Annotated in this window: 52 protein-coding genes (2 of these 52 only partly in view); 23 read left to right on the forward strand and 29 right to left on the reverse strand. The window is 62.2% G+C overall.

From position 1 onward, the window contains the following. Nucleotides 1-555: the start of an urea ABC transporter substrate-binding protein gene (gene urtA / locus ACEXP3_RS06345; RefSeq protein WP_210104288.1), read on the reverse strand. The gene continues 735 nt to the left of window position 1, outside the view; 555 of the gene's 1,290 nt are visible here — the first part of the coding sequence; its start codon is at nt 553-555; its stop codon lies off the left edge, out of view. A 205-nt stretch (nt 556-760) separates the two neighbouring features. On the opposite strand from urtA, the gene ACEXP3_RS06350 reads away from it, so the two are divergent. Beyond that, complete coding sequence (locus tag ACEXP3_RS06350; RefSeq protein WP_377296494.1) at nt 761-2,422, forward strand: alpha-amylase family protein; 1,662 nt, start codon at nt 761-763, stop codon at nt 2,420-2,422. A 14-nt stretch (nt 2,423-2,436) separates the two neighbouring features. Here ACEXP3_RS06350 and ACEXP3_RS06355 read toward each other — a convergent pair whose 3' ends face one another. Beyond that, nucleotides 2,437-3,399 (reverse strand): GlxA family transcriptional regulator, encoded by a 963-nt coding sequence (locus ACEXP3_RS06355; RefSeq protein ID WP_377296495.1) that lies wholly within the window; start codon nt 3,397-3,399, stop codon nt 2,437-2,439. 452 nt (nt 3,400-3,851) lie between these two features. On the opposite strand from ACEXP3_RS06355, the gene ACEXP3_RS06360 reads away from it, so the two are divergent. Next, nucleotides 3,852-4,448 (forward strand): LysE family translocator, encoded by a 597-nt coding sequence (locus ACEXP3_RS06360; protein ID WP_377296496.1) that lies wholly within the window; start codon nt 3,852-3,854, stop codon nt 4,446-4,448. Between the two features lie 95 nt (nt 4,449-4,543). Here the strand turns inward: ACEXP3_RS06360 and olsC are convergent, their stop codons facing one another. Beyond that, on the reverse strand, nt 4,544-5,365 hold the full coding sequence (gene olsC / locus ACEXP3_RS06365; RefSeq protein WP_377296497.1) for an ornithine lipid ester-linked acyl 2-hydroxylase OlsC: 822 nt from the start codon (nt 5,363-5,365) through the stop codon (nt 4,544-4,546). 216 nt (nt 5,366-5,581) lie between these two features. Here olsC and ACEXP3_RS06370 point away from each other — a divergent pair, with 216 nt between their 5' ends. After that, nucleotides 5,582-8,968: a hybrid sensor histidine kinase/response regulator gene (locus tag ACEXP3_RS06370; protein ID WP_377296498.1), complete on the forward strand. Its 3,387-nt coding sequence runs from the start codon at nt 5,582-5,584 to the stop codon at nt 8,966-8,968. Beyond that, nucleotides 8,961-9,893 (forward strand): response regulator, encoded by a 933-nt coding sequence (locus ACEXP3_RS06375; protein WP_377296499.1) that lies wholly within the window; start codon nt 8,961-8,963, stop codon nt 9,891-9,893. Before ACEXP3_RS06370 ends, ACEXP3_RS06375 begins: the two co-directional genes overlap by 8 nt. Nucleotides 9,894-9,983: 90 nt before the next feature. Here ACEXP3_RS06375 and mhpT read toward each other — a convergent pair whose 3' ends face one another. After that, nucleotides 9,984-11,192, reverse strand: coding sequence for a 3-(3-hydroxy-phenyl)propionate transporter MhpT (gene mhpT, locus ACEXP3_RS06380; protein WP_377296500.1), 1,209 nt, complete (start codon nt 11,190-11,192; stop codon nt 9,984-9,986). 267 nt (nt 11,193-11,459) lie between these two features. On the opposite strand from mhpT, the gene ACEXP3_RS06385 reads away from it, so the two are divergent. Next, the gene (locus ACEXP3_RS06385) at nt 11,460-11,993 is read left to right on the forward strand and encodes an AAA family ATPase (protein WP_377296501.1); all 534 of its coding nucleotides are present in this window, start codon (nt 11,460-11,462) and stop codon (nt 11,991-11,993) included. A gap of 98 nt (nt 11,994-12,091) precedes the next feature. Here ACEXP3_RS06385 and ACEXP3_RS06390 read toward each other — a convergent pair whose 3' ends face one another. The 13 genes from ACEXP3_RS06390 to ACEXP3_RS06450 form a co-directional block, all read right to left on the reverse strand. Beyond that, the gene (locus tag ACEXP3_RS06390; protein WP_210104280.1) at nt 12,092-13,207 is read right to left on the reverse strand and encodes a branched-chain amino acid ABC transporter substrate-binding protein; all 1,116 of its coding nucleotides are present in this window, start codon (nt 13,205-13,207) and stop codon (nt 12,092-12,094) included. A gap of 119 nt (nt 13,208-13,326) precedes the next feature. Continuing rightward, complete coding sequence (locus tag ACEXP3_RS06395; protein WP_210104279.1) at nt 13,327-13,680, reverse strand: DUF6867 family protein; 354 nt, start codon at nt 13,678-13,680, stop codon at nt 13,327-13,329. A gap of 78 nt (nt 13,681-13,758) precedes the next feature. Then, complete coding sequence (locus ACEXP3_RS06400) at nt 13,759-14,502, reverse strand: ABC transporter ATP-binding protein (protein WP_210104278.1); 744 nt, start codon at nt 14,500-14,502, stop codon at nt 13,759-13,761. After that, nucleotides 14,502-15,371, reverse strand: coding sequence for an ABC transporter ATP-binding protein (locus ACEXP3_RS06405; protein WP_245365674.1), 870 nt, complete (start codon nt 15,369-15,371; stop codon nt 14,502-14,504). The genes ACEXP3_RS06400 and ACEXP3_RS06405 overlap by 1 nt, the downstream gene beginning before the upstream one ends. Then, nucleotides 15,371-16,768, reverse strand: coding sequence for a high-affinity branched-chain amino acid ABC transporter permease LivM (livM, locus tag ACEXP3_RS06410; protein ID WP_377296502.1), 1,398 nt, complete (start codon nt 16,766-16,768; stop codon nt 15,371-15,373). Before livM ends, ACEXP3_RS06405 begins: the two co-directional genes overlap by 1 nt. Before the next feature lie 4 nt (nt 16,769-16,772). After that, a complete protein-coding gene (locus ACEXP3_RS06415) occupies nt 16,773-17,675 on the reverse strand; it encodes a branched-chain amino acid ABC transporter permease (protein WP_210104276.1) in 903 nt (300 codons plus the stop codon). 217 nt (nt 17,676-17,892) lie between these two features. After that, nucleotides 17,893-20,319 carry a GcvT family protein gene (locus ACEXP3_RS06420; RefSeq protein WP_377296503.1) on the reverse strand — a complete coding sequence of 809 codons (2,427 nt, stop codon included), beginning with the start codon at nt 20,317-20,319 and terminating at the stop codon, nt 17,893-17,895. A 130-nt stretch (nt 20,320-20,449) separates the two neighbouring features. Next, on the reverse strand, nt 20,450-20,755 hold the full coding sequence (locus tag ACEXP3_RS06425) for a type II toxin-antitoxin system RelE/ParE family toxin (RefSeq protein ID WP_377296504.1): 306 nt from the start codon (nt 20,753-20,755) through the stop codon (nt 20,450-20,452). Then, a complete protein-coding gene (locus ACEXP3_RS06430) occupies nt 20,752-21,033 on the reverse strand; it encodes a ribbon-helix-helix domain-containing protein (protein WP_210104273.1) in 282 nt (93 codons plus the stop codon). The genes ACEXP3_RS06425 and ACEXP3_RS06430 overlap by 4 nt, the downstream gene beginning before the upstream one ends. 80 nt (nt 21,034-21,113) lie before the next feature. Continuing rightward, on the reverse strand, nt 21,114-21,659 hold the full coding sequence (locus tag ACEXP3_RS06435; RefSeq protein WP_377296505.1) for a sarcosine oxidase subunit gamma: 546 nt from the start codon (nt 21,657-21,659) through the stop codon (nt 21,114-21,116). Between the two features lie 11 nt (nt 21,660-21,670). After that, entirely contained in the window at nt 21,671-24,640 is a 2,970-nt protein-coding gene (locus ACEXP3_RS06440) for a sarcosine oxidase subunit alpha family protein (protein ID WP_377296507.1), read from the reverse strand. Continuing rightward, nucleotides 24,637-24,954 (reverse strand): sarcosine oxidase subunit delta, encoded by a 318-nt coding sequence (locus tag ACEXP3_RS06445; protein ID WP_377296509.1) that lies wholly within the window; start codon nt 24,952-24,954, stop codon nt 24,637-24,639. Before ACEXP3_RS06445 ends, ACEXP3_RS06440 begins: the two co-directional genes overlap by 4 nt. 51 nt (nt 24,955-25,005) lie before the next feature. After that, the gene (locus ACEXP3_RS06450; protein WP_377296511.1) at nt 25,006-26,259 is read right to left on the reverse strand and encodes a sarcosine oxidase subunit beta family protein; all 1,254 of its coding nucleotides are present in this window, start codon (nt 26,257-26,259) and stop codon (nt 25,006-25,008) included. Nucleotides 26,260-26,547: 288 nt separating this feature from the next. Between ACEXP3_RS06450 and ACEXP3_RS06455 the strand changes: the two genes are divergently transcribed. Continuing rightward, complete coding sequence (locus tag ACEXP3_RS06455; RefSeq protein ID WP_377296512.1) at nt 26,548-27,579, forward strand: DUF2793 domain-containing protein; 1,032 nt, start codon at nt 26,548-26,550, stop codon at nt 27,577-27,579. 313 nt (nt 27,580-27,892) lie between these two features. Continuing rightward, complete coding sequence (gene sciP / locus ACEXP3_RS06460) at nt 27,893-28,168, forward strand: CtrA inhibitor SciP (protein WP_018327815.1); 276 nt, start codon at nt 27,893-27,895, stop codon at nt 28,166-28,168. Nucleotides 28,169-28,234: 66 nt separating this feature from the next. Here the strand turns inward: sciP and ACEXP3_RS06465 are convergent, their stop codons facing one another. Next, nucleotides 28,235-28,714: a paraquat-inducible protein A gene (locus ACEXP3_RS06465; RefSeq protein ID WP_377296513.1), complete on the reverse strand. Its 480-nt coding sequence runs from the start codon at nt 28,712-28,714 to the stop codon at nt 28,235-28,237. 143 nt (nt 28,715-28,857) lie between these two features. On the opposite strand from ACEXP3_RS06465, the gene ACEXP3_RS06470 reads away from it, so the two are divergent. After that, nucleotides 28,858-29,139, forward strand: a complete 282-nt coding sequence (locus ACEXP3_RS06470; protein WP_377296514.1) for a GNAT family N-acetyltransferase — start codon at nt 28,858-28,860, stop codon at nt 29,137-29,139. A gap of 84 nt (nt 29,140-29,223) precedes the next feature. On the opposite strand, the gene ACEXP3_RS06475 is transcribed toward ACEXP3_RS06470, so the two are convergent. Continuing rightward, nucleotides 29,224-29,574: a flagellar export protein FliJ gene (locus tag ACEXP3_RS06475; RefSeq protein WP_210104265.1), complete on the reverse strand. Its 351-nt coding sequence runs from the start codon at nt 29,572-29,574 to the stop codon at nt 29,224-29,226. Nucleotides 29,575-30,013: 439 nt separating this feature from the next. Here ACEXP3_RS06475 and ctrA point away from each other — a divergent pair, with 439 nt between their 5' ends. After that, a complete protein-coding gene (gene ctrA / locus ACEXP3_RS06480; protein ID WP_210104264.1) occupies nt 30,014-30,715 on the forward strand; it encodes a response regulator transcription factor CtrA in 702 nt (233 codons plus the stop codon). A gap of 163 nt (nt 30,716-30,878) precedes the next feature. On the opposite strand, the gene ACEXP3_RS06485 is transcribed toward ctrA, so the two are convergent. Then, nucleotides 30,879-31,241 (reverse strand): response regulator, encoded by a 363-nt coding sequence (locus ACEXP3_RS06485; protein ID WP_210104263.1) that lies wholly within the window; start codon nt 31,239-31,241, stop codon nt 30,879-30,881. 118 nt (nt 31,242-31,359) lie between these two features. Further along, nucleotides 31,360-32,007 (reverse strand): histidine phosphotransferase ChpT, encoded by a 648-nt coding sequence (gene chpT, locus ACEXP3_RS06490; protein ID WP_210104262.1) that lies wholly within the window; start codon nt 32,005-32,007, stop codon nt 31,360-31,362. A gap of 200 nt (nt 32,008-32,207) precedes the next feature. On the opposite strand from chpT, the gene ACEXP3_RS06495 reads away from it, so the two are divergent. After that, nucleotides 32,208-32,789 (forward strand): DUF1134 domain-containing protein, encoded by a 582-nt coding sequence (locus tag ACEXP3_RS06495; RefSeq protein ID WP_210104261.1) that lies wholly within the window; start codon nt 32,208-32,210, stop codon nt 32,787-32,789. 134 nt (nt 32,790-32,923) lie between these two features. After that, on the forward strand, nt 32,924-34,168 hold the full coding sequence (locus ACEXP3_RS06500; RefSeq protein WP_377296515.1) for a coiled-coil domain-containing protein: 1,245 nt from the start codon (nt 32,924-32,926) through the stop codon (nt 34,166-34,168). 29 nt (nt 34,169-34,197) lie between these two features. Here ACEXP3_RS06500 and ACEXP3_RS06505 read toward each other — a convergent pair whose 3' ends face one another. Then, nucleotides 34,198-35,031, reverse strand: coding sequence for a TrmH family RNA methyltransferase (locus ACEXP3_RS06505; protein WP_377296516.1), 834 nt, complete (start codon nt 35,029-35,031; stop codon nt 34,198-34,200). A 2-nt stretch (nt 35,032-35,033) separates the two neighbouring features. Beyond that, nucleotides 35,034-35,420 (reverse strand): hypothetical protein, encoded by a 387-nt coding sequence (locus ACEXP3_RS06510; protein WP_377296517.1) that lies wholly within the window; start codon nt 35,418-35,420, stop codon nt 35,034-35,036. Between the two features lie 42 nt (nt 35,421-35,462). Between ACEXP3_RS06510 and ACEXP3_RS06515 the strand changes: the two genes are divergently transcribed. Then, nucleotides 35,463-36,497 (forward strand): RluA family pseudouridine synthase, encoded by a 1,035-nt coding sequence (locus tag ACEXP3_RS06515; protein ID WP_377296518.1) that lies wholly within the window; start codon nt 35,463-35,465, stop codon nt 36,495-36,497. Nucleotides 36,498-36,751: 254 nt separating this feature from the next. Next, complete coding sequence (gene rpoH, locus ACEXP3_RS06520; RefSeq protein ID WP_210104256.1) at nt 36,752-37,654, forward strand: RNA polymerase sigma factor RpoH; 903 nt, start codon at nt 36,752-36,754, stop codon at nt 37,652-37,654. Between the two features lie 350 nt (nt 37,655-38,004). Here rpoH and ACEXP3_RS06525 read toward each other — a convergent pair whose 3' ends face one another. The 3 genes from ACEXP3_RS06525 to ACEXP3_RS06535 all read right to left on the reverse strand — a co-directional run bounded on the left by ACEXP3_RS06525 (nt 38,005) and on the right by ACEXP3_RS06535 (nt 42,474). Further along, nucleotides 38,005-38,436: a VOC family protein gene (locus ACEXP3_RS06525; protein WP_377296519.1), complete on the reverse strand. Its 432-nt coding sequence runs from the start codon at nt 38,434-38,436 to the stop codon at nt 38,005-38,007. A gap of 166 nt (nt 38,437-38,602) precedes the next feature. Further along, nucleotides 38,603-41,116 (reverse strand): hypothetical protein, encoded by a 2,514-nt coding sequence (locus tag ACEXP3_RS06530; protein WP_377296520.1) that lies wholly within the window; start codon nt 41,114-41,116, stop codon nt 38,603-38,605. A gap of 59 nt (nt 41,117-41,175) precedes the next feature. Further along, the gene (locus ACEXP3_RS06535; protein ID WP_210104253.1) at nt 41,176-42,474 is read right to left on the reverse strand and encodes an adenylosuccinate synthase; all 1,299 of its coding nucleotides are present in this window, start codon (nt 42,472-42,474) and stop codon (nt 41,176-41,178) included. A gap of 200 nt (nt 42,475-42,674) precedes the next feature. Between ACEXP3_RS06535 and ACEXP3_RS06540 the strand changes: the two genes are divergently transcribed. Next, nucleotides 42,675-43,568, forward strand: a complete 894-nt coding sequence (locus ACEXP3_RS06540) for a DMT family transporter (RefSeq protein ID WP_377296521.1) — start codon at nt 42,675-42,677, stop codon at nt 43,566-43,568. Nucleotides 43,569-43,581: 13 nt separating this feature from the next. Here ACEXP3_RS06540 and ACEXP3_RS06545 read toward each other — a convergent pair whose 3' ends face one another. Then, nucleotides 43,582-44,031, reverse strand: a complete 450-nt coding sequence (locus ACEXP3_RS06545) for a transglutaminase-like cysteine peptidase (protein WP_377296522.1) — start codon at nt 44,029-44,031, stop codon at nt 43,582-43,584. Nucleotides 44,032-44,343: 312 nt separating this feature from the next. Here ACEXP3_RS06545 and ACEXP3_RS06550 point away from each other — a divergent pair, with 312 nt between their 5' ends. After that, a complete protein-coding gene (locus ACEXP3_RS06550; RefSeq protein ID WP_377296523.1) occupies nt 44,344-45,141 on the forward strand; it encodes a creatininase family protein in 798 nt (265 codons plus the stop codon). 1 nt (nt 45,142) lies between these two features. Here ACEXP3_RS06550 and ACEXP3_RS06555 read toward each other — a convergent pair whose 3' ends face one another. Further along, entirely contained in the window at nt 45,143-45,424 is a 282-nt protein-coding gene (locus tag ACEXP3_RS06555) for a hypothetical protein (RefSeq protein ID WP_377296524.1), read from the reverse strand. Further along, complete coding sequence (locus ACEXP3_RS06560; RefSeq protein ID WP_377296526.1) at nt 45,421-46,383, reverse strand: LysR family transcriptional regulator; 963 nt, start codon at nt 46,381-46,383, stop codon at nt 45,421-45,423. The genes ACEXP3_RS06555 and ACEXP3_RS06560 overlap by 4 nt, the downstream gene beginning before the upstream one ends. 184 nt (nt 46,384-46,567) lie before the next feature. Between ACEXP3_RS06560 and ACEXP3_RS06565 the strand changes: the two genes are divergently transcribed. The 8 genes from ACEXP3_RS06565 to ACEXP3_RS06600 form a co-directional block, all read left to right on the forward strand. Further along, on the forward strand, nt 46,568-47,584 hold the full coding sequence (locus ACEXP3_RS06565; RefSeq protein WP_377296527.1) for an ABC transporter substrate-binding protein: 1,017 nt from the start codon (nt 46,568-46,570) through the stop codon (nt 47,582-47,584). Between the two features lie 352 nt (nt 47,585-47,936). Next, nucleotides 47,937-48,770: an ABC transporter ATP-binding protein gene (locus ACEXP3_RS06570; protein WP_377296529.1), complete on the forward strand. Its 834-nt coding sequence runs from the start codon at nt 47,937-47,939 to the stop codon at nt 48,768-48,770. Then, entirely contained in the window at nt 48,770-49,591 is an 822-nt protein-coding gene (locus tag ACEXP3_RS06575) for an ABC transporter permease (protein ID WP_377296530.1), read from the forward strand. Before ACEXP3_RS06570 ends, ACEXP3_RS06575 begins: the two co-directional genes overlap by 1 nt. Further along, on the forward strand, nt 49,591-50,898 hold the full coding sequence (locus ACEXP3_RS06580) for a cytosine deaminase (protein ID WP_377296531.1): 1,308 nt from the start codon (nt 49,591-49,593) through the stop codon (nt 50,896-50,898). Before ACEXP3_RS06575 ends, ACEXP3_RS06580 begins: the two co-directional genes overlap by 1 nt. A 1-nt stretch (nt 50,899) precedes the next feature. After that, nucleotides 50,900-52,315 carry an FAD-binding oxidoreductase gene (locus ACEXP3_RS06585; RefSeq protein WP_377296532.1) on the forward strand — a complete coding sequence of 472 codons (1,416 nt, stop codon included), beginning with the start codon at nt 50,900-50,902 and terminating at the stop codon, nt 52,313-52,315. Nucleotides 52,316-52,745: 430 nt separating this feature from the next. Beyond that, nucleotides 52,746-53,327 carry an NAD(P)H-dependent oxidoreductase gene (locus ACEXP3_RS06590; protein WP_377296533.1) on the forward strand — a complete coding sequence of 194 codons (582 nt, stop codon included), beginning with the start codon at nt 52,746-52,748 and terminating at the stop codon, nt 53,325-53,327. Between the two features lie 68 nt (nt 53,328-53,395). Continuing rightward, on the forward strand, nt 53,396-53,965 hold the full coding sequence (locus ACEXP3_RS06595) for a transglycosylase SLT domain-containing protein (RefSeq protein ID WP_377296534.1): 570 nt from the start codon (nt 53,396-53,398) through the stop codon (nt 53,963-53,965). Nucleotides 53,966-54,247: 282 nt separating this feature from the next. Beyond that, nucleotides 54,248-55,131: the 5' portion of a pyruvate kinase gene (locus tag ACEXP3_RS06600; protein WP_377296535.1), read on the forward strand. The gene runs 616 nt beyond the window's last position; the window shows 884 of its 1,500 coding nt (coding positions 1-884); it begins with the start codon at nt 54,248-54,250; its stop codon lies off the right edge, out of view.

A 55,131-nucleotide genomic window follows, 5' to 3' on the forward strand; every position in this document is an offset into this window, starting at 1 on the left:
CTTCAGGATCTTGTTGGTCGTCTGCGGATAGACGTAGTCGGTGCCGGCCAGAACCCAGCGCTGAACGCCTTCCTTCTCGGCGAGATAATCGACCGCCGGGATGGCCTGCTGGTTGGGAGCGGCGCCGGTGTAGAAGATGTTGCGCGAGGATTCTTCACCCTCGTACTGCACCGGGTAGAAGAGGATGGAGTTCAGCTCTTCGAAGACCGGCAGGACGGACTTGCGCGAGGACGAGGTCCAGCAACCGAAGACGGCGGCAACCTTGTCCTGGGAGATCAGCTGGCGGGCCTTTTCGGCAAACAGCGGCCAGTCTGAGGCCGGATCGACGACGACGGCTTCGAGCTTCTTGCCGAGAACGCCGCCCTTCTTGTTCTGCTCTTCAACGAGCATCAGCATGACGTCTTTCAGCGTCGTTTCCGAAATCGCCATCGTGCCCGACAGCGAATGGAGAACGCCGATCTTGATCGTGTCTTCGGCGGCGAAGGCGCCGTGGAACGACGTGGTGGACATGATGGCGGCGAGCATAGCGCCCCCGAGCCGTGCCTTGAAATTCATGGTTCGAACCCCTCTTCTTGTTCGTTCGCAACCGGCCTGGAACCGGCCGTTGATCGTTGCTGTCCGAACTATGGTTCGCTGCAGCGCAAAACCACATACGTCATATGACGTAAGGCAGGGGGCGAAACGGGAAGCAGTATCAGAAAGACCGGCGGAACCGATCCGGGCTTCAGCAGTTGCCTCGCAGGCAAGAAGGGAGCCCGTCATGATCAACGATCTCTGGTACAAGAACGCCGTCATCTACTGTCTGTCGGTGGAGACCTTCATGGATTCCAACGGCGATGGCGTCGGCGATTTTCCGGGCTTGATGCGAAGGCTCGATTATCTGTCCGGCATGGGGATCGACGCGATCTGGCTCATGCCCTTCCAGGCCTCGCCCGGCAAGGACGATGGCTATGATGTCTCCAACTACTATGACATCGATCCGCGTTTCGGCACGCTTGGCGATTTCGTCGAATTCACCCATGCCGCAAAACAGCGCGGCATCCGCGTGCTGATCGATATCGTCGTCAATCACACATCCGACCAGCATCCCTGGTTCCAGAGCGCTCGCAGCGATCCGGCCTCGCCCTACCGCGACTGGTATGTCTGGTCGAAGAAGAAACCCGCAAATGCCGATGAGGGACTGGTCTTTCCAGGCGTGCAGGAAAGCACCTGGACCTATGACGAAAAGGCCGGCGAATACTATTTCCACCGCTTCTACAAGTTCCAGCCCGACCTCAATACCGCCAACCCGCATGTGCGCGCCGAAATCCTGAAGATCATGGGTTTCTGGATCCAGCTTGGCGTCAGCGGCTTTCGCATGGATGCGGTGCCCTTCGTGATTGCCGACAAGGGAGCGGACACACAGAGACCGCAGCAGCAATACGACCTCCTGCGCTGGTTCCGCGCCTTCCTGCAGTGGCGCAAGGGCGATGCCATCATTCTGGCCGAAGCCAATGTGCCGCCGAAGCAGAACCTCGAATATTTCGGCGAGGATGGCGACCGCATGCACATGATGTTCAATTTCCAGGTCAACCAGTCGATGTTCTACGCGCTTGCCAGCGCCGATACCCGTCCGCTCGCCAAGGCGCTCAATGAGACGCGGGCACGGCCGGAGACCGCGCAGTGGGGCACGTTCCTGCGCAATCACGACGAACTCGACCTCGGCCGGCTGACGGACAAGCAGCGCGAGCTGGTGTTCGAGAAGTTCGGCCCCGACAAGACCATGCAGCTTTACAATCGCGGCATCCGCCGACGGTTGGCACCGATGCTCGGCGGCGACCAGCGGCGCCTGGAACTAGCCTACAGCTTCATGTTGTCGATGCCGGGAACGCCGGTTCTGCGCTACGGCGACGAAATCGGCATGGGCGATGACCTGTCGCTTCCCGAGCGCAACTGTGCGCGCACGCCCATGCAATGGTCCGACGAGCCGCAGGGCGGGTTCAGCCTGGCCGACGAGACCGTGCTGCCGGTGATTTCGGAGGGACCTTACGGCTTCGAGCATATCAACGTGGCAAACCAGCGCCGTGATCCGACCTCGCTCCTCAATTGGACGGAACGCATGATCCGCATGCGCCACGAGACGCCTGAAATCGGCTGGGGCGATTACACTGTTCTGGAAACGGGACAGAAGGGCGTGCTGGCCATGCGCTACGACTGGCGCAACAACTCGGTCCTCGTCATCCACAATCTGTGTGACCACCCACAGAAAATCGAACTCGACCCCGGCGTCGGCGAACAGGGCCTCACCCTCATCGACATCGCCGATGGAGCAAGCAGTACGGCCGATGAGACAGGCAAACACGTCATCCTGCTCGACCCTTACGGCTATCGCTGGTACCGCGTCGGCGGGCTGGATTATATCCTGCGCCGCACGGAGATCTAGGTTCGAGGCTCAGGTCAGCCGAGCGCCCGCACCTCCCGCACGCCGCGGCCGAGCCTGCGGCGCAGCAGGGTCCGCAATGTCACGCCATCGGCATAGCCCACCATGCCGGCGATCTCATCCGGGCTTTTGTCGCTGGTCTTCAGCAGATGCACGGCACGCTCGACGCGCAGATCCTGAAAGTAGGACAGCGGCGTCTTGCCAAGCACCTGCTGCAGGCGGCGTGCCAGTGTGCGTTTGCTGGCGCCCACGGCATCGGCCGCATCGTCGAGCGAAAAGCCTTCGGACAACCGTCCCCGCGCCCAGCGCTCGAACTTCTCGACCACAGGATCGGCATGGGCCAGATGATCCATAATGACATAAGCGGATTGCGCCGGTCGGCTATCGACGATGAGATAGCGTGCCACGAGATTTGCCAGTTCCGGGCTTGCCCGGCGCACCAGCCAGAGTGCCATGTCCACATGGCCAAGGGCCGCGCCGGCCGTGACCAGCGCACCGGACTTCACCACCATGCGCCCATCTTCCAGCCGAACCGCCGGATAACGCTGGCGAAAGAGCGGCGCAAGCCACCACGTGGTCGTTGCCCTTTCCCCGTCGAGCAGACCGGATTCGGCAAGCACGAAGGTTCCGATACAGGCGGCGGCAAGATGAATGCCGCCGGCCCTCGCCTCCTGCAACGCGGCTGCGGCATCCTGGACATCCGGCCGGGCCAGCGCCGGCACAAGCAGGTCCGGCATCTTGTAGCCAATCGCCGGAACGACCAGCCAGTCCGCTATCGTCGAAGCCGGCATGGCCGAGACCGGAACACCAAACCCTTGCGCCGTTCGCACTTCGCGTCGCATGCCCACGATGTAGACATCGAAAGGCTGCACGTCGAGCGCGAGCATCATGGCCAGTTCATTGGCAGTATTGAGAACATCAAGGATGGACGAGAGCCCGGTATCAAACACGCCATCAAGGGCCAGCACCTGCACTTTCATGGCAATATTCCTATCAAGACTGTCAATATTGACAATAGCAGCCGGCGGCAGCCTCCGCCATGATTGGGACATCGCAACAGGAATGCGTATCGCCATGATGTAACGACGATCGGCAAACACCGTTGCACGGGCCGCGGGCTTTACCTTACCCGGTCATCTCAGTTCATTCCTCGACGATCGGGAGTGCCGGCATTGGACAGGGCGTCTCGCCTGTGCCGACTGCGGTCATCACGACAAGCCACCGGGAAAAGGAACGACCCGATGCAGCCTGTCTCATCCGGTCGCATGAGAAGCCGCATGACATGCCACACGGCTGACACTGGCTGCCCGCTTGAGACGCGCTGAGCGACCAATGGGGCGGCAGACTTCAGGTTCCGCCACCCTGGTTTCCTGTTCCGACCCAATCTTGAACGCCGCGGGGAGGCCGCTTCCCCGCAGGGGAGTGCCACGTCATGCCATACGAGACTGTTCTTGCCGTCGCTCTTTTTGCTTTTGTCGGCTCGGTGTCGCCCGGGCCAAGCAATTTCATGCTGCTTGCCTCGGGCACCAATTTCGGCTTCTGGCGCACGGTGCCGCAGATCCTCGGTATTACCGCCGGCTTCTCCACCGTGCTTCTGGCCGTGGGTTTCGGACTCGGCGCCTTGATCACCGCCTGGCCGCCGATTGGCCTGGCGCTGAAGATCGCCGGCGGCGGCTATCTCCTCTATCTTGCCTGGCGGATCGGCACGTCCCGCGCGGTCCCGGACGGCCAGGCAGATGCTGCGCGACCGCTAACCTTGCTGGAATCCGCTGCGTTCCAATGGGTTAACCCGAAGGCCTGGATTGCGGCGATGACCGCCATGGCGGCCTATTCCAAGGCGGACAATCCATTTGCATCGATCTTGCTGATCACGGTGGTGATCGCCATTGTGAACCTGCCAAGCGTCGCGGTCTGGGCAGGCTTCGGGGTGGTGCTGCGCCAGTTCCTCACGCAACCGTCACGACTGAAATGGTTCAATGTGGCCATGGGTGTGCTGCTCCTTGCGACGCTCTGGCCGCTTCTCCAATAAATGCGGGAACCGATGGTTCCTCACCGGTGTCCGGAATAATATCCGGCAGAGCTGCGATTAGGGACAGCGCTGGTCATGCCGCCGTTGCTCGGTCCTCAGGTCGGCCGGTTTCTCAGCTTCTCCGCCTCGGCGTAAAACTTGCGCTCCCACTCCTTGTGGTTATCCAGCCCCTCCCGGATGAACGGGGTGAAAACGGCGAGATTCATCAGCAGCCAGTTGACAAGGCGGGCGGGGAATTTCAGCGGTTTGACAAAGTCCACGAAGAGAACCACGCGGGTCTGATCCGTGTGGTTCCAGGCCTCGTGTTCATAGGCATCGTCAAAAATCAGCACCTTGCCCTCCTGCCAGTGGCAGATATGGTCTGCGACGCGGATCGCGAGCTTGTCGCGCGGTTCGGGCACGATGAGGCCGAGATGCAGGCGCAGCACGCCGTTATAGGGGCCGCGATGGGCCGGCAGGTGTTTTCCCGGCTCGAAGATCGAGAACATCACCGTGGTGAGGCCGGGGATTTTTTGCATGGCCGCCCAGGTGTTCGGGCAGGCGGCGATGTTCTGGTCGGAGCGCACGCCAAAGCCCAGAAGGAAAAACGTCTTCCAGCGGTTGTCGGTAGAAATCGTCTTCACGTCGGCGGAAATATCCTGGAAAGACGGAAGCTCATCCTGCCGCGTCAGGATCCGGTCCAGCTCGGCGCGGATGGCCGGTGCCGCCTTCTCAATCTCCTGCGCCCAGGGAAAGGTCGCGGTGTCGTAGACCGGCGGATTGCCGAGCTTTGCATATTTCAGGTTCAGCCGCTCGGCAAAGGCGACGATGCCCATGAAGAAGCGCGTGATGCGGCTGGGGCGATCCATCGGCTGGAGGCCCTTGGTTCCAAAACTTTGCTGGGCATGCGGGGCGGCGGAATTGGGCAGAACTGTCATGAGGGATGACCGTCTTCGAACAAGGTTGCGGGACCTGCCGGGTGTTTGAGGACCTCACCCTGCAGGGCATCGGGAACGCACTTGCATTTGGTGCGCAAACCATCCGTGACAAGGACTGTGGCGGACTTGTGGCAGTTGAAACAGGCTTGCAAAAGGCCTGCGAACCCGTGACAGTGCCTAAACCCTCATCATGCCCAAAAGGACGCCAGAACACGCATGACAGCGCGGCAACGCATCATCCCCGTCCGGCGCGATTATAACCGCTGGGTCGCCGACCAGACGCTGGAAGATTATGCGCTTCGCTTCACCGCCAAGGGCGCACGGCGCTTCTCCTCCACCCGCATTGCCCAGACCGCGATCGGCGCGATTTCCTTCCTGGCGCTCGAGGCGATCGGCGGCGCGATCACGCTTTCCTACGGCACGACCAATGCCTTCTTCGCCATTCTGGTGGCAGCCGTCGTCATGCTGGTGGTCGGCCTGCCGATCAGCCGCTATGCCATCCGCCACGGCGTCGATATCGATCTTCTGACGCGCGGCGCAAGCTTTGGCTATATCGGCTCCACCATCACCTCGCTGATCTATGCGAGCTTTACCTTCATGCTGTTTGCCATCGAGGCCTCGATCATGACAGGGGCGCTTGAGCTCGCCCTCGGCATACCGCCTGCTATCGGCTACATCATCAGTGCCGCCGTGGTGATCCCGCTCGTCATCTACGGCGTGCAGCTGATCTCGCGCTTCCAGCTGATCACCCAGCCGTTCTGGATCGTGCTCAACATCCTGCCCTTCATCTTCATCGCGTTCATGGATTGGCAGAAGTTCGATCTGTGGCGCGCCTTTGCCGGCATCAATCATTCGAATGCGCAGGTGGGGGGGACCGCCCCGTTCAACCTCTTGGAATTTGGCGCCGCCTCCGCCGTGATCCTGGCGCTGATGCCGCAGATTGGCGAGCAGGTGGACTTTTTGCGCTTCCTGCCGGCGGAGGGGCAGCAGAAATGGCGCCACCGGCTGGCGATCTTTCTGGCCGGCCCCGGCTGGGTGGTGGTGGGCGTGCCAAAGCTTCTGGCCGGCTCGTTTCTGGCGGTCCTCACCCTTTCCACCGGCGTGCCCGTGCGCGAATCCGGCGATCCCGCCCACATGTATCTGACCGCCTTCGGTTACATGATCCCCAACGAGACGGCCGCGCTGCTGCTGATGGCCGCCTTCGTGGTGGTGTCGCAGCTGAAGATCAACGTGATGAACGCCTATGCGGGTTCGCTTGCCTGGTCGAACTTCTTTTCCCGCCTCACCCACAGCCATCCCGGCCGCGTCGTCTGGCTGATCTTCAACGTGGCGATCGCGCTTCTGCTGATGGAACTTGGCATCTACCGGCTGCTGGAGGCAACGCTCGGCATCTTTTCCATCATCGCCATGGCCTGGCTCTGCACGATTTCCGCCGATCTCTTCGTCAACAAGCCGCTCGGCCTGTCGCCGCCCGGCATCGAGTTCAAGCGGGCGCATCTCTATGACCTGAACCCGGTCGGGATCGGCGCGATGCTCGGGGCAACCGCCATTGCGCTCCTTGCCCATTTCGGCGCCTTCGGACCGCTTGCCGCCTCGCTCTCCACCTTCCTCACACTGTCCGCCTTCCTGCTTTCGCCGTTGATTGCCTGGGGCACGAAGGGGCGCTTCTATCTCGCCCGCAAGCCGCGCCATGCCTGGAAGAACCTGACGGCCATCACCTGCTCGATCTGCGAACATCCGTTCGAGCCGGAGGACATGGCCTGGTGTCCCGCCTATGCGGCGCCGATCTGTTCGCTGTGCTGCTCGCTCGACAGCCGCTGCCACGATATGTGCAAGCCGAAAGCCCAGATGAAGGCGCAGATCGGCAGCGTGGCGCGTTCCTTCCTCTCCGACCAGATCGTCGAGAGGCTGATGACGCGGCTTGGCCGCTACGCCATGACCGCCATTCTCTCGATTTCGCTGATCGGCGCCATCATGGCGATGATCTCCTATCAGGTGAGCGAGGCGACACCGGCCAATGCCGAGGTGGTCTATGGCACCATCCTCATCGTCTTTTTCGTTTTTGCCATCATCGCCGGCATCGTCTCGTGGTTTTATGTGCTGGCCCATGACAGCCGGGTGGTGGCAGAAGAAGAATCTTCCCGCCAGAACACGCTTCTGCTGAAGGAAATCGCCGCCCACAAAAAAACCGATGCCGCCCTGCAGAAGGCCAAGGAGACGGCAGAAGCCGCCAATCGCGCCAAAAGCCGTTATGTCGTCGGCCTCAGCCACGAGCTGCGCACGCCGCTCAACGCCGTGATGGGTTATGCGCAGATCCTCGAGCGCGACGAGAGCATCCCTGCCCCGCGCCAATCGGCCATCAAGGTGATCAAGCGCTCGGCCGACCATCTGTCGGGCCTCATCGACGGGCTGCTGGATATTTCCAAGATCGAGGCCGGCCGGTTGCAGGTCTATTCGAACGAGATCAACATCCAGGATTTTCTCGACCAGATCGTGGAAATGTTTCGCCCGCAGGCGCAGGCGAAGGGCCTGACCTTCACCCATATCCGCGCCCGCAGCCTGCCGCATTATGTGCGCAGCGACGAAAAGCGATTGCGCCAGATCCTCGTCAACCTGCTCTCCAACGCCATCAAGTTCACCGACGAGGGCACCGTCAGCTTCGATGTCGCCTATCGCAGCCAGGTGGCCACCTTTACCGTGACCGACACCGGGCGCGGCATTGCGGAAAAGGACCTGCCGCGCATCTACGAGCCGTTCCAGCGCGGAGAAGCGGATAATATTCGGCCCATGCCAGGGCTCGGGCTCGGACTCACCATTACGCAATTGCTGACCAATACGCTTGGCGGCGAGATTTCGGTGAAAAGCGAGAAGGGCAAGGGATCGACATTCCGCGTGCGCCTGATGCTCTCGGCCATCGACCGGCCAAGCACCATGCCGGCGCCGGAAAAGAAGATCGTCTCCTATACCGGCCCGCGCCGCACGCTGGTTGTGGTTGACGATAACGAGGATCACCGCGACCTGATGCGCGAGGTGCTGTCGCCGCTCGATTTCGTCGTTCTCACGGCCAATGGCGCCACCGAATGCCTGACGCTTATCGAAGGCGTCAAACCCGACCTTTTCCTTGTCGATATCCTGATGCCGGGCATGAACGGCTGGCAGCTGGTGGAGCGCTTGCGCGAAAGCGGCCAGACGGCGCCGATCCTGATGCTGTCGGCCAATATCGGCGATGGTGCGAGCACGCTGCGCGACGGCGACGGCCACAGCGACATGATCGCCAAGCCCGTCGATATCCGCCAGCTCTCCGACAAGCTCGCCCTGCATCTCGGCCTCACCTGGATCTACGAGGGTGACCGGCCGCCGGAGCCTGTGCCGGTGGCGCCGGTTCTGAAAAGCCCCGGCCCTGCCCATCTGCAGGACCTGATCCAGCTCGGCGAAATCGGCTATATCCGCGGCATCGAGGCGAAACTCACCGAACTCGACCGGCTGGCGGAAAACGCCCCCTTTACCACCGCCGCCGGGGCCTATATCCAGGCCTTCGATCTGGCCGGGTATCTTGCCTTCCTCAATCGGTTCCGCGAGGAAAGGGTCGCCGACGATGCCTGACATAGCCCGCGACCAGATGCCCCGCGACATCGTGCTTCTGGTGGACGACAGCCCGGAAGCGCTGGGATTCCTGACCGAAGCGCTCGAACAATCCGGCTTTTCCGTGCTGATTGCGACGTCCGGCCAGTCGGCGCTCAACATCGTGGAGCGCATCACGCCCGACCTCATCCTGCTGGATGCGGTGATGCCCGCGATGGATGGCTTTGCCACCTGCCGGCGCCTGAAGGCCAATCCCGCCGTCTCGCAGGTGCCGGTCATCTTCATGACGGGGCTTACCGAAACCGAACATGTGGTGCATGCGCTCGATTCCGGTGGCGTCGATTACCTGACCAAGCCGATCAATATCGATGAGCTGCGCGCGCGCATAAGGGTGCATCTCTCCAATGCACGCTCGGCCCAGAGCGCGCGCGTGGCGCTCGATGCCGCCGGCCGCCATCTGCTGGCGGTGAAAGGCAATGGTCAGTTGCACTGGTCCACCCCGCAGGCGACGCGGCTCATCAATGCGGCAACCGGCAGCGATGACGGGCTCGATCTGGTTGTTGCCCAGATCGCCGCCTGGATGGCCGGACGCGACAAGCCCGGCTTTTCCCGCGACGCCTCGTTTGCCTTTGCGCAGGCCGGCGAGGCCAGCCTGCAATTTGCCTTTCTTGGCGCCATCGGGGCCGACGAATACCTGTTTCGCGTGACCGGCCAGAACAACCGGGCGGGCGATGCAGCGCTTCGCGAACATTTTGCGCTGACGATCCGCGAATCCGAAGTGCTGCTGTGGATTGCCAAGGGTAAGTCCAACAAGGATATCGGCGATATCCTGGGGCTTTCGGCCCGTACGGTGAACAAGCACCTGGAGCAGATCTACGTCAAACTCGGCGTTGAAAACCGCGCATCGGCGGCCGTGAAGGCCGCCCATGTGCTGCACGAGGGCTGACGCCTCGCGCTTATGTGCGATCAGGCCCGCGACATCCTTGGCGGGCCTGATCGGAAAGACGAGCGGCTGCGGCTGCCGCCGGACGAACGCTCAGGCAGGGACCTCGCGGCGCGTCCGGCGGAACAGGAGGCCGACTGTAAAGACGCCCGTGAGAACGGTGAGCGGCACCAGCGCGAACATGACACCGGACGGCGTTGCACCGGCCGCCACCAGCCAGCCGGTAAACAGCGGGCCCGCAATCGAGCCGAGGCGCCCCACGGCAACCGCCAGACCGACGCCGGTTCCCCGGATTTCGAAGGGATAGCATTGCGGTGCCGTGGCATAGAGAATAGCCTGCATGCACAGGATCGCGGCTCCGACAAGCGCACCCCCCACCAGCATCAGTGCGAGCGCCGCCGGCAGAACGCCGAGCATGACGAGCGCTGCCGCAGAGGCCGCAAAGGCAAGCAGCACGGGGACTGCCGGCCGTGGGCTGTCAAAGATGCGCCCGCCGATGAGGCTGCCGAAAACGCCGCCGACATTGAACAGCAACTGCACCAGAGACGCCTCGCTCTTTTCCAGACCACGCGCCACCAGCAGCTGCGGCATCCAGTTGAGGAGAACGTAGACGACCATCAGGCCGAGGAAGAAGGCAAGCCAGAGCAAAAGCGTTGCGACGAGCGTTTCCGGCGCAAACAGTTTCGCAAGCCGCCCCGTTGCGACAGCCGCCTTCTGGCGCACGACGGCAAGCGGCGGCAGCAGAAGCTGGACGAAGGGCGCGAGAATGAGCGGCATCAGCCCACCGACGAGGAAGATCATGTGCCAGTCACCGCCATGCAGACCGAGAGCAGCAATTCCGCTGGCAATGGCGCCGCCAAGCGGCACGCCGGCATACATGACGGAAACGGCCCAACCGCGACGACCGGGCTCCACCGATTCGGCGGCAATGTTGATGAGGTTCGGAAAGGCGCCGCCGAGCCCGACGCCGGTCAGGATGCGCAGCACCAGAAGCTGCTCGAAGCTCGTGGCAAAGATGGTTGCCACCGAAAAGATGCCGAAAACCAGAAGGGAAAGAACAAGCCCTGCGCGGCGGCCCCATCTGTCGGCGATCCAGCCGCCGGAAAGCGCGCCGAAAATCAACCCGAAGGTTGCCGCCGACAGGAAAAGCCCGATCTGCGGTGGCGTCAGCCCGAAGGCCGGTACAAGTTTCGGCACAGCGACACCTGCCGCCTGCAGATCAAATCCTTCAATCACCGCCGCCAGAAAGGCAAGCGCCAGCGCTCGCCCTCCACCCGCGTGGAGCGCAACAGTCTTCGTCATCGCAAAATTTCTCCCATTCATGGCAGGCTTGGAGCGGCCGCCACCTCCAGCACCGTCGTCGCCCCGTCATTCGTCCGGTTCGACATCGACGTTCCAGCATACTTCCTCCAAGGCGTGGCCTTCAGCACCGCACATCCATGGCGGCTCTCATTCAGGCAGATGTCAAAATAATGCTATACAGCATAACGGTCAACACACTTATCCCGTGGGCGGATTTGCCCGATCCGGCTTTCCTGCAACTGCAGAACGTGTGAAAGGAGACGGCGCATGAACCGTTTCGTCATTCTCTCCGGCTGTTCCGGCGGCGGGAAATCGAGCCTTCTTGAGGAATTGCGCCGGCGCGGCCATGCGGTCATCGACGAACCGGGGCGCCGGATCGTGGCAGAGGAGCTTGCCGGAGATGGCGCGGCGCTGCCGTGGAACGATCTTCCGGCGTTTGCGCGGCGCGCCATCGCGCTCTCGATTGCCGATCGGGCGGCAATGAGCGACAGGACCGGCTGGATTTTCTTTGATCGCGGCCTCGTCGATGCGGCCGCAGCACTTGCCCACGCAACCGGCGATGAGCGGATGATGCACGATCTCTGCGGCCGGCATCGGTACCACGACCGGGTTTTTCTCACGCCGCCCTGGCCTGAAATCTACGTGAAGGATGATGCCCGTCAGCATGCCTTTGCAGAGGCGGTGGCGGAATATGAGCGGCTATGCGCCGTCTATCCCGCACTCGGCTACGAGCCCGTCATCCTCCCCAAAACCTCGGTTTCAAAGCGCGCAGATTTTCTGCTTGCCCGTCTTTCCGCCTGATATGGCGCAGCATCGACAGGAACGGCGGCAACGAAAAAAGCCCGGCGCGAACCGGGCTTTCCGTTAAGGTTGGCAGCGGTGTCCCGCCTGCCAAAATCTTACATCTGGAAGTAGCTGTACTTGCCGTCAGCGCCCTTCTTCCACTCGTACATGACATAGTCAGGACGGGTGATGTCGCCCTTGGCGTCGAAGCCGATGTCGCCGATTGCGGTCTTGAACGGACCCTTGGCCTTCATCGCTTCGGCAACCTTGGTCGGATCATTGCTGCCGGCAGCCTTGGCGGCGGCAGCGAAGATCTGCAGGGCAGCGTAGGAGTAGAGCGTGTAGGCTTCCGGCTCGAAGTTCGCAGCGCGGAACTTTGCCACGATGTCCTTGGCGCTCGGGTTCGTGCGCGGATCCGGCGGGAAGGTCATCAGCGTGCCGTTGACGGCGTCGCCGGCGATCGAAGCCAGTTCGTTGGAGGTGATGCCGTCACCCGACATCAGCGGAGCCTTGAGGCCCTGGTCGGCCATCTGACGCATCAGCAGGCCGGCTTCGGTGTGCAGGCCGCCGAAGTAAACAATGCCGACGCCGGCTTCCTTCATCTTCGACACGAGAGCGGAGAAGTCCTTGTCGCCGACAGTGATGCCTTCGTAGATGACTTCCTTGATGCCAAGCTTGTTCATGGCCTTCTTGGTTTCGTCAGCAAGACCCTGACCGTAGGTGGTCTTGTCATGCACGACGGCAACCTTGGCGGTCTTGAACTTTTCAGCGATGTACTGGCCGGCAACGGCGCCCTGCTGGTCGTCACGACCGCAGGTGCGGAACGTGTTCCACAGGCCGCGCTCGGTGAACTTCGGGTTGGTGGAGGCCGGGGTGATCTGAACGATGCCGTTTTCGGCATAGACTTCAGAGGCCGGGATCGAAACCGACGAGTTGAAGTGACCGACGACGAACTTAACGCCATCCGCCACAAACTTGTTGGCAACCGAAACGCCCTGCTTCGGGTCCGACACGTCGTCGCCGAGAACGAGCTTGATCTTTTCGCCGTTGATGCCGCCGGCAGCATTGATGTCGGCTGCGGCCTGTTCGGCACCCTTCTGGAGCTGTGCGCCGAAGGCTGCGTTCGGACCCGTCAGCGGGCCGCCGACGCCAACGAGGACATCGGCCCAGGCCGAACCGCTGAACGCCATCACGGCTGTCAGCGCCACGGCCGAAAGAAGAGACTTCTTCATTGTGTTACTCCCAGTTTTTTGAGCGGGTTTGAATTAAAACCTGCGCGAGACCCACCACACCCTCGCGCCGGAAACGTGTTCCCTGTTGATTGCAGTCTGGAGCCGAAAGGCTCAGCCTGTCAATTCTTCTTATGCCACGAAAAAGCAGAGCTTTTTTCGTAGAGCCAGTAGTAGTTTTCCACCATCTGGCGGGTGCGGCGATGGCGAAAGCCAGCCGTTGCGACGATGAGCAGCAGCACGACATCGAGCGCGTAGAAACCGAGGCTGAGGAACGGCCCCTGGAAGAGCGAAAAGTGCAGGAAGCGAAGCAGCACGCCGAGAAGAAGCACGTAGCCGATGACCATCGGATAGTCCTTCCAGCTTTCGGCCACCGCCTTGCCGGTGCGCCAGGCCGTCCACAGCCCGATCATCAGAACGATGAAGCGCAGGATGTAGCGGGCGCCGGTATCATCCTCGAAAAACAGTCCCTGCATATCAAGCTCTCCCTGCCGATTGGCCAAGCAGCGGCGCGTCTGACAAACGCACCGCGATCCGGAACGAAGATGGCGCGTTCAATGCCGTCCCCCTTCCAGATAGGCTGCCCGCACTTCCGGATTGGCCAGCAGTTCCTTGCCCGATCCGCTCATCGTCACCTTGCCGTTCACCATCACATAGGCGCGGTGCGACAGCTTCAGCGCCGCAAAGGCGTTCTGTTCGACGAGGAAGACGGTGAGCCCCTCCTTCTCGTTCAAGACCTTGATCGCCTCGAAGATCTGCTTGACGATCAAAGGCGCCAGACCGAGCGAGGGCTCGTCGAGCAGGAGAAGCTTTGGGCGAGCCATCAGCGCACGGCCGATGGAGAGCATCTGCTGCTCGCCGCCCGACAGCGTTCCGCCGCGCTGCGCCTGTCTTTCCTTGAGGCGCGGAAAAAGCGTAAAGATCTTTTCCACGTCCTCGTTGAAATATTTCAGCTGGTCGAGCCCAGCACCCATCTGCAGGTTCTCGTAGACCGTCATGCGCGGAAAGATGCGCCGGCCTTCGGGCGACTGGGCGATGCGCTGGCGGGCGATCAGATGCGTCGGCGTGCGGGTAATGTCGGTTCCGTCGAAGATGACGGAGCCGGTGCGCGCCTGCGGACTGCCGCAGATCGTCATCATCAGCGTCGACTTGCCGGCGCCGTTGGCTCCGATCAGGCTGACGATCTCGCCCTTGTTCACCTCGATATCGACACCGGCAAGCGCACGGATATTGCCGTAATAGGTTTCGACGCCGCTGACCTTCAGGAGAGGTTCGGCTTTGTTCGTGTTGACGGCCATCACGGCGTGCCCCCGTCGAGTTCTTCGGCAATCACCTCTTCCACCTCGTCGTCCTCGACGCCGAGATAGGCGGCAATCACCTTCGGATCGTTCTTCACATGGTCCGGGGTGCCGTCGGAAATCTTCTGCCCGTATTCCAGCACCACCACATGGTCGGAGATTTCCATCACCACCGACATGTCGTGTTCGATGAGCAGGATCGAGGTGCCCGTCTCGTCGCGAATGCTGTTGAGCAGCGTGTTGAGCGCCAGCGATTCGCGCGGGTTGAGGCCCGCTGCCGGCTCGTCGAGGCACAGAAGTTCCGGACCCGTGCACATGGCGCGGGCAATTTCCAGACGGCGCTGGGCGCCGTAGGGCAGATCGCCGGCCGGATCATCGGCACGGTCGATCAGATCCGCCTTTTCAAGCCAGTGGCGGGCAAGCTCGATTGCGGCTGCCGCCTCGCGCTTGTAGGAGCCAAGGCCGATGAGGCCCATCACCGTGTAGCCGGACGCCTTCATCAGTTTGTTGTGCTGGGCGACTAGGAGGTTTTCCAGCACGGTCAGGCCCGAAAACAGCCGGATGTTCTGGAAGGTGCGGGCGACCTTCGCATGCTTGGTGATTTCGAAGTCGCTCAAGCGCTCCAGCAGGAACTCCTTGCCGCCCTTCTGGCGCATGGTGATCATGCCCATCGTCGGCTTGTAGAAGCCGGTGATGCAGTTGAAGACCGTCGTCTTGCCGGCACCGTTCGGACCGATCAGCGCGGTGATTTCCCCGCGCCTGACCTCCAGCGAGAGGTCGTTGATCGCCATCAGGCCGCCGAAGCGCATCGACAGATGCTCTACCTTGAGAATGGTATCGGGTGTCATGGTCTCAATCGCGGACGTCATCAGCCGTGACCTTCCTTGGTGAAGCTGCCGGATACGGACTTGCGCTCCTTGAGGAAGGCCGTGGGTTCACGCGAGCCGACGAAACCGCGCGGCTTGAACAGCATGACCACAACCATGGCCAGGCCGAAGAGCAGCATGCGGTAGAGTTCCGGCGTGAAATCCGGGCCGAAGACATGTTTCAGGAATTCCATCTCGCGCAGCAGTTCGGTACCGCCGATCATCACCACGGCCGCAACCGCGATGCCGGTGAGCGAGCCCATGCCGCCGAGAACGACGATGGCCAGAATGACCGCAGATTCCAGGAAGACAAAGCTTTCCGGCGACACGAAACCCTGACGGGCGGCAAAGAACGAGCCGGCAAAGCCGCCGAACATGGCGCCGATGGCAAAGGCGGTGAGCTTTGTCGTGACCGTATTGATGCCGAGCGAGCGGCAGGCGATCTCATCCTCGCGCAGCGCTTCCCAAGCACGGCCGATCGGCATGCGGCGCAGGCGGATCGTCACGTAAGCGGTGATGAGGCAGAGCGTCAGGATCACGTAGAACAGGAAGATCTTGTAGTAGGCGGACGACATCGGCAGCGCGAAGGCTTTCGCAAAATTGTTCGACGCGCCGACATCGAAGGACCAGATGCCAAAGATCGAGGCCTTGGCGACGCCGGAAATACCCGCCGTGCCGCCAGTGACTTCCGACCAGTTCATCAGCACCAGACGGATGATTTCACCGAAAGCCAGTGTGACGATGGCAAGATAATCGCCGCGCAGGCGAAGCACCGGGAAGCCGAGGATGATGCCCCAGAAGGCAGCCAGAATGCCCGCCATCGGCAAGAGCACCCAGAAGGACAGGCCAAAATGATCCGACAGCAGCGCGTAGGAATAGGCACCCACCGCATAGAAGGCCACGTAGCCGAGATCGAGCAGGCCGGCGAGGCCGACCACGACGTTCAGCCCCCAGGCGAGCATCACGTAGATGAGGATCTGAATGCCAAAATTGTCGACGAATTTCAGCGAGCCCTGCACGCCGTAAAGGCTGACGATGACCGGCGGATAGAGCACAAGCACGATCATCGCGATCTTGAGGAAGTGCTTGTGGAAAAAGCCCTTGTCCTCGGACACGTCGAGGAGCCCGGCCTTGGCCTTGTTCAGCTTGCGCCGATCGAGACTCGGCCGCAGGAAGGCGACGACGAGGAAGCGGCCGACGGCGGCAATCGCCACGAAGACGGCGAGAAGCCCCCAGCGCATGCGCCAGACCAGCGCATTGTCGATGTTCTGGTAGGTTTCGACGCCGACATAGAGAAGGAACATGCCGAACGCCAGCACACCGGCGAAGAGGCCCTCGCGGAGCGCCTTTGCCATCAGGCCCGGCGCCACATCGGTCGCCGGAGAATTTGCATTGCTCATGATGTTACACCTTCTCCACTTCAGGCCGGCCCAGAATGCCGGTCGGCTTGAAGATCAGAACGAAAGCGAGAATGGCAAAGGTCGCTACGTCCTTGTAGGCAATGGAGAAATAGGCCGACCACAGTGATTCGATAAGGCCGATCAGGAGGCCGCCGAGAACGGCGCCCGGCAGCGAGCCGATGCCGCCGAGAACGGCTGCGGTGAAGGCCTTGACGCCCGGGATGAAGCCATCGTTGAACGAGGCGACACCGTAATACATGAGGTACATGGTGCCGGCGACGGCAGCGAGTGCTGCGCCCATGACGAATGTGATCGAGATGGTGCGATCGACATCGACGCCAAGCAGGGCCGCCATCTTTCGATCCTGTTCGGTGGCGCGCTGCGCGCGTCCTAGCGGCGTCTTGTTGACGATGTACCAGAAGGCGGCAAGCAGCACGCTGGTGACGATCACGATCAGGATCTGCTTCAGCGAGACGGTGATCGAGCCGAAGTGGAAGACATCGTTGACCAGCGGCGGAACCGGCTTGTTGCGCGGGCCCTGCGTGACCTGGATGAAGTTCGACAGCACGATCGACATGCCGATGGCCGTGATCAGCGGCGCAAGGCGGAAGGAGCCACGCAGCGGCCGGTAGGCGACGCGCTCGATCGTCCAGTTCCACAGGCTCGTCACCAGCATGGCGACCACCAGCATGACCAGCAGCGCAAGCGCGACGGGAATGCCGGCGAAGAACGAGGTAAGGATCAAAAAGACGATGAGAGCGGCGAAACCGCCAAGCATGAAGATGTCACCATGGGCAAAGTTGATCATGCCGATGATGCCGTAAACCATCGTGTAGCCAATCGCCACGAGGCCGTAAATAGATCCAAGAGTCAGCCCGTTGAGGAGCTGCTGGATGAAATACTCCATATTTTTCCCCCGGACACAATTCGCTGAAACGATTGTGTCTCTTGTCTGTGGGCCCTTACGGGTTCTTTGGTTTTGTCGAATTGATACCGCTTTCGCTTCAAATGTGAAGTCAAAAAGGCATGACCGGGAGAGATTCCCCAAGCTTTCCCTAGATATGACGCAAATAAAATCATCTGTGCCACAAAAGCGGCATCTGCTGATCATTTTGGCAGCGGCGTCACCCCCGCATGCGCTCGCCTTTCGGATCAAACAGGGCCGCATCGATCAGGCGCGCCGGCAGCATTTCGCCCAGAATCTCCACCTCCCACCCATCGGTGGTGGCGGCAAATTCCTTCGGCACATAGCCCATGGCGACGGATACGCCGGAGGCGTGGGCAAAACCGCCGGAGGTTACCCAGCCGACCACCGAGCCATCCATCGAAATCGGCTCGTCGCCCAGCACATCGGCATCGCGCGCCTCCACGGCAAGCGTCACCAGGCGCAGGGAGCCGCCGGCGAGCTTTTCTTCGATGGCGCCCATCTTGCCGATGAAATTCACCTCCTTTTTCAAGGCGATGAAGCGGGAAAGCCCGGCCTCCATGGGGCCATAGAGGGGGCGATATTCTCGCGCCCAGCTGCCAAAACCCTTTTCGAGCCTCAGCGCATTCAGCGCCCTGAGGCCAAACAGCCGGATGCCGAATTCCTCACCCGCCGTCATCAGCGCCTGAAACAGGCTGCGCTGGTATTCCGGCCGCATCCAGATCTCGTAGCCGAGATCGCCGGTATAGCTCACCCGCCCGACGATGGCCGGCACCATGCCCAGTTCCATTTCGCGGATCGACATGAAGGGGAAGGCCTCATTGGAGAGATCGAGATGGGTGAGTTTCTGCATGACTGCCCGCGCCTTTGGGCCGGCAACCGAGAGCCCGACCAGACCAAGGCCCAGCGCGCCGAGCACCACAGACCCGTCGTCCGGCAGGTGCTCCTCGAACCAGCGCATGTGGTAATCCTCGGCAATCCCCGAGCCGATCAGCAGGAATTCGTCGCCATCCATGTTGGCGACCGTGAAATCGCCGATCAGCTTGCCGGCCTCGTTCAGCATCGGGGCAAGCGCCATGCTGCCGATGGAGGGCAGCCGGCCGGCCAGCATGACGTCCAGCCATTCGGCGGCGCCCTCGCCGCTCACCGAATATTTGGCAAAGCCCGAGGTTTCCATGAGCCCGACGCTTTGGCGCACCGCTCTTGCTTCCTCGCCCACCGTGTCGAAATCGCTCGACCGGCGCCAGGAGAATTTATCTTCAACGCCTTGCGGTGCAAACCAGAGCGGCGTTTCAAGCCCGGCATAGGCGCCGAACACCGCCCCTTCCGCCTTCAGCCGGTCATAGATCGGTGTCGTCAGGAGCGGCCGGCCGGCCGTCAGTTCCTCGTTGGGATAGCGGATGGAAAAGCGCCGCGCATAGTTTTCCCGCACCTTGGCATTCGTATAGGCGGGTGTCGCATAATCGCCGAAGCGGCAGACATCCATGGCAAAGACGTCAAAGCCCGGATCGCCCTCGATCATCCAGTTGGCAAGCGCAAGCCCCACGCCGCCCCCCTGGCTGAAGCCGGCCATGACGGCGCAGGCCGACCAGTAATTGGTCAGCCCCCGCACCGGCCCGACCAGCGGATTGCCATCCGGCGAGAAGGTGAAGGGGCCGTTGACGATCTTCCGGATGCCGGCATTGTTGAAGGCGGGGAAATGGCGAAAGCCCACTTCCAGCTCGCCGCTGATGCGCTCAAGATCTTCGGCCAAAAGTTCCGGCCCGAAATCCCACGGGGTTTCCAGCGGCGACCATGGGCGACAATCCTTTTCATAGGTGCCCATCAGCATGCCGTTGCGCTCCTGCCGGATATAGATCTCGCCGTCGAAATCGACGCAATGCATCAGCTCGCGGCCGGTCGTCCGGTTGAGCTCGATCACCTCGGGCATGTCTTCGGTGATGAGATACATGTGCTCCATGGCCAGAACCGGCAGTTCCACGCCGACCATGCGCCCCACCTCGCGCGCCCAAAGGCCGGCGGCGTTCACCACATGCTCCGCATAGATATCGCCCTTGTCGGTGATCACCCGCCAGCTGCCATCTTCCAGCGGGATGAGGTTCTCGACCTTGGTGTGGAGATAAATCTCGGCACCGTTCTTCCTGGCCGATTTCGCATAGGCATGGGTGGTGCCGTAAGGGTCGAGATGGCCCTCATGCGGATCAAACACGGCGCCGACGAACTGCTTGGGATCGAGCAGCGGCATCATCTCATAGGCTTCTTCGGCCGAAATCAGCCGCGCCTCGCCACCGGCATACTTGCCCTTGGCCAGCAGCGATTTCATCCAGTCGAAACGCTCCGGCGTTGCCGCCAGCATCAGGCCGGACGTCATGTGCAGCCCGATATCCTGGCCGGAATACTCTTCGATCTCCTTGTAGAGTTCGACCGTGTATTTCTGCAGCTTGGCAACGTTCGGATCGCCATTGATCGTGTGCATGCCGCCCGCCGCATGCCAGGTGGAGCCGGCCGTCAGTTCGGCACGCTCGACCAGGACCACATCCGTCCAGCCGAACTTGGTCAGGTGATACAGCACCGAACACCCGACGACCCCACCCCCGATGACGACGACTCTGGCATGATTCTTCATGGATGGCGGCTCCCTTGGATTAAACGAGGATATCGGAGCCTAGAGACTGCCGACGACAGGACATAGTCGTTTTCGCGAAAGAAATTGTAGTTTTTGCGCCGTGGCCACGGGATCCGGGCCGCCGCAACAGTCAGGAGCCATTCAGGTCGATCATGTGCCCGCGGTAAGCGAGCCTCAGGATGACGACGCTGTCGTCCTCCACGATGAAGGCAACGCTGATGGCACGCTCGAAACCGATAACCCGCAAGCCCTCCCGCACATCGCGGCGAACGGTCCCCCGGTGAGGGCCCGTCTCCAGAGCGGCCAGGAACCGGCGGATACGCGCCAGATAATCGGCTGCAACTGCCGCAGAACCCGATCTCTCACGCACGAAGAGGTAAATGTCGAGGAGATCCGTTTCCGCCTCGGGCATCAGGCGAACGACGTATCGCTTCACGACGGCTTTTTCTCGATGGCTGCAATGCGTGCATCAAGCCGTGCCATGGCTTCGTCAAGGGAGGAAGCTGAAGCCGGATCCCGGCTGTAGCGATCATAGGTCGGCGCGACCTCATCCTGCAGCCATCTCTGCACTGCCGAATCCTCCATGGCGAGCGTCAGGAGGCCCTGGCGAATGACCTCGCTTTCGCTGGCATATTCGCCGGAGGCAACTTTTTCATGCAGCAGATCAGCAAGGTCTGCCGGGAGGGTAATCTGGAAGGAGCGAGAATGCTGCATGGCGCGACCTTTTCCATCAAGGCCCCATCTTGCCATAGAGAGCGCTGAAAGAATAGCCGACCGTCAGCCGCCCTGCCCTCTCAGCCGAACCCGGCGGTCAGCGCCACGTCGCGGCCCATCTCCTTCATCTCCTCAAACACCGTCCCGGCAAAACTGCGCGGCACGATGATCTCGAAGCTGTTTTCGCCGGTGCGCGCCAGATTGCCGGCCACATGCGCAATCAGCATGGGCGCCGACATGTCTATTGGGAAGACATCCGGGTGAAGATCGACGGCGACGCATTTGGCAAGCACCTTGCGGGCATGCGGACCATCGATCCGCATCAGCACGTGGCCGTCGCTGCCATCCAGCACAGAGGCGCCGGGAATAGAGGTGAGCACCCGCAGCAGGCTCTCCGGCGTCCTGTCCTGCGCAACGGCCAGCCATTCCGCCGGGCCGCAGACGCGCTTTGAGACGCCCTCGATCATGTCGAGCGCCAGATCCACATCGCTCTCCGCGCCGCCATGGGCCAGCACCACGGCCATGGCCGGGCGACGAATGACGCTCAGATGGTTGACGTTAGGGCGGGCTTCAAACCCCGTGATATGGTCTTCCAGCACATGCCGGTGGGTGTAGGTGATCGACATCTGAAATCCCCTCAGGCCCGCAGTTTGAGATTGTCGGGATCGACGAAGACGGGGCTGCAGACTTCCGCCAGCACCTCGCTTTCGCGGAGCCGATCCCAGACGAGGATCTTTTCGCCGATCCGCTCGCGCCCGGATTTCAGAAGCGCCAGCGCGATATGGCGACCAAGCGTCGGCGAATAACAGGCAGACGAGACAAAGCCCTGGTCGTTGGTGGTCGAGGGCTTGGCATTCTCCTTCAGGAGATGCGCGCCGGCCCGGATCTCGGCATCCGGCTCGATGGGTTTGAGGCCCACCATCTGCAGGCGATCGGCCGCCGTCAGGCCAAAGCGCGTCGAGAGGCGCTTGCCGATGAAATCCGGCTTCTGCAGGGCCATCATGCGGCCAAGACCGACATCGTCGGAGGTGGTGCGGCCGTCGAGTTCGCTGTGCGTGACATGACCTTTCTCGATGCGCAGCACGTTCAGCGCCTCCACCCCATAGGCGCAGATACCATCCTCGCGGCCGGCTTCCATCAGATGATCGGCGACCGCCTCGCCATAGCCTGCCGGCACGGCAAGCTCGTAGGCAAGTTCGCCTGAAAACGAGATGCGGAACAGGCGTGCCGCAAGTCCGCCCTTCAGCGTCACCTCGCGCGCGGCAAGGAAGGGAAAGGCTGAATCGGAGAGATCATCCTCCACCAGGCGCTGCAGGATGATGCGCGCCTTCGGCCCCGCCAGCGACATCTGCGCCCACTGGTCTGTGGTGGATGCGAAGCGCACGTCAAGCTCGGGAAACAGCACCTGCGCGCAGTAATCGAGATGCGCCAGCACCTCGGCCGCATAGGCCGTGGTGGTGGTCATCACGTAATGGTTCGGCCCAAGCCGGCACGTGGTGCCGTCGTCAAAGACGATGCCATCCTCGCGCAGCATCAGGCCGTAGCGGGCCTTGCCGACGGGAAGCTTCAGGAAGGCGTTGCTGTAGACGCGGTTTAAAAACTCCGCCGCCTGCGCGCCAAAGATCTCGATCTTGCCGAGCGTCGAGACATCGCAGAGCCCGGCGTTTTCGCGCACCGTCAGCACTTCGCGGTCGACCGCCTCGCGCCAGGTCTTTTCGCCGGCGCGCGGAAACCAGGCGGAGCGATGCCAAAGGCCGGCTTCGACAAACACCGCGCCGTGTCTCGCCGCCCAGCCATGCAGCGGCGAGCGGCGGGTGGCGCGTGCCTGTTCGGCGCGCGCGGTGCCCGCCAGAGCGCCGAAGGACACCGGCGTATAGAAAGGCCGAAACGTCGTGGTGCCGACCGCCTCCGGCGAAACGCCGCGCATGCCCGATACGATGCCGATGGTGTTGACGTTGCCGAGCTTGCCCTGGTCGGTCGCCATGCCGCCGGTCGTGTAGCGCTTGGTGTGCTCGATATGGCCGAAGGCTTCACGCTGCGAAAGGCTGAGATCGCCAACGGTCACGTCATTCTGGAAATCGACAAAGGCCTTGCCCTTCGAACCCTGGACATACCAGAGCGGGGCAAAGGCCGGGTCATACTCGCCCTCCACCGGCGGGATATCGGCGTCATAAGCGGCAAAGCCCAGATCGCGGGCAAGCGCCACGGCCTTTTCCGCCCCGTCCCTCAGGCAGGCCGAGAGCCGGTCGAGACCGGCAGCCGATCCCGCCGGGACAAAGGCCGCGCCGACATCGGGCGCCAGAAAAGCCTGGTGGCTTGCGCTCCAGACCGGCTTTCTGCCACGCTGGCACAGAAGATGGACGACGGGAGACCAGCCGCCGGACATCAGAAGCGCGTCGCAATCGATCACCTCTTCATGGCCGGATCGCTCGGCCACAAGCCCGGTGAGCCCGAGCCGCCCGCGCGTTGCCGTGACAGACGCGCCGGAGAGAATGCGCAGGCCCTCCCCCGCCAGATCCGCCTGGGCGCGCGAAATATCCGTGCGCGGATCGATGATCGCGGTCACATCAATGCCAGCAGCCGTCAGATCGGCTGCCGCGCGATAGCCGGAGCCGCCATTGGCAAACACTGCCACCTTGCGGCCGACCGCAACACCGTAACGATTGAGATAGGTGCGCGCGGCACCGGCCGTCATCACGCCGGGGCGATCATTGCCGCCAAACACCAGCGGCCGTTCCTCGGCACCGGTCGCAAGCAGCGCCCGCTTCGCCACGATGCGCCAGACACGCTCCACCGGCAGATCGGGATCGGGCAGCGCCACATGCTTCTGCACCTTTTCGACGGCACCGAACACCATGTCGTCATACCAGCCGAACACGGTTGTGCGGGGCATCAGCGTGACATTGGAGAGACTTTCCAGTTCGGCGACGATGGCTGCGGCAAAATCCGCCGCCGGCAGGCCGCCCACCACGGCGGTATCAGACAGAAGCGATCCGCCGGGGCGAAAATCCTCATCGGCCAGAATGACGCGAAGGCCGGCGCGGGCAGCGGCAAGCGTTGCCATCAGCCCGGTCGGGCCAGCGCCGATGACCAGCAGGTCGCAATGCGCCCAGGCCTTTTCGTAGCGATCGGGATCGGGCGCCATGACGGCGCGGCCAAGGCCCGCGGCGCGGCGGATCAACGGCTCGTAGACCTTTTCCCAGAAGGAGGCGGGCCACATGAAGGTCTTGTAGTAGAAGCCGGCCGACAGGAAGGGCGACAACAGGCTGTTGAGCGAACCGATATCATAGGCAAGCGACGGCCAGCGGTTCTGGCTGCGGGCCGCCATCCCCTCATAAAGCTCGGCCACGGTGGCGCGCGCATTGGGCTCGCTGCGCGCGCCCTCACCCAGCGTGACCAGCGCGTTCGGTTCGGCAGAGCCTGCGGTGACGGGTCCGCGCGGCCGGTGATATTTGAAGCTGCGGCCCATCAGCATCTGGCCATTGGCAAGAAGCGCCGAGGACAGGGTGTCGCCGGCAAAGCCCTTCAGCGGCTTGCCATCGAAGCTGAAGCGCAGCGGCATCGCGCGGTTGACGAGCCCGCCGGTGGAAAGACGATGCGGGGTCATGCGAGGTCCTTTCCGGCAGCAAGCATGCCGTTCTGCCCGGAAGCCGCGGCACGCCTGAAGCGGGCGGCATCCGTAACCGACAGCACGTCATGGCTGACATTGTCCCGCTCCACGACCAGATAGCGCCGGCAGCCGCCCACATGGTGCCAGTGTTCGAAGATGACGCCCTTCACATTGTCGCGCAGATAGACATAGGCGTGCCAGGCTTCGTCCGGCGCGTGAGCGGCTGGGCGCTGAGGCAGGGCATCGCCGCGAATGGAAAACTCTTCCTTCGGCCGGCTGCCGCAATGGGGACAGGTGATCAGGCTTGCCATGATAGATACTCGTCAGTGCAGGTCGTGCGGGCTTGATGAATTAAGGTTCGCCTAATGCAGGTTCGGCTGAGGACCCTTGCCGCCTTCGTCGATGGGAAGGCCGCGCTCGAAACGGTCGAGCCTGAGGAAGCGGGCCGTATAATGCGGCTCGTCCTTGGCGATCAGATGGGCAAAGCAGAAGCCGGAGGCAGGTGTCGCCTTGAAGCCGCCATAGCACCAGCCGCAATTCAGATAGAGGTTGTCGATCGGCGTCCTGTCGATGATCGGCGATCCGTCCATCGACATGTCCATGACGCCGCCCCAGGCGCGCAACACCTTTACCCGAGACAGGCCGGGGATCAGCGATACGCCTTCCTCGATCGTGTGCTCGACAGTGGCGAGATTGCCGCGCTGCGCATAGGAGGAATAGTAATCGATGTCGGCGCCGAAGACCAAGCCGCCCTTGTCGGACTGCGAGATATAGAAGTGACCGGCGCCATAGGTAATGACATTGTGGATGACCGGCTTCAGCCCCTCCGACACGAAGGCCTGCAGGACATGCGTTTCGATGGGAAGCCGAAGCCCGGCCATCTGCCCCGTCACCGAGGTGTGGCCGGCGGTGGCGAGCGCCAGCTTGTTGCAGCCGATAAAGCCCTTTGACGTCTCGACGCCCAGAACCCTGCCCGCTTGGTCGCGTCGGATGCCGGTCACCTCGCAGTGCTGGATAAGGTCGACGCCGCGCTGATCGGCACCGCGGGCATAGCCCCAGGCCACCGCATCGTGGCGGGCGGTGCCGCCACGCTTCTGCAGGAGCCCGCCGAGAACCGGAAAGCGCGCATGGTCAAAATTGAGGTAAGGCATCATCTTGCGCACCTCCTCGCGATCCAGCAGCTGTGCATCGACGCCAAGCATCATCATGGCATTGCCGCGCCGCGCATAGGCGTCGCGCTGGCCATCGGAGTGGAAGAGATTGATCACGCCGCGCTGCGACACCATGGCATTATAGTTGAAATCCTGCTCCAGCCCTTCCCACAGCTTCATGGAGAACTCGTAGAAGGGCTCGTTGCCCTCCAGCAGATAATTGGAGCGGATGATCGTGGTGTTTCGCCCGACATTGCCGGAGCCGATGTAGCCCTTTTCCAGCACGGCGATATTGGTAATGCCGAACTCCTTGGCAAGATAATAGGCGGTCGACAGGCCATGCCCGCCACCACCGACAATGATCACATCATAATGCGCCTTCGGTTGCGGCTCGCGCCAGACCGGCTTCCAGTGGCGATTGCCGGAAAAGGCCTGCCGAACGATGTCTAGGGCGGAATAGCGCATGCGGGATCCTGTCTCAATTCTCGTCGCCACCTTCGCATATGCAAATCAAAGGACAAGGGCATTCACACCGCCATTCCGTCGCATCCCTGGCGCATGTTTCAGGAAGATGACAGGCGTGGCCAGACGGCCACGGCCCCGGCTGCGGCGGCCCGGCCGCTGGCCGGATCGATAGCCGGCCGGGGATGTTTTCCGGCCCCCCGCCAATGCTTTCAACGGCTTGATGCCTTCGCCATGCCCGTGTGCCGCCATGCGCTTAAAATGGCTATCGACACACGGGGAGATCACGCCATGGCCGACACGACACCGAACCTCAGACTGCCCTTTATCCTGCCTTCTCAGGCACAGAAACATGTCACTCACAATGAGGCGCTGCTTCGGCTGGACACCTTGGTCCAGCTGGCCATCGAATATGAGGGTGCCGCGCCGCCCGCCAGTCCCGTCGAGGGTAGCCATTACGCCGTCACCGGCACGGCGACCGGCGCCTGGGCCGGACATGCCGGCACCATTGCCACCTTTCAGGATGGCGCCTGGAGCTTTCTGCTGCCAAACATCGGCTTTCTCGCCTGGTTCAAGTCGCTGTCAGCCATCCGGGCCTTTTCCGGCACAGCCTGGGTCACCCCCGGCCTGCCGGACATCCTCATGCCTTCACGCCTCGGGATCAGCGCGACGCCGGATGACAGCAACCGGTTGTCGATCTCGTCGGCCGCCTCGCTGTTCAACAATGCCGGCGCCGGGCACCAGCTGAAAATCAACAAGGCGGCGGTGTCCGATACCGCCTCGCTACTGTTCCAGAGCGGATGGTCGGGCCGGGCGGAAATGGGCCTTGCCGGCAATGACCAGTTTGCCGTGAAGGTGAGCGCCGATGGCGGCAGCTGGAAAACCGGCATGAGCTTTGATGGCGCCGGCCGGCCAAGCTTTCCCAACCGGCCGCTTGCCCGCGCCCATCGCGCCACCGGCACGTCCAGCCCTGCCTCCGGCGCCTCGACCGGCTTTACTACCCTTGCGCTCGAGCAGGGTGGCGTCACGCTTGGCGCTGCCGTGACCGGCGGCGGCAACGCGCTGGTGGTGCCCGCAAGCGGGATCTACAAACTGACGATGATGGTGTCTGTCACCTCGTCTTCCGGTCACACCGCAAGCCTCAGGCGCAATGCCTCTACAACGCTTCTGAGCCTCAGCCTCCCCTCGGCGGCACCGCTGACGGTCTGCGCATCGACACTTGCCAGTCTGACACTGGGCGATACGCTGACCTTCCTGCACGCCGGAACGGCGGTCCTCGATGAGGGCGCCGGGCGAACCGAACTGTCGCTTCAGATGATCTGACCGGCCCGCGGATGCTTTAAAAGGACGTCGCCCGCCGGGTTTTCCACCGCAAAATCCGGCCGGGTCATCCGGTCACCGTTTCTTGGCAAAGATCGTTAAAATGCAGCATAAACCTTGCTGCGCCGCAATCAAATCGTTCGAAAGAACATTCTAATCTTACGAAACACACAAGGTCGGTCGTGAATTGCGAAAAAAACACGAAAGAATTGTGGTCCAAATGCGGTTTCCTGCAAAACACGGTTTCCATTTAGTCAAATGTTAAAACTGCCGGGCTACGGTCGGCCTCGTGGTCTTGTGTAGTGTAGAGAGTCCAATGACCGAAATGATCCGGCCTCGAGTTAAATATGTCATCGGCCCCGATGGCAGCCCCCTGACGATTGCGGACCTTCCGCCGGCCAATACGCGCCGCTGGGTGATCCGTCGCAAGGCGGAGGTGGTTGCAGCGGTTCGCGGTGGCCTGTTGAGCCTCGAGGAAGCTTGCGAGCGTTATACCCTGACGGTGGAAGAATTCCTGTCCTGGCAGTCGTCCATCAACGACCATGGCCTTGCAGGCCTCAGAACCACGCGGATTCAGCAGTACCGCCACTAGTCAAGGCGTTCGCAAGCCGCCACAGACCGTCCTGGCTATCCTCTGGAGCCCGCCTCCCGAGGAGGCTTAACGCATGTCGGTGTCTGGCCGCTTGCCGGCGGCCATCGAAGAAAAGGGCGACAAGAGCCCGGTCATGATGGCTGAACCTGCATAGAACCACAGACCCGGCTGGGCGACGGCTGTCGCCAGCCCACTCCCCTTGGCCGCGAAGATCGCGATCGCCACCAGCATCACGTCCATCATAGACCACTTTGACAGATGCGGCAGCGCGCGGCCGAAAATCCCCATCCGATCCTGACCGAGCCGCCAACCTGCTTCCCGGCAAAACACCAGCAGAAGCTTGACTGCGGGAAACACGATCGAAAATAGAGCGATCAGGAGCGCCAGCCCGAAGTCTCCCTGCTCAAACAGGCCAGAGACCAGATCGATTAGCGACGGCGTCTGGCTGAACAGGAACAGCCGGTCGATCTGAAGGATCGGCAGGTAAATTCCAAAGAGAAGAAAAACCGCCGAGACCAGCAGCAATGCCTGGCGCAGCCTGCGCATGCCCCCTCCTCTCATCCTCGCCTCGGTTTCGCCCGGTCATTGGACACGAGCCCTTCAGCACGGCCGTCTGGACAAGGCGGTCTGGCATCTGGGCGATTTCGTCCTACATCAGCAGGATCATGGACAAAACAAGGGGCAGCAGCATGAAGATTACCGAAGAGACGCATTCCTCGGGCGGAGCCTACCGGGCGGAACTTGATGGCGCATCGGCGGAGATGACGTTTTCGCGCGCCTCGCCGCATCTGATCATCATCGATCATACGCAGGTGGACGACGCATTGCGCGGCAAGGGCGTCGGACAGGCCCTGGCGGTGCATGCGGTGGAGGCGGCACGGTCGGGCGGCTGGAAGATCATTCCGCTCTGCCCCTTCTTCAAGGCACAGCTTCAACGTCACCCCGACTGGCAGGATGTGATCAACCGCTGAGCGGCAGGCGCAGATCTGCGCCGCGGCGTGGACGCCTCAGGCGTCCTCGCAACGTTTAACCCCCAAAAAAGATCGCAGGCGGGATCAGGCGCGGGCGCGCATGCCGCCGTCGCGTTCTTCGAGAGCCGTGGCTTTCGAAAGTTCCGCCTGCGCTTCTTCAAGCGCAAGTTCGGCACTTTCCTGCTGGACGCGCAATTCGCGGATCGAAACCTGCAGATTGTCTGCCCGCTGGCGGGCCGCCTTGGCAAAAGTCGGATAGGCGAAATGATTCGGGTCTGTGATTCCCGATTTCTTTTCTTCCAGCGAAATCTGGTGCTCCAGTTCCTTCGCCATACGTTCAAATTCCGCCATCATCAGCTGTAACTGCTGCAACTGGCGGCGCTTTTCATTCACCTGAAATTCTTTCAGGCGCACAAGGCTGTCACGCGTCTTCATACGCAATACTCCCGTGGATAGCGAGACCCCGGCTATGTTCCCAATTCCCCCTGAGTCCGACCTGCAACAGTTCGGACTGAAAAATTGCCGCGCCGTTAACAAATTGGGCGCCGCGGTAACCTTTCATTTACGGGCATCGTTAATGATAGGGACGATCGTTTAAGGGTCCGTAAATGCCATGGTCGATTTCGACCGACGACAATGATGAGTCGTATGAATCACTTGGGAGGAATTCCTCACAAAATGATTCAGGTATGGCGCTGGCAGATTCACATGATAAATCAGGCGAATACCAAGTTTGTTTAACGAATTCCTGTGCCTTGCCAAAGGCGGTCAGAGTTTGTTAACCAATTGGTGTCAGCTTCCAAATCAGGCAACGTCTGGATCCGTCTCGCGTTAGGGGGCCATTCACACCTTCGCGGCGGTAAAGGGGAAAATTATGCGGGTTCTACTCATCGAAGATGACAGCGCGACTGCCCAGAGCATCGAGCTGATGCTGAAGTCGGAAAGCTTCAATGTGTATACGACGGATCTCGGGGAAGAGGGCGTCGACCTCGGCAAGCTGTACGATTACGACATCATCCTGCTTGACCTCAACCTGCCGGACATGTCCGGCTACGAGGTTCTGCGGACACTGCGTCTTTCCAAGGTGAAGACACCGATCCTCATCCTGTCCGGCATGGCCGGCATCGAGGACAAGGTTCGTGGTCTCGGCTTCGGCGCAGACGACTACATGACCAAGCCGTTCCACAAGGACGAGCTTGTTGCACGCATCCATGCCATCGTCCGTCGTTCGAAGGGCCATGCCCAGTCGATCATCATCACGGGCGAGCTGATCGTGAACCTCGACGCCAAGACCGTCGAAGTGGGCGGCCAGCGGGTTCACCTGACCGGCAAGGAATATCAGATGCTGGAACTGCTCTCGCTGCGCAAGGGCACCACGCTGACCAAGGAAATGTTCCTCAACCACCTCTATGGTGGCATGGACGAACCGGAACTGAAAATCATCGACGTGTTCATCTGCAAGCTTCGCAAGAAGCTGGCAAACGCCGCAGGCGGCGCGAACTACATCGAAACCGTCTGGGGCCGCGGCTATGTGCTGCGCGAACCGGATGGCGGCGAATACGCCGAAACGGCCTGATCTTTTATACCCCTATCGGATCCGCGATCAGTCAAACGTCCGGGATTTTTCCCGGGCGTTTTTCGTTGTGGCATGGGTTTCGTGGACGAACCAAAGCACGGCAGCCCCCAAGGGCACAGGGCGGCTTAACCCGGCAGATGTTCGGACATCGGGAGAATGCGGCTCAGGCGGCGGCGGAAAGACCGGAAAACACGGCGGTCAGGATCTTGCGGTCGAAGGGCTTCAGGAGAAAATCATCGGCGCCGGCGCGCTTGCCCGTCATCATCGTCTTCAGGTCCGCCTCGATGATGCAGTAATAGATGCGCACACGGTTGGCGCCCGGCAGGGCCTTGACCGCGGCGATGAGTTCGAGAGCCCCCTCAAGCGCCGCATCAACGATCAGGATCGCGGGCAATTCGGCCTGGCAGCGCATCAAAGCCTCCCGGTCGCCGGAGGCTTCGCTCACCAGAAAGCCCAGTTCTGACAGGATGCGCTTGGCAACCGTGCGGACGATATCGGAACTGTCGGCAATCATCAGGCGCTGCATCTGGCTCCCTCCCGGACCGCAGAACAAAAGCCGAGCGTGCAACGGCTTTTGGCCACGATAGGACGAACCGGCTAACGAACCGTTACCGGGCAACGCCCGGCAACGGCAGCACAAGGCGTCAGGCGGCCGAAATTTCGGCGGTGAAGACGATGTTGTCGTCATTGACGACATGGCTGAGGTCCATCCCGCATTCTTCCGAAAGAAGAACGGTGTAATAGGGCTGGATCGTGTGGGCATCGGCCAGTTCCTCGGCCGTGCCATTGCACAGTTCGACGTATTTCGGCGGAAGGCGCAGCATGCGGCCCTTCACCGTCAGCGTGAACTTTGCATCGGTTTCCGGATTTTCCAGCACCACATCAATGCTGCCGCCGCGCGGAATGGCGCTATAGGCCACCATGAACAGGTTGAGGAGCAGCTTGACGCGGTTCTTCGGGATGATCGCCCGCGGCCCGTTCCAGGAAACTTCGGTCTTCTTTTCGGCAGCGGCAAAGTCCTTGGCAGCCTTTTCCGCTTCGCCCGTATCGATGGAGGCGCCGACGGAACCGGAGGCGCCAAAGGCGAGACGGGCAAATTTCAGACGCACGGAGGCGTTCTGCGCCGAGGTGCGGATGAGGTCCAGCGCGTCCTCGTCGGCACCGCCCTCGTCCAACAGCTCAAGACCGTTACAGATCGCGCCCACCGGCGAGATCACATCATGGCAGACGCGGCTGCACAGGAGCGCCGCCAGATCGGGACCGCTAAGGATAAGGTTCGGATTCTTCGGCATCTGATTTTCCTGGATGTAGCCTTAATGATGATCGGCTATGTCTCACGACAATGTTGCGTGAAGGTGGCTTGGGGTTGGCATTTCCGTCTTACGCCGCCATAAAGACACCATTTTTGGTAAACCGGTTGTTAACGGGATGGTCTCAAGATGGCTCAGCCGCGATCTGAGGCACCAATTGATTAAAAAAACGGACAGGCCCCATGCGCTTCGATAGATTCTTTGCTCTTGCTCGACTGCTCGTCCTGCCAATTCTGGTGGCCACGATCGCCGCCCCGGCTGAGGCCCAGCAGCGATCGGGTGAACAATATACGCTGCAGGAAATCGTGGATGCCGGCCACGGCTTCTTCGGCAACACGACCGGCGGGCTGGCCAAGGTTGTCGAAAAGGCCTTCCAGCAATACGGCCTTCCCAATGGCTACGTGCTCGGCCAGGAAGGCTCCGGCGCCTTCATCGCCGGTCTCACCTATGGCGAAGGCCAGCTTTATACGAAGAATGCCGGCAATCACCCCGTCTTCTGGCAGGGCCCCTCGCTCGGCATCGATTACGGCGGCCAGGGCGCGCGCGCCATGATGCTCGTCTATAATCTGCCGGCCGTCCAGAACCTTTATGCCCGCTATGGCGGCGTGAGCGGCTCGGCCTTCGTGGTGGCCGGCGTCGGCATGACGGCACTGCGCAACAGCGACGTTATTGTCGTGCCGATCCGCACCGGCGTCGGTGCCCGTCTCGGCGTCAATGTCGGCTATCTCAAATTCACCGAAGCGCCGACCTGGAACCCCTTCTGATCGCTTCTCTGCCCGCCACGCCCGAAACGCCTGGCGGGCCACCCCGAGCTTGCTGTTGCCTATCCCCTGTCGATATTCTAGCTGTAGCTGAATTTAGATTTTCCTGAAATGCCAGACCGCAGGATGGACCGCCCGTGATCCAGTTCGCGCTTCTTTATGGGCTGGGCTTTCTCAGCGCCACGCTTCTGGTTCTGGTGCTGGCGCCGGCCGTCCATCGGCGTGTCGTGCACTATACGGAAAACCGCCTGAAGGCGACGATGCCGATCAGCCCGGCGGAAGTGCGCGCCCAGCGCGACATGGCGCGCGCCGTCTATGCCGCCGAAAATGCCCGCACACGACAGGAACTGGCCGAAGAGCGCGATCGCAATGTCTCGCTGCAACTGCGCTTCGACAGGCTCAGCGACGAAGCAGCGCATCTGCAGGCCAGCCATCACGAGATGCAGATGCAGGTGAGCGACATGAGCGTGGAAGCCGCAGACCTGCGCTCGAGGCTCCGGCGCGAAGAAGGCCTCATCCGCCAATTGAAGCAGTCGCTTTCGGCGGTGGAATCGACGGTGGCCAGCAAGAACGGTGAAATCGAAACGCTGCGCAAGCGCATCCACAAGCTGACAGGCGATCTCGACAACCTGAACATAGACCTCTCCACCCGCGACAGCACCGCAGACAGCCTGAAGCAGCGCGCCGCCGTGCTGCGCGAAGAGCGCGAGGCCCTGCGCACCGACCTGAAGCTGATGACCAGCCGCGCGCGGGATGCCGAGCAGCGTCTTTCCCAGGAGGAAGCCCGTTCCGCAAGGCTGGAGGAAAAGCTGGCCCGCGAGATGGCGCAGAAGGCCGACACGCAGGACGCACTCGACCGCCGCCTGCAGGAAATCGAACAGTTGCGTGGCCGCGACACCGCTGATGCCGACGAATGGCGCGAGCCGATCACCGGCAGCTACCCGCTGCCGCGCAAGAAAATCGCCGCCCTTGAAAAACACGCGCTTTCGGCGCGCAAGCACCGCCGCGGCCGCAACCGCCCGCAGGACGGCCAGCCCGCCGTTAAAGAGACCACCGACGACCGGAGTGAGCAGACCATGCGCGACCTTGGCCAGATGCAGGACGATATCCGCGCGCGAAGTGCAGCCCTTGGCGCGGAGCTTTCAAGTCCGACGCCATTACAATCGGACGAGACGCTGCGACGGGAACTTGCAACGATTGCCGCCGACATGGTGGCGCTGACGGCGGTAGCCGAAGGCCCGACCTCGCCGATCATGGCCATTCTCGACAAGGATGCCGAAGCACACCGGGACGGCGACAACACATCGGGCCATCCGGACGAGCCCGATCTTGCCCGCCGCGCCCGCCAGTCGCTCGACCGCATCCACGTCTCCGATCCGTGACACCTCGGCCACGGCAAGGAAGTCCGGTGTCAGATGACGCCTTGCAGCCTTGAAATCTCATAAAGCGCAATGCCGGTGGCGGTTGCGGCATTGAGGCTGTCGAGGCCCGGCATCTGCGGAATGCGGGCATTGCGGAACCGCGACAGGATGTCTGCGGGAAGCCCCTCGCCTTCCGTGCCCGTCACCAGAGCGATGCGCCGCTCGGCCGGGATATCGCGGATGTCGCTGTCCCCCTGCGGCGACAGGCCCCAGACGGCAAAGCCTTTGGCATGGACGGTTTCCAGAAGAGACAGAGCGCTTGCGCCGCGTGCATAGGGAACCGACAGGACCGAGCCGACGGAAACGCGCAGCGCCTTGCGGTAGAGCGGATCGCAGCAGGTTTCATCGAGAAGCACCGCCTGCGCCCCGAAGGCTGCGGCATTGCGGAAGATCGAACCGATATTGTCGTGGTTGGAAATGCCGCAGGCAACGATGACGAGCGCCGGTTCCGAGCAGGCATCGAGCAATTGATCTGCAGGAGGGGCAGCGCTGCGCCGCCCAAGCGCCAGCACGCCCCGATGCAGGTGAAATCCGGCTATGGCATCCAGAACGCCGGCATCAGCCACGTAGACCGGAACGTCGGCGGCAAATTTCGCCAGAAGATCGGCAAGACCTGCCACGCGGTTTTCCAGAAGCAGGATCTTTTCCGCCGCAATCGCCCCCTTCCCGGCATGCGCCCTTGCCAGCATGCGCAGCACCACCGTGCCTTCCGCAATGAAGCCGCCGCCGCGCCCGACGAGATCGCGCTCGCGGATCGCACGAAACTCCGCAATTCGCGGATCAGCGGCATCGGTGATGCGGATGAGCGGGCGGGCGTCCGTCATGGTCAGCGGTCTTGAACGGTCACGTCGGCGACGATGCGGCCGACCGCAAGATCAAAGATCAGCGCCTTGCGAACGCCGCCCACCACGCCGTAAAACAGGATCTGCCCGCCCGAATGCGACACCGACTGCACCTCGAAGCCGGGCGGCAGATGCGCGGTTGCGGCAAGCGGCTGATCGGCCGGCACGGCAAAACCGGTGCCGGTTACCACAGGCGCCGGCGTTTGCGGCGCATGGCGCACCTTGTAGACAACCGCTCCCAACACCGCCATAAGGCTGATGAACATGATGCTTCCGGAAACGATCTGCAGACGCACCATCTTGCGCCGGACGTTATCCATCACCGGATCGAGTGGCGCGTCTTCCTGTTGCTCGGGTTCGAGATTGGCCATCGGGCAAAAGTCCTTCGCTTTAACTGTCATCGGGATGAACACATGAACGACCCCTTTAACCAAGGCGAGACGCCAAGGAAAGTGCTGACTGCCGGCGAGGATGCGGCCGGCCGGCTGGATGCCTGGCTGACGTCGGTGCTTGAGGGCGAATTTTCCCGCAGCCGGCTGAAGGCGCTCATCGAACAGGGCGCCATCACGCTGAACGGCAAGACCTGCACGGAGCCGAAGAAGAAGATTGCCGCCGGCGACACGATCACCATCGATCTGCCGGAAGCGGAAGACCCGGAGCCAAAGGGCGAAGACATTCCCATCGAGGTTCTCTACGAGGACGAGGACCTGATCGTGCTGGTGAAGCCCGCCGGTCTCGTCGTCCATCCAGGCGCCGGCAACTGGACGGGCACCCTGGTCAATGCCCTCATTCATCATTGCGCCGGCAGCCTGTCGGGCATCGGCGGGGTCAAGCGTCCCGGCATCGTCCACCGGCTCGACAAGGAGACGAGCGGCGTGATGGTGGTGGCCAAGAACGATATCGCCCATCGGCATCTCGCCGCACAATTTGCCGACCATGGCCGCACCGGCGACCTGGAGCGCGCCTATGTCGCCCTCGTCTGGGGTCGCCCTCGCCAGCTGCGCGGCACGATTGACGCGCCGCTCGGCCGCTCCGGCGCCGACCGCACCAAGCGCTCGGTGAAACGCGAGGATACCGATGACGCACGCGAGGCCGTGACCCATTATGTCGTCACCGAACGCTTTCACGAGAAGCCCGATTCGACCTGCCTTGCCTCTCTGGTGGAGTGCCGGCTGGAAACCGGGCGCACCCACCAGATCCGCGTGCACATGGCCCATATCGGCCATCCGCTGATCGGCGATCCGGAATATGGCGCAGCCTTCAGGACCAAGGCCAATCTTCTGCCGGAAGCCGCCCGCGCCGTCGTCAGCCGCTTCCACCGGCAGGCCCTGCACGCCTTTCTCCTGGCCTTCGAACATCCGCGCACCGGCGAGGTGATGGAGTTCGAAGCCCCGGTGCCGGACGACATGGAGGAATTGCTGGAGGCGTTGCGGAGCGAAAGCGAGTAGCGAGTAGCGAGTAGCGAAAACGTGAGCCGGCACCGATGGGCGCGGCAAGCGCTTTTCCTGTGATCCGCTCCCCCGTGAGCTCGTAATGTCATAACAGGGTCGTGACCGGCGCATGTGCTTGAATCACCCTTTCGCCGCACTTATCTGTTAGCTGGATGGGTGCGGGGTCGAGGGAAAGACCCGCATCTTACGGCTCGCCTTTCGATCGGCAGAACGATCACGGGAGCCGGAACACGATCAGAAGGGGGTGCTTTATGGCCCGCAATTCTCTGCCTTCGATTACAGCCGGCGAAGCTGGCCTTAATCGTTATCTCGATGAAATCCGCAAGTTTCCGATGCTGGAGCCCCAGCAGGAATACATGCTGGCGAAGCGTTACGCCGAACATGGGGATCGCGACGCGGCCCATCAACTCGTCACCAGCCATTTGCGCCTCGTGGCCAAGATCGCCATGGGCTATCGCGGCTACGGCCTGCCGATCGGCGAAGTCGTGTCGGAAGGCAATGTGGGCCTGATGCAGGCGGTCAAGAAATTCGATCCCGAGCGCGGTTTTCGTCTCGCCACCTATGCCATGTGGTGGATCAAGGCCTCGATCCAGGAATACATCCTGCGCTCCTGGTCGCTCGTCAAGATGGGCACGACCGCCAATCAGAAGCGGCTGTTCTTCAATCTGCGCCGCCTGAAAGGCCGTATCCAGGCCATCGACGAAGGCGATCTGAAGCCGGATCAGGTGACGGAAATCGCCACCAAGCTTCGGGTCTCGGAGGAAGAAGTCGTCTCGATGAACCGCCGCCTGTCGGGTGACGCGTCGCTGAATGCACCGATCCGGGCAGCCGAAGGCGAAGCGGGCCAGTGGCAGGACTGGCTGGTCGATGACCACGACACCCAGGAAGCCGTGCTGATCGAGCAGGACGAGCTGGAAACCCGCCGTCGCATGCTCGACAAGGCGCTCAGCGTCTTGAACGAACGCGAGCGCCGTATCTTCGAGGCCCGTCGCCTCTCGGAAGATCCGGTGACGCTGGAAGACCTGTCGACCGAGTTCGACATCAGCCGCGAGCGCGTGCGCCAGATCGAGGTGCGCGCCTTTGAAAAGGTTCAGGAAGCCGTTCAGAAGGAAGCCCTGGCGCAGGCCAAGGCCCTTCGCGTCGTCGACGCCTGAGCGGCACGACCACCCAAACTTCCCGACGGTTTAAAGGCCCGGCAAAAGCCGAGCTTAGCTAGCTAGCGAACTTTGCATGTTTCAAGATTTAGAGTGAAGGGCGGCCGCAATGGCCCTTCGCCCCGTCTTGACGGGGAGAAGGTCGCGGCAGCGGGATGAGGGGCCAATTCGCCGCCTAATCAATAGTTTAAGGCCCCTCACCCCAGCCCTCTCCCCGCACGCGGGGCGAGGGGGCAAAGACGTCGTCAATGCCGATCCCGGCGATGTCGTTGACTTTGTCAGCAGTCTGGGCCCGGCAAAAGCCGGGCTTTTCCATCTCTGGAAACTCTGCAGGTCCGGCAGCCGCCTTCTCAGGCAAGCGGCGCCCCCTTGCCCCGGTCATCACGACGCAGGCGATCCTCCAGCGTGCCGACATGCAGTTCGAACATGTGATTGTCGTCGTCGTAGAAATAGATCGAGTGACCCTCCTCGCCGTGCGGATGCCCGTCGTGCAGATCGAGACCCAGGGCCTCGATTGCGTCCAGACGCTCCTCCACATCCTCCTCGCGAATGGTGAAAGCCACATGGTTGTAGCTGCGCGCCAAGTCGACCGAGCCTTCAATAAGAACGATCCAGACGGACGATAGCCCGTCACCGATCTGAAAGATCCGTTCCTTGGTGAGGGTGAATTCGTCGGCGCCGGGGTCCTCGACCTTGCGCGCCTTCATGACCGTCGTCAGGATCTCCTCCATCCGGTCGAGGTTTTTCGTGACAAAGGTGATGTGACACAATCCGCCAGCCATTGCCGTTCTCCCATCTGCCGCGGCCGACATCCTGAGAGGAGACGACACCGCCTCACCTTCTCCCGGATGATGGCGGCAGGATGACCCGGCGGCGCGCCCGGCATCCAAAAAAATCCGCCGGGCGAAACCGGCGGACCTTGATGTTCTGTTGAACCGAAGGCTGAGCTTACTGGCCGGCCGGCGAAAGGGCCGCCCACTGGCGGATCGCCTCATCGAAGGCTTTCACGCCTTCAGAGCCCTTCTGGAGGGTGAGTAGCGCGCGACGGCCGGTGCCGTAGATGATCGGCACGTCCAGCCAGTTGCGGCTCTTCAGAAGCTCCATGTTGCGGGCGCGCGCATCGGGAAAATCGTTGAGCGCAATCATGTGGAAGTCCGGCGTGATCTTGGCCGGAACCGCAATCAACGGATCGCCGCGATCCTGCTCGGTCTGCTTCATCGAAATGCGCTGCACGCTTTCGATGGCACCGCCCTCGAAATCCGCCGGCAGCGAGAAGACGAACTCGACCAGGTGGCTCGCCGGGAGCGAGGCATCCGCATTCCGCTTGAAGGTGATGAGCGCCGTCAGCCCGCGTTCCGGCAGGTTGATGCGGCCCTGGACCACAGGCTCAGGCCGGCCGTTTTCGCCGGTTTCGCTCTGCAGCGACCAAGACACTCTGCCTTCGATGGCAGTCGGCGAAGACTGGCCGATGCGTTCCTCGTACAGGAAGATCTTCTCTCCCGAAACGGCCGGCGTTGCAGCCGGGGTTGCAGGCGGCGCACTGCTGCTCGGTGCGGCCGGCGTCGTCACCGCATTGGTGTTACCGCCGGCATCGGGTGCCGCCGGAGCGTTCAGCTGGGCAATCGACTGGCTTGCGCCACCGGCTGCCGGTCCGCCGGCGCCGTCATCGACTTCCGTACCGTTTGCCAGCAGGCGCTGCGTAAACTTGGTCGGGCCAGCCGCCGCCGGTGTGCCAGATGCGGCGGCAGGCGCCGTGGCGGTGGCAGTCGCAGTTCCCTTGGGGGGCTGCGTCGAAGCCGGCGCCGTCGCGTTGCTCGAAGACGGCGGTGCCGACGCGGTCGTGGCAGCCGGAGCCGTCTTCTCGCCGGCGACATTGCCGATCATGTTGTCCAGCGCATCGCGGTTCAGCCAGATGGCGTAGCCACCACCGCCGAGGACGGCGAGACCGAGGATGGCCAGCACCCAAACGCCGTAATTGCGCTTGGGCTTGGTCTGGACGCGGTAGGCGCGCGCAGGAGCCGCTTCCGCCAGATCCGGCTCTTCCGCCGGCAGGTCTTCCCCGCGTCCGCCCTTTTCGGCGGCTGTCTTGTCATAGCCGATCAGTTGTTCGAGATCGTTCCACGGGTCGCTGGACGCAGCCGGCGCCTCGACCTTCGCTGTTGTCTGGATCGGCTGAAGATAGGTGGCAAGCGGATCAGGCACATCCGGCTCGGCCTTGGCCGGTGCCGGATAATCCGGCAGGTCCGTCACGGCCGGCATCTCGACCTTGGCCGTGACATGGGCTTCGCGATCGAAATGCGCCTCGAACAGATCGGCAGCCTGCCGATCGATGAAGGCCGGCACAACGGGTGCTGCCGCCGGCGTCTCGGGGCGCTCTGCCTCGTCTTGCGCCTGCCAATCGGGCTGCGCGTTCCAGCCGGCGGAGTTGTTCCAGTCCGCGACGGGCGCGGGCTCCACGGCAATGGAGGCGGATTCGGACAGGGTCTCACCGGTCTCACCGGTCGCGGCCTGCACGCTGCCATGCCAGTCGTCATGGCCGAAGACCTGCGGCGCAGTCTCTTGCGGGTGCTGATCCGCTTCGGGCACGTCCGACGAGAAGGGGTCTTCCCTCTGCAGGGATGGCGCTGTCGATGGGGCATCCGGCCAGGCGGGCGCCATCTGTGCCCGGGTGCGCGGCGGCTCGTCATAGACCGGGAAACGGGGCGCCTCGGCGTACGTCCGTGCCTCGGCCTCATCGGCACGGGGCGCGTCTCCACGCGGCACATCGGCCTCGTCATCGTCGGCAAAGGGATTTTCGTCGGCCGGCGCATGGGCCTCGGGCATCGCAGCCGGAACAGCGGTCAGGTCCTGATGCGCATCATGGGCCGGCGCCTGCGGCTCGGGATCGGCCGGTTCATGGACAGGCGCTACCGGTTCGGCCTCGAACGGGCGCGCATCATCATGCTCCGGCGCCGCGCCATACGGATCTGCGGCATGGACCGGCTCGGCCTGATACGCTTCCGCTTCCGGCACGGCTTCGGACTGCGGCTCATGATACGGTGCTTCGTAGGGCGCTTCCTGCGCTTCGGGGACGGCAGCCGGGCTTGCCGGCGTCTCGTCCTGAGGCTCCGGCTGAACGGCCGGTTCGGCAAAGGCTTGAGGCTCTGCGTGCGCGGGCGAAGGCTCCGGCACAGCGGCCGTTTCCTGCCAGGCCGCCGGCGCAACATCGACGGGCGGTGGCTGCACGAACGGTTCGTCGGCTGCCGGCGCAGCTTCGCGATGCTCGGCCTCGACCTCGCGGATCGCAGCTTCCAGCTTGTCCATCTGGCGGCGCAGCATCTCGTCCGAGGGGCGCGGCTTCATGTTCTCCAGCTGCCGCTGAACGGCGCCGCGAGCCTTTTCGTATACCCGAATACGCATTTCGGGATTATTGTTCGCCAGGCCATCCACGGCCCGGCGAATAACCGCTACAAAATCAGCCATTGATACTTTCTCTTGATCACCGGCAGCGCGCCGAGTGAAAAGGTAGATAGCGCTGGACTTTAGTCTTCAAAAGGGTCTGTCACAAGTATCGTGTCGTCGCGCTCGGGGCTGGTGGACAGAAGCGCCACCGGCGCCCCGATCAGTTCTTCCACCTGACGCACGTATTTGATCGCCTGAGCCGGCAGATCCGCCCACTTACGGGCACCGACGGTTGACTCTTTCCAACCTTCCAGCGTGATGTAAATCGGTTCGACACGCGCCTGCGCTGCCTGGGCAGCCGGCAGGTAATCGATTTCCTGGCCGTCCAGCGTGTAGCCGACGCAGATCTTCAACTCGTCCAGCCCGTCCAGCACATCGAGCTTGGTGAGCGCAATGCCGGTGATGCCGTTGGTGGCCACCGACTGGCGCACGAGCGCTGCATCGAACCAGCCGCAACGACGCTTGCGCCCGGTCACGGTGCCGAATTCATGGCCTTTTTCGCCGAGGAACTGGCCGATTTCATCGGTCAGTTCCGTCGGGAACGGGCCTTCGCCGACGCGCGTCGTATAGGCCTTGGTGATGCCGAGGATATAGCCGAGCGAGCCGGGACCCATGCCGGAACCGGCGGCAGCCTGGCCGGCCACCGTGTTCGACGAGGTAACGAACGGATAGGTGCCGTGGTCGATATCGAGCAGCGAGCCCTGCGCACCTTCAAACAGGATGCGCGAGCCTTGGCGGCGCTCCTTGTCGAGCAGGCGCCAGACCGAATCCATGAAGGGCAGCACGCGATCGGCAATCGAGGTCAGCTCTTCCATGATCGTGGAATGCTCGACTTCGGGCGCGCCAAAACCACGGCGCAGCGCGTTGTGATGGGTCAGGATGCGTTCCACCTTGGCTTCCAGCGCATCGAGATCGGCCAGATCCATGACGCGGATGGCACGGCGGCCGACCTTGTCTTCATAGGCCGGGCCAATGCCGCGGCGCGTGGTTCCGATCTTGGTGCCGCTGTTGGAGGCGGCGTCTTCGCGCATGCCGTCCAGTTCGCGGTGAAGGGACAGGATGAGCGTGGCGTTTTCGGCGATGCGCAGGTTTTCCGGCGTCACATCGACATTCTGCGCCTTCAGGCGGCCGATTTCGGCAATCAGCGCATGCGGATCGACCACGACGCCATTGCCGATGACGGCCATTTTGCCGGGACGCACGACGCCGGACGGGAGAAGCGAAAGCTTGTAGCTGACGCCATCGATCACCAATGTATGGCCGGCATTGTGGCCACCCTGGAAGCGCACGACGATATCGGCTCGTTCCGAGAGCCAATCAACGATCTTGCCCTTGCCCTCGTCACCCCATTGCGAACCGATTACCACGACATTCGTCATCTTAAAGCTTTCCTGCTCTGTCGCCAGGCTTCAACGCCCCGCCCAAACCGGCGCATCTATACTGTGTGATTTCAGGGAAAGCGACCCGTTTATGAGCTTTTCGCCTGTTTTTAGATGACAGCGCGCTTCGCTCGCGGTTATTTGCGCGACAAAACAATCGGGAAGTCATGCTCTTTCCGGATCTTCCCGGGAGTGCACCCTTGCATATCAGAGCCTATGCCTACCTGATCGTCGCCACTTTGTGCTGGGGCGGCAATGCTGTCGTCGGCAAGCTCGCCGTCGGCCATGTCAGCCCGATGATGCTGACCATGCTGCGCTGGGTGATTGCCTGCGCCATCATTTTCGCCATCTCGCTGCCGCAGCTGAAACGTGACTGGCCGGTGGCCAAGCAGCACCTGCCGCTTATGATCTTTCTCGGTGCGGTCGGCTACACGCTGTTCAACGTGCTTCTCTATAATGCCGTGCATTATACGACGGCCATCAACGTCACGATCGAGCAGGCCGGCATCCCGTTCCTGATCTTTCTCGCCAATTTCGTGTTTTTCCGTATCCGCGTGTCGCTCGCACAGATCCTGGGCTTTTCTTTGACGCTGGTCGGCGTGGCCATCACCGTCTCGCATGGCGATCTTGCGACGCTTCTGTCGCTGACGGTCAATTTCGGCGATCTGCTGATGGTGATCGCCGTCATTGCCTATGCGGCCTATACGATCGTCTTGCGCTGGCGCCCGCCGGTTGACTGGCGCACGCTGATGGCCATTCCGGCGCTGGTGGCACTTCTGTGCACGTTGCCGCTGGTGGCGTGGGAATATTCGGCCGGAACGATGATGTGGCCGGATGCCCCCGGCTGGACGGCCGCCCTTTATACGGGGCTGTTTGCCTCGCTGGTGGCGCAGATTCTCTATATCCAGGGCATCGGCCATATCGGCGCCAACCGCGCCGGGCTGTTCATCAATCTGGTGCCGGTGTTCGGCACGCTGCTGTCCGTCCTGGTCATCGGCGAGCAGCTACAACTGTTTCATGTGCTGGCGCTGGTGCTGGCGCTCGGCGGCATTGCCATTGCCGAACGCGGGAAGTCGGCAACCGGAAACCCGTGACGTCAGGCGTTCCTCAGATCTGCGGCACGCGGTTGTCGAGAACCAGATCGCCATTGTCGGTGGATACGATCAGCACGCGCTCCACTGTGCCCGCGGGCGTCATCAGGAAGCCGATGCGCAGTTCGTCTAAGGGCTGTCCACGGCCGATCAGCGCCTCCTGCTTGAGACGCGCGCAATCGGTGCAGGAACCGGGACGCGCCGGGCCACCGGTCGCGTCGGAAACCAGGCTGTCGAAATAGCCGTCCAGCGAGCCGACCGTCTCGTTGACAGCGATGTTGAGTGCCTGCACCGCCGCGTAATCGGTTTCATAGGGGGCGGGAGCCGCCTTGGCTGTCGCCACTTCGTGCGACTGCGACAGGACCGTGAAGGCACCACGGGCAAGACCTCCCGGGCCGGCTGCATCGGCTGTGCCGCAGGTGAGGACCGAGAGAAGCGCCGCAACGGCAATGATGGTTTTCGACATAATCGCTTGCCTCTATCAAAGCGGAGGGTCGCCGTTTTGCGCACCGTCCCGTTTCGGATCATCAGCCCTTCATCAGAGCCTGCCCGGTCCTGTGTCCCGGGATTGACCGAGTTATAACCCGCTGCTTTTGCGGGCGACTTAAGCCAGTGACGACAATTTTAGCGAAACGCATTTTTTTCCCGAAACGGGACTGGCTCGAAAAGAGACAGCGGCAATGCGCGCAAAAAGGCAGCAAGCCGCACGGAATTTGGCGCTTTTCGGACCCGCTGGGATTGCCTTATCCAGAGAGCAAGGACTGCGAGAGGATATGCCATGGCCAAGCCGTTTTACTGGAATGAACTGAACACCTACGATTTCGCCGGCCTCTCGCCTGACAGGACGATTGCCATCCTGCCGCTTGCCTCCACCGAGCAGCACGGGCCGCATCTGCCGATCGCAACCGATGTGGCGATTGCCAATGGCATGCTGGCAGAGCTGAAGGTCCAGCGTCCCGACGACCTCGATATTCTGGTTCTGCCGACGCAGGAAATCGGCAAGGCCAACGAGCATATTTATGGACCCGGCACCCTCTCGCTCGGCGCCGACATTCTCATTCCCGCCTGGACGGCGATCGGCGGCAAGGTGGCGGAAGCCGGCATCCGCAAACTGGTGATGGTCAATTCGCACGGCGGCAATCTCGACATCATGAGCATCGTCTCGCGCGAGATGCGCGTGCGCTTCGGCATGGCGGCCGTTGCCACGCAATGGGCCCGTTTCGGCCAGCCGGAAGGCATGATCAGCGAGCACGAGCAGAAATTCGGCATTCACGGCGGCGAAGTGGAAACCTCGCTGATGCTGCACTTCCGCCCGGACCTGGTGCGGATGGACAAGGCGCAGAATTTCGCCTCCAAGGCCGAATGGATGAAGGAAAACACCCGCTTCCTGCAGCCTCTGCCGCCGCATGCGCTCGCCTGGATTGCCCATGACCTCAATCCGGCAGGCGTCGTCGGCAATGCGGCAGCGGGCACGGCGGAAAAGGGTGCCGCCATCTGCCGCCATCAGGTGGCGGGCTTCATCCAGCTGTTGCGCGATGTGGAATCCTATCCGCTGTCCAACCTTTATACGGCCTGATCTACTCGATCTGCGCCTCGAAACCATCGAGAAGCGCGCGGACCGGGCCGCTGCGATATTTTTGCTTGAGCGCCTTCAACCGGGCATCCGTGCCGCGGCACGAGGCTTCAAGGGCAGCGGCAATCTCCTGCCGGCGCGCGGCATCGCCGGGCGGCTCCTCGCGAAAATGATCGCATTGCTCTCTCTTTGCCACGAAGGCGGAGACGTCCGCCGGCAGATCGCGGCCAGAGGCAGACGCTGCGGCACCGACCAGCAGCAGGCTTGCAAGCGCAAGGCGCCTCATGACCGAAGCTCTGCCGGCTGCCGCTGCGGCGGCACATGCCCCTTCGCCTCCAACTCCTCCACCAGCGCGCCGAGTTCCCCGAGCAGGAATTCCACAAACAGGCTGGTGGCCGTATCGAGCGTGGCACGTGCGCGGGCAAACAGTTTCATCGGCTGGTGGCGGCGCTGCGATTCGACGAGCGGGCGAAAGACCAGTTCGCCGCGCCGGCAATCGCCGATCACATCCAGCGGATTGAGGAAGGTGAGCCCCGTGCCGCGCTTCACGAGGTGGCGCAGCGTCTCCGGTGCACCGGTTTCCACCACCGGCTCGACCGACATCGGCAAGGGCGACAAGATGAGATTGATCATGGTGCGCAGGCTCATGCCGGGCTGGGCAAGGACCAGCGGCTCCTGCAGCACCTTGGCGAGATCCACCGGCCCCTCCTCGCCGGCCAGCGGATGATCGGGCGGCAGCACGACGCCAATCGGGATATCGAAAGTGGCGAGCGTGCGAAGCCCGGGCGTTGCCGGAATATTAAAGCCGATGCCGAGATCGACCTCGCCGGAGAGGACCGGGTTCGCCGTCGTCGTCGCCCCGTCGATGGCAAGCTGGATGCGCATGCGCGGATGTTTTTCGACGAAGCGGGCAATGAGTTCCGGCAGCGGACCGGCGGCAAGCCCGACCGTGGAAATCATCGACACACGACCCACCTGCGGCATTTTGAGGCCGCGCACGCGCGTCTCCAGCTTGTCATAGGCCTTCAGCACGTCGCGGATATGCTCGATGCACAATTCCCCGGCTGCCGTCAGTCGCAATCCGCGCGGCAGACGCTCGAAAATCTGCGCCCCAAGTTCCTCCTCGAGCGCCAGGATCTGCCGGTTGATCGCCGAGGAGGCGACGTTGAGGCGCGCCGCCGCCTTGCGGATCGACCCGCAGCGGGCAATTTCATCAATGTATTGCAGTTTTCGCGAGTGCAGCATGCCGGGCCCCATTGCTTAAGATTTAATCATGCCGCACAATTTGTGCAGTTACCAGATGAGCGCTGCCACAAAGGCATCAATCCGTGCGAATTTTGATGCTTTTCAAAGCGCAAAACCAATGGCTGAAATGGATGAAAGGGATGCCGTAAAGAGCGTCCCGGCATCGGAAAAGGGAACAGGTGGAATGGACACGCTGCGGAAATTGAAGACCACTCTCGCCGGCATGGCTCTTGGCACCGGACTAGCAATGAGCGGTCAGGCGCTCGCTCTCGACGAGGTGAGCTACGGCACCAACTGGCTGGCGCAGGCCGAACATGGCGGCTTCTACCAGGCCGTGGCCGACGGCACCTATGAAAAGCACGGGCTGAAGGTCACCATCGTGCAGGGCGGACCGAATGCCGCCAACCGGGCGCTGCTGATTGCCGGCAAGGTGGATTTCTACATGGGCGGTCCGCTCGGCGACATGGACGCCGTCAAGCAGGGCATCCCGCTCGTCTCGGTCGCCTCGATCTTCCAGAAGGACCCGCAGGTCCTGCTCGCCCATCCGGATGCCGGCGTCGAAAAGTTCGGCGACCTTGCCAAGCTCGATACGATCTTCATGGGCAAGGAAGGCTATGTCACCTATTTCGAATGGATGAAGAAGAACTTTCCGGGCTTCAAGGAAGAGCAGTACAAGCCCTACACCTTCAACCCCGCCCCCTTCATCGCCGACAAGAAATCCGCCCAGCAGGGCTATCTGACGTCGGAGCCCTATGAAATCGGCAAGCAGGCCGGCTGGACGCCGAAAGTCTTCCTGCTGGCAGATGCCGGCTACAGCCCCTATTCGACGATGATCACCACGACGCAGAAGATGATCGACACGAAGGCGGACGTGGTGCAGCGCTTCGTCGATGCCACCATCGAAGGCTGGTACACCTATCTCTACGGCGACAATTCCAAGGCGAACGCGCTGATCAAGAAGGACAATCCGGAAATGACGGATGGCCAGATCGCCTATTCCATTCAAAAGATGAAGGAATACGGCATCGTGGAATCCGGCGACGCGCTGACCAAGGGCATCGGCTGCATCACCGACGAGCGTTACAAGAAATTCTTCGAAGAGATGGTGCAGATCGGCGTGCAGCCGGCCGACCTCGACTACAAGAAGGCCTATTCCACCAAGTTCGTCTGCAAGGGTGTCGGCATGGCGCTGAAGAAGTAAACGGCGAAGTCCCCTCCCCAACCCCTCCCCACAAGGGGGAGGGGCTTGTCCGTCCCTCGCCACTCTTCGGGCTGAGGCAACGGTTGCCTCCTACAGTCTCCCCCCTTGTGGCGGGGTCCGAAGGACGGGGTGAGACCGGTGGCTCGACCCAAAAGCCGGCAGGCCAGAGGGGGTCTTTGCCAGCATCGGCTCGCTTGGCGCAGGTCGCGACAGCCGCTGAGTCTGACAGTGCCTTTGGCGCACAACGAAGTCCCCTCTCCCCGTCCCGACGGGGAGAGGGTTAGGGTGAGGGGCAGCTTTTCGAAAAACTCTGGAAAGCCCCAACACACATGCAAAGAACACAAGGCCCTTTATGACCGAGACTGATGCCCCACTGCCCCCCGCCTCCCACAAGCGCCCGTTGGTGGTGATGCGCAATGTCTCCAAGAGCTTTTCGAGCGGCACACTGGCGCTGTCGGATATGTCGCTCACCGTCCAGGGTGGAGAGTTCGTGAGCCTGCTTGGTCCCTCCGGCTGCGGCAAGTCGACGGCGCTGCGCATCATTGCGGGGCTCGGCGATGTCACCACCGGCGAGATCGACTGGCCAAGCTCGCGCATCAATTCCAAGGGCCTGCCGGAAGGCGATATTTCCTTCGTCTTCCAGGAGCCGACGCTGATGCCGTGGCAGACGGTGTTCGGCAATGTCTACCTGCCGCTCAGGCTTGCCGGCGTCTCGAAGGCTGCCGCGCGCGACAACATCATGACCTCCCTCGACATGGTGGGGCTCAAGGATTTCGCCGACGCCTATCCGCGAGAACTTTCCGGCGGCATGAAGATGCGTGTTTCGATTGCCCGCGCGCTCGTCACGAAGCCAAAACTCCTCCTGATGGACGAGCCTTTCGCGGCGCTCGACGAAATCACCCGCCAGAAACTCAATGACGACGTGCTGCGGCTCTGGCGCGAGACGGGCATCACCGTCATCTTCGTTACCCATTCGGTGTTCGAGAGCGCCTATCTCTCCAACCGCATCGTGGTGATGAAGGCGCGGCCCGGCCGGGTGCATGCGGATTTTCCGCTTTCCACCAGCCTGGATCGCGGCCCGCTTTATCGCAGTTCGGAAGAATATCGCGCAACTTGCGAAAAGGTGTCGCATTCGCTGATGGAAGCGATCGGCTTTCCCCTCGCCGATGGCATGGAGATGCATTGATGGCCGCCTTGCACGAACCGGGCTTTGTCTCCCGCCATCGCGAAACGCTGCTGCGCATCGTCATTCCGATCCTCGTCGTCGTCTGCCTGGTGCTTCTCTGGCAGGTGCTGGTGACGGCAACCGGCGTGCCGCAATATATCCTGCCCGGCCCGGGCGCGGTGGCGCTCGCCCTCGTCAAGGACTGGGGCACGCTGTCGCCGGCGCTCTGGGTGACGACGAAGATCACGATGTCGGCGCTGGCCCTGGCGCTTGTCGGCGGCGTCGGCATCGCCGTTTTTCTCGTGCAGTCGAAATGGATCGAGACGGCATTTTATCCGATCGCCGTCATCCTGCAGGTGACCCCGATCGTGGCCATCGCGCCGCTCATCCTCATCTATGCGCCGACCACGCAGGTGGCGCTTCTCATCTGCGCCTTCCTCGTCGCCTTCTTTCCGATCCTCTCCAACATGGTGCAGGGTCTGAAAAGCGTCGACCACAACCTATTGAACCTGTTCGACCTTTACGGCGCGTCGCGGCTCCAGACACTGATCTATCTGAAGCTGCCGGCCTCCCTTCCCTATTTCATGACGGGGCTCAGGATCGGCGGCGGCCTGTCGCTGATTGCCGCCGTCGTTGCCGAATTTGCCGCAGGCTCCGCCGGTGCCGGCTCCGGTCTCGCCTTCCGGCTCCTGGAAGCCCAGTACCGCCTCAATATTCCGCGTCTCTTTGCAGCACTGATCCTCCTCTCGGCGCTCGGCGTGGTGATCTTCGGCATCACCTCCTTCATCGCCTGGCTCGGGCTTCACCGCTGGCACGAGAGCAGCATAAGGAGAGAAAACTGATGTCCTTTCTCGATCTGCCCAAAGCAGACCATTTCGTTCTGGCCAATGCCACCCTGCCCGCCATCACCGTCGAAGGCTATGACGCCCCGGCAACCGAAGGCCTCGTCTCGGCCGACCTGATCATTGCCGGCGGCAAGATCGAAAGCATCGTTTCGCCCGGCACGGCACCGGCTGCCCTTCCCCGTGCCGATCTGCGCGACGGCATGGTGTTTCCCTGTTTTGTTGACATGCACACCCATCTCGACAAGGGCCATATCTGGGAGCGTCGGCGCAACCCGGACGGCACGTTCATGGGCGCGCTCGAAAATGTCGGCGCTGACCGGGCGCAAAACTGGACGGCGCAGGATGTGCGCGCCCGCATGGAATTTTCGCTGAAGACAGCCTATGCCCATGGCACGAAACTCATCCGCACCCATCTCGACAGCATTCCGCCGCAGCACGATATTTCCTTTGCCGTCTTTTCCGAGCTGCGCGCGGAATGGCAGGACCGTGTCGCCCTGCAGGCCGTGGCGCTTTTGCCGCTGGAGCAGGTGCTGAACGAGCCGGTGTTTGCCGATATCGTCGCCGTGACGAAGCGCCATGGCGGGCTGCTCGGTGGCGCAACCCGCATCCTGCCCGACTTTGAAAACATCCTCGAAACGCTGTTTCGGGCAGCCGCCGACAACGGGCTCGACATCGACCTGCATGTGGACGAGACGGAAGACAAGCAGGTTCTGACGCTCAAAACCATTGCCGAAACGAAACTGCGCCTCGGCTTTGAAGGCAAGGTCACCGTCGGTCACTGCTGCTCGCTGGCGCGCCAGGACGAAGATCTCGCAAAGCGCACCGTCGATATGGTGGCCGAAGCCGGTCTGTCCGTCGTCTCGCTTCCCATGTGCAACATGTATCTGCAGGACCGCCATGCCGGGCGCACGCCGCGCTGGCGGGGCGTCACGCTGTTTCATGAACTGACGGCGGCAGGGGTCAAGACCTCGGTCTCCTCCGACAACACCCGCGACCCCTTCTACGCCTATGGCGATCTCGATGCGGTCGAGGTGTTTCGCGAGTCGGTGCGCATCCTGCATCTCGACCATCCGCTCGACGAGGCGGCCCGCGTGGTGACGACCACCCCCGCCGACAGCCTCGGCCGGCCCGACATCGGCCGCATCAAGGCCGGCCTTGCCGCCGATCTCGTGCTGTTTTCGGCGCGGCGCTGGAGCGAATTTCTTTCCCGTCCGCAGGCGGACCGCATCGTGATGCGGAATGGCATGGGCATCGACCGCCGCCTGCCGGATTACCGTGACCTTGACCCCATCCTGGACCGATAACATGGCCGATTACGCACAGATCAAACGCGACCTCGACGGCATTGCGGTGGAAGACAATCCGGCACTGGTGCGCCAGAAGAGCCGCGATTTCTACTGGTATTCGCCGATTCTCAAGGCAGAACTCGACCATGTGACGGCCGATCTCGTGGTCTCGCCGAAGAATGAGGAAGAGGTGATCCGCACGCTGAAAGTGGCCTATGCCCATGGCGTTCCGGTCACCCCGCGCGGCGCCGGCACCGGCAATTACGGGCAAGCCATGCCGCTTGCCGGCGGCATTGTCCTCAACCTCATCAACATGAACAAGGTGAAGGAAATCCATCCCGGCCGCGTCATCTGCGAGCCGGGCATCGTGATTGCCGAGCTTGACCGGCAGACGAAAGCCCATTCCGGCCAGGAATTGCGCTTCCACCCCTCCACCGCCCAGACCGCCACCATCGGCGGCTTTGTCGCCGGCGGCTCGGGCGGCGTCGGTTCCATCCACTGGGGCGGCCTTCGCGATCTCGGCAATATCCTGCGGCTGCGCGTCGTCACCATGGAAGCCGAACCGCGGGTACTCGATCTCAATGCCTGGGATCTCCAGAAGGTGACGCATGCCTATGGCACCAACGGCATCATCACCGAAGTCGAAATGCCGCTGGCGCCGGCCTATGACTGGGTGGATGTGCTGGTCGGTTACGACGACTACATGGATGCCGTCCGTCTTGCCGATGCGCTCGCCCACAAGAACGGCATTTTGCTCAAGGAAGTCGCGCCGATTGCAGCGCCGATTCCTTATGATTTCTTCCCGCGCCACAAGCCGTTCATCCGCCACCGCAACCAGTCGATCGTGGTGCTGATGGTGGCGCCGCATTCGATTGAGCCGTTCCTGGCGCTGACGCAGAAGATGAAGGGCGAAGTGCTGTTCCGCTCCGATACCGTGGAAAGCATGAAGGGCATTCCGCATGCCTATGAACTCGGTTGGAACCACACGACGCTGCGGGCGCTGAAGGTCGATCCGGGCTTCACCTATCTGCAGGTGCAGTATCCGGGGCCGGACCATGTGGCAAAGGTTGCCAAAATGACGGAGATCTTTGGCGACGAGGTGCCCGGCCATCTGGAATTCATCAAGTTCGACGGACGCATGCAATGCTCCGGCCTGCCGCTGGTGCGCTACACCACGCGGGAGCGGCTGGAAGAAATCATCCGCATCCACGAGGAGAATGGCTGCCCGGTGTTTAACCCGCACCGCTACACGCTGGAAGAAGGCGGCATGAAGCAGACCGACGAGGTGCAACTGGCCTTCAAGAAGGAAACCGATCCGAAGGGGCTTCTCAACCCCGGCAAGATGATTGCCTGGGACAATCCCGATTTCGACTTCAAGGCCGGCCAGAATTACCTGTTTCCCGGCCTACAGGCCTTTTCCGAAGCAGGGGAGTAGGAGAACGATTGTCTCTCCCGGGGCCTACCCCCCTCTGCCCTGCCGGGCATCTCCCCCTCAAGGGGGGGAGATTGGCAAGAGGCAAAACCGCCGGCCCAAGATGTGCATGCGACCAAGTCTGGCGAAACGCTGCATTGAGAAAGCGGACGGCATTAACACGATGATCTCCCCCCTTGAGGGGGAGATGTCCGGCAGGACAGAGGGGGGCATCACACGCACACCCTATGAGGACACGACAGGATTAACCGCCACTTTATCCATTCCGAAGGTACTCCCGGCCGGGCGCACCGGCTCATGCGATCAATCACATGGCATCCCTATTTTTCTCGGCTGGGCGGCGAGGGAATGCGGTGCTGGGACAAACGGCGCGGAAGTTTTGACCTGACGTCCGGGCGGGGGTCGCACCGGACCAAGATTTGGAGCTTTGCTGATGCGCGTACTGGTTCTGCACTCCCACCCCGTCGAGGAAAGCTATGGCAAGGCGCTGTTTCGCCAGACCTGCGCAAGCCTTGCGGAGGCCGGTCATACGGTCGATGCCTGCGATCTCTATGCGGAAGGGTTCGATCCGGTCCTCTCCGCCCATGGAAGGCGGATCTATCACGATTACCCGGACAACATGGCGGGGCTCGAGAGCTACGTGGAACGCCTGAAACAGGCCGAGGGGCTGGTCATCTGCACGCCGGTGTGGAATTTCGGCTTTCCCGCCATGCTGAAGGGCTATTTCGATCGGGTCTGGCTGCCCGGCGTCTCCTTCGGTCTTCAGGACGGAAAGCTCACGCCGACGCTTCGCCACATCCGCAAGCTCGGCGCCGTCCTGACCTATGGCGGCACGCCCATGCGCGCGTTTCTCGTCGGGGACCCGCCGAAAAAGATCATCAAGCGTGTCATCCGGGCACAAATCGCCCTCGGCGCGCCGGTTAAATTCCTCGCCCATTACGACATGAACAACTGTACCGAGGCCACGCGCGCTGCGTTCCTCATGCGTGTGAAGACGGAAATGATACACTTTTAAGATTGTATCATTTAAAGACATCGTTAAATTTTCATCGCTATAAATCTCTTGGAACAAGAGGTTAAGCGATGCGCATTGTCTTTCTGATCGCCCTTCTGATGCTGGTTGGGTGCGGTACCGCCCCCAGCAGGATCGACAATGCCTGCGCCATATTCGCACAACGTGATGGACTGTTCAACAACTGGGCCCGCGACGCAAGGACTGCTTCACAACGATACGGTGTGCCGGTTCCGGTTCTGATGGCGACGATCTATACGGAATCCGGTTTCCGTGCCCGCGCCCGGCCGCCGCGCACCAAGCTCCTGGGCTTCATTCCCTGGACGCGCGCCTCCTCTGCCTATGGCTATGCGCAGGCGCTCGACGGCACCTGGGAGACCTATCGCCGCGAGACCGGTCGCTGGGGGGCCAGCCGCTCCGACTTCGGCGACGCCATCGATTTCGTCGGCTGGTATCACCGCAAGAGCCATGACACGAACGGCATCCCGCTCCAGGACGGCTACCGGCTCTACCTCGCCTATTATTCCGGCCATAGCGGCTATGAACGCGGCGAGTTTTCCTCCGGCACCCGCCAGGCGGCACAACGCTCGGCCAGCATGGCCAGCCGCTACGAGAACCAGCTGCGCGCCTGCGGTTACTAGGCAGGACGCGTTTGCCGGCGCCAAAGCCGGGTTTCCCTTGCGCCAAGACGTCGCACTGCGATCAATCTGACGGCCGGATTTGCGCTGGCGCAAGGCCGGCCGTTTCCTGTCATACCACCGTCAACTCCGCAGCCCAGCCTTGGGCCCAGCGATGCGGAGAACACCATGCTTCAGGCACAGAGAGACACCATTATTCCAGCCGGAGCCGCAGACGCGGCAAACGGCGTCGCCCCGGGCAACCGACAGGACGTTTTGGAGACCAGCGAAGAGGATGCTAGCGCAATGCAGGCGCTCTTCGACGAACTTGTGGAGCTGCGTACAGCGATCGCCGAGAGTGCCGTACCGCTTGCCGATGCTCTGTTTTCGAAAGCGCCCGTCTCCGACCGGGACTGCAAGCGCCTTGCCAATCTCTCACACTATCTGACGCTGCGCCGGCGCGATATCCGCCCCCTGCAGCGGCTTCTGATGCGGCTCGGCTTTTCCTCGCTCGGGCGGCTGGAAGGTCGCGTGCTGCCGACGCTCGATGCGGTGCTGGCAAGCCTTGCGGCGGCAACCGGTGCCGCCCCGCCATTCCCACGCCCGACGGAAGCGGCGTTCTTTGACGGTGAGTCAGCCCTTGCCGCAGCGGCAGACGAGCTACTGGGGCCGGAGCCCTCGCATCGGCACTGCCGCATCATGGTGACGCTTCCGAGCGAGGCGGCCGAAGCCCCCGACATGGTGGCCGATCTCGTGGCGCGCGGCATGACCATTGCCCGCATCAACTGCGCCCATGACGATCGCGAGGCCTGGCGCGCCATGGCCGGCCATGCGCGCGAAGCCGGCGAGCGGCTGGGACGCCAGGTGAAGATCCTCATGGATATTGCCGGTCCCAAAATCCGCACGGAGGCCGTGGTGCCGGTCAAGGGCACCAAGCTCGACGTCGGCGATCTCTTCCGGCTGGTGGCCGAGGGAGAACCGGCGCTTGCCGGCGAGGCGCGGGTCTGCGCATCGGTGTCGCTGCCGCAGATCGTCACCCGGCTGTCGCTCGGCGACCGCGTGCGCTATGACGACGGAAAGCTGGAAGGCGTGGTCGAGGCGCTGTCGGAGGGTGCCGCGCTCATCCGCGTCACCCGCTGCAAGACGGGCGGCACCAAGATCAAACCGGAAAAGGGGCTGAACCTGCCCGA

Origin of the sequence: Neorhizobium fuzhouense (assembly GCF_042611105.1) — a bacterium.
In the GTDB taxonomy this organism is placed as follows: domain Bacteria; phylum Pseudomonadota; class Alphaproteobacteria; order Rhizobiales; family Rhizobiaceae; genus Neorhizobium; species Neorhizobium galegae_A.

Coding starts and splice junctions, on each gene's coding strand:
- ACEXP3_RS06465 (WP_377296513.1), bottom strand. CDS start 28,714: ATGCGCAGGCTGCGCCAGGCATTGCTGCTGGTCTCGGCGGTTTTTCTT.
- ACEXP3_RS06470 (WP_377296514.1), top strand. CDS start 28,858: ATGAAGATTACCGAAGAGACGCATTCCTCGGGCGGAGCCTACCGGGCG.
- ACEXP3_RS06395 (WP_210104279.1), bottom strand. CDS start 13,680: ATGCAGGGACTGTTTTTCGAGGATGATACCGGCGCCCGCTACATCCTG.
- ACEXP3_RS06375 (WP_377296499.1), top strand. CDS start 8,961: ATGCCTGACATAGCCCGCGACCAGATGCCCCGCGACATCGTGCTTCTG.
- ACEXP3_RS06450 (WP_377296511.1), bottom strand. CDS start 26,259: ATGCGCTATTCCGCCCTAGACATCGTTCGGCAGGCCTTTTCCGGCAAT.
- ACEXP3_RS06580 (WP_377296531.1), top strand. CDS start 49,591: ATGTCCTTTCTCGATCTGCCCAAAGCAGACCATTTCGTTCTGGCCAAT.
- ACEXP3_RS06435 (WP_377296505.1), bottom strand. CDS start 21,659: ATGTCGATCACCTACACCCACCGGCATGTGCTGGAAGACCATATCACG.
- livM (WP_377296502.1), bottom strand. CDS start 16,768: ATGAGCAATGCAAATTCTCCGGCGACCGATGTGGCGCCGGGCCTGATG.
- ctrA (WP_210104264.1), top strand. CDS start 30,014: ATGCGGGTTCTACTCATCGAAGATGACAGCGCGACTGCCCAGAGCATC.
- ACEXP3_RS06485 (WP_210104263.1), bottom strand. CDS start 31,241: ATGCAGCGCCTGATGATTGCCGACAGTTCCGATATCGTCCGCACGGTT.
- ACEXP3_RS06545 (WP_377296522.1), bottom strand. CDS start 44,031: ATGTCGAAAACCATCATTGCCGTTGCGGCGCTTCTCTCGGTCCTCACC.
- ACEXP3_RS06430 (WP_210104273.1), bottom strand. CDS start 21,033: ATGCAGCATTCTCGCTCCTTCCAGATTACCCTCCCGGCAGACCTTGCT.
- ACEXP3_RS06535 (WP_210104253.1), bottom strand. CDS start 42,474: ATGACGAATGTCGTGGTAATCGGTTCGCAATGGGGTGACGAGGGCAAG.
- ACEXP3_RS06575 (WP_377296530.1), top strand. CDS start 48,770: ATGGCCGCCTTGCACGAACCGGGCTTTGTCTCCCGCCATCGCGAAACG.
- ACEXP3_RS06510 (WP_377296517.1), bottom strand. CDS start 35,420: ATGGCCAATCTCGAACCCGAGCAACAGGAAGACGCGCCACTCGATCCG.
- ACEXP3_RS06445 (WP_377296509.1), bottom strand. CDS start 24,954: ATGGCAAGCCTGATCACCTGTCCCCATTGCGGCAGCCGGCCGAAGGAA.
- ACEXP3_RS06590 (WP_377296533.1), top strand. CDS start 52,746: ATGCGCGTACTGGTTCTGCACTCCCACCCCGTCGAGGAAAGCTATGGC.
- ACEXP3_RS06370 (WP_377296498.1), top strand. CDS start 5,582: ATGACAGCGCGGCAACGCATCATCCCCGTCCGGCGCGATTATAACCGC.
- ACEXP3_RS06390 (WP_210104280.1), bottom strand. CDS start 13,207: ATGAAGAAGTCTCTTCTTTCGGCCGTGGCGCTGACAGCCGTGATGGCG.
- ACEXP3_RS06440 (WP_377296507.1), bottom strand. CDS start 24,640: ATGACCCCGCATCGTCTTTCCACCGGCGGGCTCGTCAACCGCGCGATG.
- ACEXP3_RS06595 (WP_377296534.1), top strand. CDS start 53,396: ATGCGCATTGTCTTTCTGATCGCCCTTCTGATGCTGGTTGGGTGCGGT.
- ACEXP3_RS06565 (WP_377296527.1), top strand. CDS start 46,568: ATGGACACGCTGCGGAAATTGAAGACCACTCTCGCCGGCATGGCTCTT.
- ACEXP3_RS06550 (WP_377296523.1), top strand. CDS start 44,344: ATGGCCAAGCCGTTTTACTGGAATGAACTGAACACCTACGATTTCGCC.
- ACEXP3_RS06360 (WP_377296496.1), top strand. CDS start 3,852: ATGCCATACGAGACTGTTCTTGCCGTCGCTCTTTTTGCTTTTGTCGGC.
- ACEXP3_RS06415 (WP_210104276.1), bottom strand. CDS start 17,675: ATGGAGTATTTCATCCAGCAGCTCCTCAACGGGCTGACTCTTGGATCT.
- ACEXP3_RS06420 (WP_377296503.1), bottom strand. CDS start 20,319: ATGAAGAATCATGCCAGAGTCGTCGTCATCGGGGGTGGGGTCGTCGGG.
- ACEXP3_RS06570 (WP_377296529.1), top strand. CDS start 47,937: ATGACCGAGACTGATGCCCCACTGCCCCCCGCCTCCCACAAGCGCCCG.
- ACEXP3_RS06505 (WP_377296516.1), bottom strand. CDS start 35,031: ATGACGGACGCCCGCCCGCTCATCCGCATCACCGATGCCGCTGATCCG.
- ACEXP3_RS06585 (WP_377296532.1), top strand. CDS start 50,900: ATGGCCGATTACGCACAGATCAAACGCGACCTCGACGGCATTGCGGTG.
- ACEXP3_RS06350 (WP_377296494.1), top strand. CDS start 761: ATGATCAACGATCTCTGGTACAAGAACGCCGTCATCTACTGTCTGTCG.
- mhpT (WP_377296500.1), bottom strand. CDS start 11,192: ATGACGAAGACTGTTGCGCTCCACGCGGGTGGAGGGCGAGCGCTGGCG.
- olsC (WP_377296497.1), bottom strand. CDS start 5,365: ATGACAGTTCTGCCCAATTCCGCCGCCCCGCATGCCCAGCAAAGTTTT.
- chpT (WP_210104262.1), bottom strand. CDS start 32,007: ATGCCGAAGAATCCGAACCTTATCCTTAGCGGTCCCGATCTGGCGGCG.
- ACEXP3_RS06555 (WP_377296524.1), bottom strand. CDS start 45,424: ATGAGGCGCCTTGCGCTTGCAAGCCTGCTGCTGGTCGGTGCCGCAGCG.
- ACEXP3_RS06455 (WP_377296512.1), top strand. CDS start 26,548: ATGGCCGACACGACACCGAACCTCAGACTGCCCTTTATCCTGCCTTCT.
- ACEXP3_RS06530 (WP_377296520.1), bottom strand. CDS start 41,116: ATGGCTGATTTTGTAGCGGTTATTCGCCGGGCCGTGGATGGCCTGGCG.
- ACEXP3_RS06495 (WP_210104261.1), top strand. CDS start 32,208: ATGCGCTTCGATAGATTCTTTGCTCTTGCTCGACTGCTCGTCCTGCCA.
- ACEXP3_RS06525 (WP_377296519.1), bottom strand. CDS start 38,436: ATGGCTGGCGGATTGTGTCACATCACCTTTGTCACGAAAAACCTCGAC.
- ACEXP3_RS06475 (WP_210104265.1), bottom strand. CDS start 29,574: ATGAAGACGCGTGACAGCCTTGTGCGCCTGAAAGAATTTCAGGTGAAT.
- ACEXP3_RS06405 (WP_245365674.1), bottom strand. CDS start 15,371: ATGACGTCCGCGATTGAGACCATGACACCCGATACCATTCTCAAGGTA.
- ACEXP3_RS06355 (WP_377296495.1), bottom strand. CDS start 3,399: ATGAAAGTGCAGGTGCTGGCCCTTGATGGCGTGTTTGATACCGGGCTC.
- rpoH (WP_210104256.1), top strand. CDS start 36,752: ATGGCCCGCAATTCTCTGCCTTCGATTACAGCCGGCGAAGCTGGCCTT.
- ACEXP3_RS06400 (WP_210104278.1), bottom strand. CDS start 14,502: ATGGCCGTCAACACGAACAAAGCCGAACCTCTCCTGAAGGTCAGCGGC.
- ACEXP3_RS06515 (WP_377296518.1), top strand. CDS start 35,463: ATGAACGACCCCTTTAACCAAGGCGAGACGCCAAGGAAAGTGCTGACT.
- sciP (WP_018327815.1), top strand. CDS start 27,893: ATGACCGAAATGATCCGGCCTCGAGTTAAATATGTCATCGGCCCCGAT.
- ACEXP3_RS06560 (WP_377296526.1), bottom strand. CDS start 46,383: ATGCTGCACTCGCGAAAACTGCAATACATTGATGAAATTGCCCGCTGC.
- ACEXP3_RS06385 (WP_377296501.1), top strand. CDS start 11,460: ATGAACCGTTTCGTCATTCTCTCCGGCTGTTCCGGCGGCGGGAAATCG.